General features: G+C 47.6%; 57 protein-coding genes (1 of these 57 running past the window's edge). 31 read left to right on the top strand and 26 right to left on the bottom strand.

All coding sequences use genetic code 11. The features are described 5' to 3' along the window. The first annotated feature begins 112 nt into the window (after positions 1-112). From gcvT to gcvPA, 3 genes are all read left to right on the top strand, one after another. Complete coding sequence (gene gcvT / locus O3C58_05525; GenBank protein MDA0691319.1) at positions 113-1231, top strand: glycine cleavage system aminomethyltransferase GcvT; 1119 nt, start codon at positions 113-115, stop codon at positions 1229-1231. Between the two features lie 62 nt (positions 1232-1293). Continuing rightward, positions 1294-1680 (top strand): glycine cleavage system protein GcvH, encoded by a 387-nt coding sequence (gene gcvH / locus O3C58_05530; GenBank protein MDA0691320.1) that lies wholly within the window; start codon positions 1294-1296, stop codon positions 1678-1680. 97 nt (positions 1681-1777) lie between these two features. Further along, a complete protein-coding gene (gene gcvPA / locus O3C58_05535; protein MDA0691321.1) occupies positions 1778-3127 on the top strand; it encodes an aminomethyl-transferring glycine dehydrogenase subunit GcvPA in 1350 nt (449 codons plus the stop codon). 64 nt (positions 3128-3191) lie between these two features. On the opposite strand, the gene O3C58_05540 is transcribed toward gcvPA, so the two are convergent. Both O3C58_05540 and O3C58_05545 read right to left on the bottom strand, forming a co-directional pair. Beyond that, positions 3192-4607, bottom strand: coding sequence for a dihydrolipoyl dehydrogenase (locus tag O3C58_05540; protein MDA0691322.1), 1416 nt, complete (start codon positions 4605-4607; stop codon positions 3192-3194). Position 4608: 1 nt separating this feature from the next. Next, on the bottom strand, positions 4609-5139 hold the full coding sequence (locus tag O3C58_05545) for a tetratricopeptide repeat protein (protein MDA0691323.1): 531 nt from the start codon (positions 5137-5139) through the stop codon (positions 4609-4611). 244 nt (positions 5140-5383) lie between these two features. On the opposite strand from O3C58_05545, the gene O3C58_05550 reads away from it, so the two are divergent. Together O3C58_05550 and O3C58_05555 are read left to right on the top strand one after the other, a co-directional pair. After that, positions 5384-5656 (top strand): hypothetical protein, encoded by a 273-nt coding sequence (locus tag O3C58_05550; GenBank protein MDA0691324.1) that lies wholly within the window; start codon positions 5384-5386, stop codon positions 5654-5656. Between the two features lie 10 nt (positions 5657-5666). Next, on the top strand, positions 5667-5990 hold the full coding sequence (locus O3C58_05555) for a hypothetical protein (GenBank protein ID MDA0691325.1): 324 nt from the start codon (positions 5667-5669) through the stop codon (positions 5988-5990). Between the two features lie 49 nt (positions 5991-6039). On the opposite strand, the gene O3C58_05560 is transcribed toward O3C58_05555, so the two are convergent. The 3 genes from O3C58_05560 to O3C58_05570 all read right to left on the bottom strand — a co-directional run bounded on the left by O3C58_05560 (position 6040) and on the right by O3C58_05570 (position 12284). Next, positions 6040-8520 (bottom strand): pentapeptide repeat-containing protein, encoded by a 2481-nt coding sequence (locus O3C58_05560; GenBank protein ID MDA0691326.1) that lies wholly within the window; start codon positions 8518-8520, stop codon positions 6040-6042. Positions 8521-8720: 200 nt separating this feature from the next. Beyond that, the gene (locus tag O3C58_05565) at positions 8721-11462 is read right to left on the bottom strand and encodes an MMPL family transporter (GenBank protein ID MDA0691327.1); all 2742 of its coding nucleotides are present in this window, start codon (positions 11460-11462) and stop codon (positions 8721-8723) included. A gap of 252 nt (positions 11463-11714) precedes the next feature. Next, positions 11715-12284 (bottom strand): acyloxyacyl hydrolase, encoded by a 570-nt coding sequence (locus O3C58_05570; protein MDA0691328.1) that lies wholly within the window; start codon positions 12282-12284, stop codon positions 11715-11717. Between the two features lie 228 nt (positions 12285-12512). On the opposite strand from O3C58_05570, the gene tatA reads away from it, so the two are divergent. The 9 genes from tatA to O3C58_05615 all read left to right on the top strand — a co-directional run bounded on the left by tatA (position 12513) and on the right by O3C58_05615 (position 18764). After that, a complete protein-coding gene (gene tatA, locus O3C58_05575) occupies positions 12513-12791 on the top strand; it encodes a twin-arginine translocase TatA/TatE family subunit (protein MDA0691329.1) in 279 nt (92 codons plus the stop codon). Between the two features lie 231 nt (positions 12792-13022). Continuing rightward, positions 13023-13652 carry a sigma-70 family RNA polymerase sigma factor gene (locus O3C58_05580; protein MDA0691330.1) on the top strand — a complete coding sequence of 210 codons (630 nt, stop codon included), beginning with the start codon at positions 13023-13025 and terminating at the stop codon, positions 13650-13652. Then, positions 13649-13891 (top strand): zf-HC2 domain-containing protein, encoded by a 243-nt coding sequence (locus O3C58_05585; protein ID MDA0691331.1) that lies wholly within the window; start codon positions 13649-13651, stop codon positions 13889-13891. The genes O3C58_05580 and O3C58_05585 overlap by 4 nt, the downstream gene beginning before the upstream one ends. A gap of 207 nt (positions 13892-14098) precedes the next feature. Beyond that, positions 14099-14587: a bifunctional nuclease family protein gene (locus tag O3C58_05590; GenBank protein ID MDA0691332.1), complete on the top strand. Its 489-nt coding sequence runs from the start codon at positions 14099-14101 to the stop codon at positions 14585-14587. A 162-nt stretch (positions 14588-14749) separates the two neighbouring features. Continuing rightward, entirely contained in the window at positions 14750-15622 is an 873-nt protein-coding gene (locus O3C58_05595; protein MDA0691333.1) for an NAD(+)/NADH kinase, read from the top strand. 16 nt (positions 15623-15638) lie between these two features. Then, a complete protein-coding gene (locus O3C58_05600; protein ID MDA0691334.1) occupies positions 15639-16586 on the top strand; it encodes an N-acetylmuramoyl-L-alanine amidase in 948 nt (315 codons plus the stop codon). 208 nt (positions 16587-16794) lie between these two features. Further along, positions 16795-17247, top strand: coding sequence for an SH3 domain-containing protein (locus O3C58_05605; GenBank protein ID MDA0691335.1), 453 nt, complete (start codon positions 16795-16797; stop codon positions 17245-17247). A gap of 51 nt (positions 17248-17298) precedes the next feature. After that, entirely contained in the window at positions 17299-18294 is a 996-nt protein-coding gene (locus O3C58_05610) for a M48 family metallopeptidase (protein MDA0691336.1), read from the top strand. Continuing rightward, positions 18291-18764 carry a hypothetical protein gene (locus O3C58_05615; GenBank protein ID MDA0691337.1) on the top strand — a complete coding sequence of 158 codons (474 nt, stop codon included), beginning with the start codon at positions 18291-18293 and terminating at the stop codon, positions 18762-18764. Before O3C58_05610 ends, O3C58_05615 begins: the two co-directional genes overlap by 4 nt. Before the next feature lie 18 nt (positions 18765-18782). On the opposite strand, the gene O3C58_05620 is transcribed toward O3C58_05615, so the two are convergent. From O3C58_05620 to pgeF, 5 genes are all read right to left on the bottom strand, one after another. Continuing rightward, a complete protein-coding gene (locus O3C58_05620; protein ID MDA0691338.1) occupies positions 18783-19550 on the bottom strand; it encodes a hypothetical protein in 768 nt (255 codons plus the stop codon). A 268-nt stretch (positions 19551-19818) separates the two neighbouring features. Beyond that, the gene (gene purH, locus O3C58_05625; GenBank protein MDA0691339.1) at positions 19819-21375 is read right to left on the bottom strand and encodes a bifunctional phosphoribosylaminoimidazolecarboxamide formyltransferase/IMP cyclohydrolase; all 1557 of its coding nucleotides are present in this window, start codon (positions 21373-21375) and stop codon (positions 19819-19821) included. A gap of 108 nt (positions 21376-21483) precedes the next feature. Beyond that, entirely contained in the window at positions 21484-21663 is a 180-nt protein-coding gene (locus tag O3C58_05630) for a hypothetical protein (protein ID MDA0691340.1), read from the bottom strand. Between the two features lie 202 nt (positions 21664-21865). Next, positions 21866-23653, bottom strand: a complete 1788-nt coding sequence (locus O3C58_05635) for a DUF6178 family protein (GenBank protein MDA0691341.1) — start codon at positions 23651-23653, stop codon at positions 21866-21868. A 189-nt stretch (positions 23654-23842) separates the two neighbouring features. Next, entirely contained in the window at positions 23843-24625 is a 783-nt protein-coding gene (gene pgeF / locus O3C58_05640) for a peptidoglycan editing factor PgeF (GenBank protein MDA0691342.1), read from the bottom strand. Between the two features lie 265 nt (positions 24626-24890). Between pgeF and O3C58_05645 the strand changes: the two genes are divergently transcribed. Then, the gene (locus O3C58_05645; protein ID MDA0691343.1) at positions 24891-25226 is read left to right on the top strand and encodes a hypothetical protein; all 336 of its coding nucleotides are present in this window, start codon (positions 24891-24893) and stop codon (positions 25224-25226) included. On the opposite strand, the gene O3C58_05650 is transcribed toward O3C58_05645, so the two are convergent. From O3C58_05650 to O3C58_05660, 3 genes are all read right to left on the bottom strand, one after another. Beyond that, positions 25206-26426: a class I SAM-dependent rRNA methyltransferase gene (locus O3C58_05650; GenBank protein MDA0691344.1), complete on the bottom strand. Its 1221-nt coding sequence runs from the start codon at positions 26424-26426 to the stop codon at positions 25206-25208. The two genes, O3C58_05645 and O3C58_05650, sit on opposite strands and share 21 nt — an antisense overlap. A 62-nt stretch (positions 26427-26488) precedes the next feature. Next, entirely contained in the window at positions 26489-27160 is a 672-nt protein-coding gene (mtgA, locus tag O3C58_05655) for a monofunctional biosynthetic peptidoglycan transglycosylase (GenBank protein ID MDA0691345.1), read from the bottom strand. A 130-nt stretch (positions 27161-27290) separates the two neighbouring features. Next, positions 27291-28502: a M23 family metallopeptidase gene (locus tag O3C58_05660; protein ID MDA0691346.1), complete on the bottom strand. Its 1212-nt coding sequence runs from the start codon at positions 28500-28502 to the stop codon at positions 27291-27293. Between the two features lie 511 nt (positions 28503-29013). On the opposite strand from O3C58_05660, the gene O3C58_05665 reads away from it, so the two are divergent. Next, a complete protein-coding gene (locus O3C58_05665; protein ID MDA0691347.1) occupies positions 29014-30108 on the top strand; it encodes a radical SAM protein in 1095 nt (364 codons plus the stop codon). Between the two features lie 8 nt (positions 30109-30116). Here O3C58_05665 and dnaN read toward each other — a convergent pair whose 3' ends face one another. Further along, positions 30117-31226, bottom strand: coding sequence for a DNA polymerase III subunit beta (gene dnaN / locus O3C58_05670; protein ID MDA0691348.1), 1110 nt, complete (start codon positions 31224-31226; stop codon positions 30117-30119). Between the two features lie 274 nt (positions 31227-31500). Here dnaN and aroF point away from each other — a divergent pair, with 274 nt between their 5' ends. From aroF to O3C58_05705, 7 genes are all read left to right on the top strand, one after another. Next, entirely contained in the window at positions 31501-32517 is a 1017-nt protein-coding gene (gene aroF / locus O3C58_05675) for a 3-deoxy-7-phosphoheptulonate synthase (GenBank protein ID MDA0691349.1), read from the top strand. A 172-nt stretch (positions 32518-32689) separates the two neighbouring features. Further along, the gene (locus tag O3C58_05680) at positions 32690-35401 is read left to right on the top strand and encodes an HD domain-containing protein (protein MDA0691350.1); all 2712 of its coding nucleotides are present in this window, start codon (positions 32690-32692) and stop codon (positions 35399-35401) included. Between the two features lie 60 nt (positions 35402-35461). Continuing rightward, positions 35462-36121 (top strand): tetratricopeptide repeat protein, encoded by a 660-nt coding sequence (locus O3C58_05685; GenBank protein MDA0691351.1) that lies wholly within the window; start codon positions 35462-35464, stop codon positions 36119-36121. Positions 36122-36499: 378 nt separating this feature from the next. Next, positions 36500-37375, top strand: coding sequence for an arginine deiminase-related protein (locus O3C58_05690; protein MDA0691352.1), 876 nt, complete (start codon positions 36500-36502; stop codon positions 37373-37375). Positions 37376-37510: 135 nt separating this feature from the next. Next, positions 37511-37996 (top strand): hypothetical protein, encoded by a 486-nt coding sequence (locus O3C58_05695; GenBank protein MDA0691353.1) that lies wholly within the window; start codon positions 37511-37513, stop codon positions 37994-37996. Positions 37997-38056: 60 nt separating this feature from the next. Then, positions 38057-38641, top strand: coding sequence for an oligoribonuclease (orn, locus tag O3C58_05700; protein MDA0691354.1), 585 nt, complete (start codon positions 38057-38059; stop codon positions 38639-38641). Positions 38642-38647: 6 nt separating this feature from the next. Next, the gene (locus tag O3C58_05705) at positions 38648-38917 is read left to right on the top strand and encodes a hypothetical protein (protein MDA0691355.1); all 270 of its coding nucleotides are present in this window, start codon (positions 38648-38650) and stop codon (positions 38915-38917) included. Positions 38918-39206: 289 nt separating this feature from the next. Here the strand turns inward: O3C58_05705 and O3C58_05710 are convergent, their stop codons facing one another. Both O3C58_05710 and purB read right to left on the bottom strand, forming a co-directional pair. Continuing rightward, positions 39207-39920 (bottom strand): phosphoribosylaminoimidazolesuccinocarboxamide synthase, encoded by a 714-nt coding sequence (locus O3C58_05710; GenBank protein MDA0691356.1) that lies wholly within the window; start codon positions 39918-39920, stop codon positions 39207-39209. Positions 39921-40026: 106 nt separating this feature from the next. Beyond that, positions 40027-41319, bottom strand: a complete 1293-nt coding sequence (gene purB / locus O3C58_05715) for an adenylosuccinate lyase (GenBank protein ID MDA0691357.1) — start codon at positions 41317-41319, stop codon at positions 40027-40029. A 135-nt stretch (positions 41320-41454) separates the two neighbouring features. Between purB and O3C58_05720 the strand changes: the two genes are divergently transcribed. The 4 genes from O3C58_05720 to O3C58_05735 are packed head-to-tail and all read left to right on the top strand — an operon-like array spanning position 41455 to position 44671. Then, complete coding sequence (locus O3C58_05720; protein ID MDA0691358.1) at positions 41455-41931, top strand: low molecular weight phosphotyrosine protein phosphatase; 477 nt, start codon at positions 41455-41457, stop codon at positions 41929-41931. Between the two features lie 4 nt (positions 41932-41935). Beyond that, a complete protein-coding gene (locus O3C58_05725) occupies positions 41936-42817 on the top strand; it encodes a fructosamine kinase family protein (GenBank protein MDA0691359.1) in 882 nt (293 codons plus the stop codon). Between the two features lie 25 nt (positions 42818-42842). After that, positions 42843-43967: a hypothetical protein gene (locus O3C58_05730; protein ID MDA0691360.1), complete on the top strand. Its 1125-nt coding sequence runs from the start codon at positions 42843-42845 to the stop codon at positions 43965-43967. Positions 43968-44005: 38 nt separating this feature from the next. Continuing rightward, positions 44006-44671 (top strand): hypothetical protein, encoded by a 666-nt coding sequence (locus O3C58_05735; protein ID MDA0691361.1) that lies wholly within the window; start codon positions 44006-44008, stop codon positions 44669-44671. 72 nt (positions 44672-44743) lie between these two features. Here O3C58_05735 and O3C58_05740 read toward each other — a convergent pair whose 3' ends face one another. The 7 genes from O3C58_05740 to O3C58_05770 all read right to left on the bottom strand — a co-directional run bounded on the left by O3C58_05740 (position 44744) and on the right by O3C58_05770 (position 50703). Next, positions 44744-45505: a hypothetical protein gene (locus O3C58_05740; protein ID MDA0691362.1), complete on the bottom strand. Its 762-nt coding sequence runs from the start codon at positions 45503-45505 to the stop codon at positions 44744-44746. Between the two features lie 197 nt (positions 45506-45702). Continuing rightward, positions 45703-45981 carry a pyruvate ferredoxin oxidoreductase gene (locus O3C58_05745; protein ID MDA0691363.1) on the bottom strand — a complete coding sequence of 93 codons (279 nt, stop codon included), beginning with the start codon at positions 45979-45981 and terminating at the stop codon, positions 45703-45705. 82 nt (positions 45982-46063) lie between these two features. Then, positions 46064-46774 (bottom strand): 2-oxoacid:acceptor oxidoreductase family protein, encoded by a 711-nt coding sequence (locus O3C58_05750; GenBank protein ID MDA0691364.1) that lies wholly within the window; start codon positions 46772-46774, stop codon positions 46064-46066. A 22-nt stretch (positions 46775-46796) separates the two neighbouring features. Continuing rightward, a complete protein-coding gene (locus O3C58_05755; GenBank protein MDA0691365.1) occupies positions 46797-47705 on the bottom strand; it encodes a thiamine pyrophosphate-dependent enzyme in 909 nt (302 codons plus the stop codon). A gap of 96 nt (positions 47706-47801) precedes the next feature. Next, complete coding sequence (locus O3C58_05760) at positions 47802-49025, bottom strand: ferredoxin oxidoreductase (GenBank protein MDA0691366.1); 1224 nt, start codon at positions 49023-49025, stop codon at positions 47802-47804. Between the two features lie 70 nt (positions 49026-49095). Continuing rightward, on the bottom strand, positions 49096-49728 hold the full coding sequence (locus tag O3C58_05765) for a carbon monoxide dehydrogenase (GenBank protein ID MDA0691367.1): 633 nt from the start codon (positions 49726-49728) through the stop codon (positions 49096-49098). 456 nt (positions 49729-50184) lie between these two features. Beyond that, positions 50185-50703, bottom strand: a complete 519-nt coding sequence (locus O3C58_05770) for a ferritin family protein (GenBank protein ID MDA0691368.1) — start codon at positions 50701-50703, stop codon at positions 50185-50187. 386 nt (positions 50704-51089) lie between these two features. Here O3C58_05770 and rnhA point away from each other — a divergent pair, with 386 nt between their 5' ends. Both rnhA and O3C58_05780 read left to right on the top strand, forming a co-directional pair. Then, positions 51090-51530, top strand: a complete 441-nt coding sequence (gene rnhA / locus O3C58_05775) for a ribonuclease HI (GenBank protein ID MDA0691369.1) — start codon at positions 51090-51092, stop codon at positions 51528-51530. Positions 51531-51722: 192 nt separating this feature from the next. Then, positions 51723-53030 carry an MltA domain-containing protein gene (locus tag O3C58_05780; GenBank protein MDA0691370.1) on the top strand — a complete coding sequence of 436 codons (1308 nt, stop codon included), beginning with the start codon at positions 51723-51725 and terminating at the stop codon, positions 53028-53030. Between the two features lie 5 nt (positions 53031-53035). Here the strand turns inward: O3C58_05780 and O3C58_05785 are convergent, their stop codons facing one another. From O3C58_05785 to O3C58_05795, 3 genes are all read right to left on the bottom strand, one after another. After that, positions 53036-53581 carry a phosphoribosyltransferase gene (locus tag O3C58_05785; GenBank protein MDA0691371.1) on the bottom strand — a complete coding sequence of 182 codons (546 nt, stop codon included), beginning with the start codon at positions 53579-53581 and terminating at the stop codon, positions 53036-53038. 94 nt (positions 53582-53675) lie between these two features. Beyond that, positions 53676-54356 (bottom strand): protein-L-isoaspartate(D-aspartate) O-methyltransferase, encoded by a 681-nt coding sequence (locus O3C58_05790; protein ID MDA0691372.1) that lies wholly within the window; start codon positions 54354-54356, stop codon positions 53676-53678. Positions 54357-54601: 245 nt separating this feature from the next. Next, positions 54602-54910 (bottom strand): hypothetical protein, encoded by a 309-nt coding sequence (locus tag O3C58_05795; GenBank protein MDA0691373.1) that lies wholly within the window; start codon positions 54908-54910, stop codon positions 54602-54604. 214 nt (positions 54911-55124) lie between these two features. On the opposite strand from O3C58_05795, the gene O3C58_05800 reads away from it, so the two are divergent. After that, positions 55125-55985, top strand: a complete 861-nt coding sequence (locus tag O3C58_05800; protein MDA0691374.1) for a M20/M25/M40 family metallo-hydrolase — start codon at positions 55125-55127, stop codon at positions 55983-55985. Between the two features lies 1 nt (position 55986). Next, positions 55987-57671 carry the 5' portion of a hypothetical protein gene (locus tag O3C58_05805; GenBank protein ID MDA0691375.1) on the top strand. 2395 nt of this gene lie beyond the right edge of the window, so the window shows 1685 of its 4080 coding nt (coding positions 1-1685); the start codon lies at positions 55987-55989; its stop codon lies beyond the right edge, outside the window.

Genomic DNA, 57671 nt, shown 5'->3' on the forward strand with positions numbered 1-57671 from the left:
ATACCCTAATATCAAAACCCGGTAAACGGGAACCTTTTTTCTTCCTTGAACTCTCAAAGGAAATTGGTTATACAACCATGAACCTTATTCCAAGATAACAGATTCCCAAATTATGTCTCAAGAACCTTCCAACGCCTTGAAAACCACACCCCTTTTTGAATGTCACAAGAAGTTGGGCGCAAAACTTGTGCCCTTTGCCGGTTGGAACATGCCCATCCAATATGCAGGTGTCATTGAGGAACACCTATGTGTTCGTAACGGGGTCGGTATCTTCGACGTCAGTCATATGGGGGAAATAGACATCCGGGGAAAAGAATCCAAAAAACTGCTACAAAAACTGGTCACCAACGATATCGATACTATGTCGGACAACTCCATCCTCTATACCGTCATGTGCTATGAGGATGGCGGCATTGTGGACGACCTTCTGGTCCACCGTTTTTCCGAAAACCATTATTTTCTATGCGTCAACGCCGCAAACTCTGAAAAAGATTTCCAATGGGTGCAAAAAATTGCCAAGCCCTATGACGTTGAAATCCGCGATACCAGCTCCGAAATCGCGCAACTGGCCATTCAGGGGAAAGACGCCGAACCCTTACTGCAACAATTATGCGACGTTTCCCTGGATGACCTGGAATACTACCACTTTAAAAAAGGAAAAATCCACCATAATGATTGTTTAATTTCACGGACCGGATACACCGGGGAAGATGGATTCGAACTTTATATCGACTCCAACCTGGCGGAATCTGTATTCCAAAAAATCATGGAGGCTGGAAAATCATTTAATATTCAACCCATCGGTCTTGCGGCCCGCGATACCCTGCGTCTGGAAATGGGGTACGCGCTCTATGGAAACGATATCACAGCGGAAACCTCCCCTCTTGAGGCCGGTTTGGGATGGGTGGTCAAACTGCAAAAAGAAGATTTTATCGGCAAGGAAAGTCTTAAAAATCAAAAAGACGCCGGCCTGAAGAGAAAGTTGATGGGCATCAAGCTCCTGGGGAAAGGCGTTCTAAGACCCCACTACCCCGTATTTTCGGAAGATCAGATCGTGGGAGAGATAACCAGTGGAACATTTTCTCCCTCCTTGAATAGTGGGATCGGATTGTGCTATCTATCTATGGAGCACGCAAAAATCGGGTCCCGTCTGAGCGTTGGAATCAGAAACCAGAAAGTGCCTGCGGAAATCGTCAAACCGCCCTTTGTGCCCACCGGGGTTAAAAAGTAATCGCCCCATCGATATAATTTAGAGATTAATAAACTCATACAATCTAATCCTATGGAGGAAACATGGAGGTCCCAAAAGATCTTCGCTACACGATTGAACACGAATGGCTCCGAATTACCGGCAATAAAGGAGTGATCGGCATCACCCAGTTTGCCCAGGATCAACTTGGAGACGTGGTTTTTGTAGAATTGCCGCAAAAAGATTCCAAGGTCACCAAGGAATCAACGTTTGGAGTCGTCGAATCGGTCAAAACGGTTTCCGACCTCTACGCTCCGGCCAGTGGCAAAGTGATCGCCGTAAACACCGACCTGGAAACCCATCCCGAATTGGTCAACAGCGACCCGTACGGTAAAGGCTGGATTGCCGAAATCGAGATTTCCGATACAAAGGAAATTGAAAATCTCCTGACCCCTGAACAATACATTGCACAATGTGAAAAGGGACAGTGAGCTTGCGGCCAGGGCATCTAATTATCCCTGCCGCTTCTTTCGGTTACGACAAACGCCCTCCTAAATAAACTGATAACGCAGATAGGTTCTCGACTCGATGCGGTACATTCCCCATACAGAAAAAGACATCCAGGAAATGCTCGCCAAAATTGGCGTGAAAAATATTGAGGAAATTTTTCAAAGCATTCCCGAAGAATTGCGTCTTGGAGACAACCTCCTCAATTTACCCAAAAGCCTTTCAGAATCGGAATTGACCTCTTTCCTTGGCAACATGCAAAAGTGCAATGCCAATGCCGAAGAGGTGTCCCTTTTCATGGGAGCGGGGGCATACCGCCACTTCAGCCCGGTGTTGATCGATCATTTGATTTCACGGGGAGAGTTTGCAACCAGCTACACCCCCTACCAGCCCGAAGTCAGCCAGGGAACCCTGCAGGCGATTTTTGAATTCCAAACCATGATCGCCATGCTCACCGGCATGGACATCGCCAACGCCTCCATGTACGACGGAGCGTCCGCCCTCGCCGAAGCTGTGATCATGGCAAGCCGTTTGAACAATAAAAACGAAATTCTAATTTCCCGCGCCGTGCATCCCGAATACAGGCAAGTGGTGACAACCTACACCCAAGGCAACCCTATCGAACTGGTTGAAATCCCCTTTGCCACCAGCGGAAAAACAGATGTCGATTCCATAAAGAATCTTTTGACCGATCAAACCTCGGCGGTCGTTTTACAAAGCCCTAACTTTTTCGGAGTCATCGAGGAATACGCTTCCTTGAAAGAACAACTGGCGGAGCGCGGGGTGCTCCTGATCGTGGTCGTGGCAGAGGCGCTCTCCCTGGGCATCCTGAAACCACCGGGGGAACGAGGCGCCGATATCGTGGTCGGCGAAGGGCAATCCTTCGGGCTCTCGTTGTCTTTCGGCGGGCCTTATGTCGGATTTTTCGCCACCCAGGACAAATTTCTGCGCCAGACACCGGGCCGACTGGTCGGAGAAACCATCGACCGGGACGGACGCCGGTCCTACGTCCTCACCCTGTCCACCCGCGAACAGCATATCCGCAGAGAACGGGCGACATCCAACATCTGCACCAATCAAGGGTTGTGCGCTCTGGCGGCAACTATTTATCTCGCCACAATGGGCAAACAGGGATTACGTGAAGTCGCGTTGCTAAACGTGAGGAAAGCCGATTACCTGAAAAACCGACTGCGGAAGATCAAAGGCTTCAGCATCCGCTTCGACGCTGACACCTTCAACGAATTCGTCCTCGAATGCCCGAAGCCCGCGGAAGAAATCCGGGACAACCTGATGCAGGAAGCGCACATCCTCGCAGGCGTCCCGCTTGGAACCCACTACCCGGAACTCGAAAACTGCCTGCTCCTGTGCGCCACCGAGCTCAACACCCAGGAAGAGATGGACCGCCTCGCCGAGAAATTGGAGGGGATGTAGGTTCAATCCGCTCTAACCTTTAAAATCCTTCTAAACTCAAAACAAAATAAAAAAGTTAATCACTCTATCCCCTTGTTTCATTTAATTGTTCAATCAGGTCTTCGGCGGGATAGGTGATGATTTCCGACAAGGTGGGATGGTAGTGAGGAATTTTCACGAGGTCGTGAACGGTGCCGTGAAAATACATGAGGGTGATGAGTTGATGGATCAACTCTCCGGCTTCGGGGCCGACGATATGGGCGCCTAGAACTTCGCCCGTGTGGGGTTGGCATATTAATTTCACATGGCCGTGGGTTTCCCCCAGGCAGATGGATTTTCCATGATCGTCAAACGGATAGGACGCGACCAGATAAGGAATCTCTCTTGCCTTGCATTCTTTTTCGCTGAGGCCCACGCTGGCCACGGCGGGGTCGGTGAATACCACACTGGTTTTTAACCGGCCGTCCATGCACTGGGGCTTTTGATTGGGATAGACTGCATTATGCGCCGCGATCTCGCCCTGTTCGATGGCGATGTGAACGATCTCGTGCAAGCCGTTAACGTCACCGACGGCAAAGATATGCGGTTGGCTGGTGCGCATCTCTGAGTTCACTGCAATGCCTTTCTTCCCGGTTTTAACCCCTGCCGCTTCCAGGTTGAGCGTGTCCATGTTGGGACAGCGGCCCAGCGCTTGTAAAATTATCTCGCCCCGGACGCTTTTTTCCTCGCCTGCATGAACAAAACGGATAACCCGTTCATTCCCGTCTTTCGAAACATTGAGAAGTTTCGTTCCGGTATAGACATCCATGCCCTCTTCCCTGAGCCGGGCTTCCACGGGTCGGGCCATGTCTTCGTCGCCGCTGGAGAGTATGTGATGACTGCGCTGGATCAGGCTGGTTTTGACGCCGATGCGGGATAAGAACTGGGCAAGCTCGACGGCCACCGGCCCGGCCCCAAGGACGATTATGGATTTGGGGGTTTCGCGCAGTTCCAATATATCGTCGCTGGTGACATATCCCGCTTCTTCAAGACCGGGGATGGAAAAATGAGCGATTTTGGAACCGGTCGCGATGATGAAATTTTTAGCGCAGAGGATGCGGGTTCCGACTCGAACCTCGTGCGGGGATATGAAGGTGGCCAAATCCTCGAACAGGGTGAAGCGGGGGTCTTTCAGTTGTTCGGTGCGGTATTGAGCAAATTCTCCGATGATCCGGTTTTTGCGGTCGTTGATCGCGCCGAGATCAGCGCTGGCCTGAACAGGCATGAGCCCGAACTCCTGCGACCGCCCCATGAGCGCCATCACATCGGACGACCGAAGAATCGTTTTGGTCGGCATACAGCCTTTGAGAATGCACAACCCACCCAGCGGCCCCGGATCGACAATCGCGACGTTTGCCCCGGCCTCCTGGGCCGTCCGCGCTGCCGCATAGCCGCCCGACCCGCCTCCGATCACCAGCACATCGAAATTCATCAATGCCGACCCGTCTCTATCGCCAGCCAAATCAAAGGGTCCGGCACTCGTCTTCGGTCAGGTTGAATTCCCGACAGCACTCTTGTAGCAGGTCTATAGCATTTTTGGCCATGAATTCATCGCCGGTTTTTTGAAACATATCGCGGGCGGCCAGCAGATGGTGAATGGTTTCCTTGCCCCTTTTGATCGAATAATACAACATCGCCAGGTTGCTGTGAGCCTTACCAAATTCCGGGTTGATGCGAATAGCTTCGTTATAATGGTCAAATGCGCCGCTCGTTTCCCCAATCAGGTTGCAGACCACAGCCAGGCTGTAATGAACCATCGGAGATTCTGGTTTCAGGCGCAGGGCTTCCCGAAAGCATTTTGCCGCGTCCAGATTCATACGCAACTTGCCGTAGCGGATTCCCAGATTAAACTGGGCCATAAAATGGTCCGGATCGATTTTAACGGCTTGTTTATAAGCCTCCAGAGCAGTGGCGTGGTCGCTAAGCCGACCGGCAGCCAAGCCTTCCTGAAACAATTCTTCGGCGCTTTTGGTGGATGCAGATTCAGATGCCATGAATTTTCCTCATCTTTTCTTTATTTAAAAGGTGTTTAGGGAGTCATAATTGAAAACGGATTGCGATCTATGCTACCTTATTAGGGGTTCAAATTTCAACAATCCAGCACATTTATTGAGAAATTTTTTCCAGACACCTGAATCTCTGACAGCTCAGGGTTTTGGAGTTGCGAAATCCCAGCCCACCCGTTTTGCTTTTACCAACCGTTTAAAATTTTATTTTTTAGGAAGAGCGAATTAAATCATGACGGTAGAAAAAGGTTCTGAAGAGGAAAGATTGCTATTGGGAAATTGGATTAAAATGGGACAGGGACTCATTGTCGCCGGGTCGCCCATGGGCGGTTCCTACCTGGACACCAATATAAAAAGACCGGAAGATATTGAGAAAAAATCTATTGATTACGTAAAGTTCGACCACGAAGCTGCCAAAAAACTTCCCCATTTGAAAGGCCGGTTCCGATGGGATCTGGAGAAATATTACCGGGAGCGTTTTGGTCCCTACTTGCCGAAAGAATGATGCCTTCATAATGTCCCTAGTAAAAATTTCCGATCTTTCCGACGCTCCAGAAGATGCAAGCGGCAAAACCATCCAACTGAAGCATCCTTACACCAAAATCGAATATGACCTGGCTTTCTTCAAGGCAGAAGGAACCTATTACGTGATCACCGACAAATGTTCCAAATGCGGAGGCAGTCTGGGCAAAGGCCAACTGCGCGGCAAATTTGCGATATGCACAACTCAGGAATGCCTCTGGAATATCCAGAAAGGCTATTGTAAATTCGACCACAGCTCTGTCCTGCCCACCTACAAGGTCCAGGCGAAGGAAGACGGTTTGTACATCGAAATCTGAATCAACCTGACAAAATAATTTCGCCTCCAAAAATATCTAAAGACCAAATCTAATTTGAACCGGGATATAAGATTCCCAGGTCCTTTTGCAGATTCCTTTCAAAATGGCCCTCTCTCCAGTGGATGGAAAGTTGGATCTGATCGACAGTCAGATCCTGCACATCGTAAAAGAGGGTGTTGGAGATATCGGCATTGGTGAGGTCGGCTCCGGTGAGCTTGGCTCCTGAAAAATTTGCCATCACCAGGTTGGCTTCACGAAGGTCGGCGTAAGACAAATTCGCATTGGATAAATCGGCATGGGACAGGTCAGCAAACCGAAAATCTGCACCTCGCAGATCGGCCCCCTGCAGTTGAGCATATCTAAGATCCGACTGATACAGGTTGATGCCCACCAGAGAAGCTCGCTCCAGTTGAGCCTTGGTTAGAAACACTTCCGAGGCATTGGCATAATTAAGATTGGCGTCATTGAGCCGGACGCCCCGGACCCAGCGGATTTGTTTCGGGTCTGCTGGATCGTAGTTATCGGGTCTCTCAGAAACCTCCATCCCGGAAATATCCGCCTTGAGCCAGGGGCTGAGACCGCGTTTGATTTTATCGTCTACTTTAAGCTCGAAAAGGACGTTGGACTTTATCTCCCAGGGCAGCCAACGGATTTCCAGTGTGGCTGTTTCCGGTTTTCCATGAATCGCTTTAAAAGTCAGGCTGGACGTGAACAAAAGAAATGGCAGGACGATGACTCCCGAAACAATTCCCGCTTTCAGTAAAGACAATTTTTTACTCCGCAACGTGTGCTTGGCCAATTGGTGCAGGCAGGTTGCGGCCACCAGAGATAGCATAAATAAAATAATGTGAATCCAAGACCCCAGCCCATCGTGACGAACCAAATAACACGCCCAAAAAACGGCTATCGTAACAGGTGTTGCGTACCAGGCCATCGTCACCACTATAATATTTCTCAGGGTGGAAATGCACCTTTCCATGCTCAACAAACTTCTGCAATGGTAAAAGAATCCTTTTCCTTCTGATTCTTTTGGGAAAAAATTCCGTATCCAGGTATTGAGGAGCCAGGGGTAAATTTTTTCATCCAGCGCCATGCCATCGGGGAACACTCCGGGGAGTTTGGAAATCAACCGCCACTGGTGCTGAAGCTGGAGATGAAAATAAAGGAACAGCACCAAAAGAACCACGGGGACAAAAATATAAAACCCCACAATGGGTAAGTGCATCTGGATTCCAAAGACTGGGGAAATCCTGGCATTGGTCAGAAGTTCAACATCGCGAGTGGAGGCAAGGGCCAGTCCCGAAATAACCATGAGGGCGATGAGCCAGGAGAAAAGTTTTCTGGCAAATCGGGAGGCATCGGCAATGGACTGCAACGTTTCAAACCAGCGCAAATCCTCCGGCATTTCCGCGTTGGTCATATCCGCCCCACAAAAGTTCATCCCGCCTGTTCGGGCACCTGTTAATTGCGCCCGAATCATCACCGCACCTTTGAAATTGGCATCAGTGAGATCGGCATATCTCAAATCCGCATCGACCAGTTTGGTGCCGGTAAGATTAGCCCTGGTAAAGTTGACATTTCCAGGAACCGTCAAATCCAATCGGGTGCGGGTGAGGTCGGCAAAAGACAAGTTGCAGTGATCCATGTTGGCCAACTCCAGCCGGGCATTACGCAAAGAGGCCCCTTTCAGGTTGGCTCCCGTCAGCTCGACTCTCCCCAAATTGGCGTCATCCAGGTTGGTTTCTTGCAGGTGGGTTCCCGTCAAATTTGCAAACTCCAAATCGGCGCCGCTCAGATTGGATCTTTTAAAAATGGCATTTATGAAGATCGCTTTTCGCAGATTGGCTTTACTGAGTTTGGTTTTTGAAAACGTTGCGCCGGTGAAATCCGCTTCCTGAAAATCAGCTTCCGAAAGGGTGGTTTCCTCAAAGGTCGCCTTTGCCAGCACGGCCAGATTAAAACTCGAAGTCTGAATATTTGCTTTGGAAAAATTTGCTCCGGTCAAATCCGCCTTATCGACTCGGGATTGAACCAGGGTGGCCGCTGAAAAATTTGATTTGCCCAGTTTGGCTTCCTGAAGATTTGATTCTCGAAAAACGGCTTGAGAGAAATTTGATTCGGAAAGATCAAGAGACTGAAAGTTGACACGTGTCAGAACTGCCTTGGAGAAATTAACGCCTTTGCCCCTGGCTCCCTCCCAAAGCGTTTCTTCCAAATCCGCTTCTGAGAAATTCGCGCCTTTCAACACCGCCCCGTTGAATAGGGCGCCTGCCAGTTTCGCACCTTGAAAATTGGCACCCGTGAGGTCGGCACTCATCAGATTACACCCGGACAAGTCGGATCGGGAAAAATCGACTCCATAGAGATTCTGGGAAGAAAAGTCCGCGAATTTCAAATCCAAACTGGAAAACTGGGGTTTCCGGGAGGCGGAGGGATTCTGTTGCCATTCCTGCATTTGCCGCAGTTTCTCTTCCCATTGCAGGCGGGAAACTTTTACTATGGGTTCGATTTTTTCCTGAGTTTCGCTCATGCGGGTCAATCATCCACTAATCAGAAACCAATCAAAGAGGCCCTCTGAAAATAGATTTTTTTCGGCTTGTGCAATCGCCAGCCCCTGAATCAATCGCGCTGGCTGAGTATCAAATTTATTTTTTCACGGCACTCTAAAAGGATTTTAGCAGAAAATACGTCGGGAGGGGGCGAAGATTTACGGACTCTGAAACCTGGGTTTTAAATTTGCCAACCTTTGACGGTGGCAAGTTTCAAAAACGCAGGAACAATGGTGACGGATGCCAGCAGGCAACTCCCCACCCCCAGTGTCAATACCAGCCCCAAACTGAATATGCCCTGATGATCGGCAACCATCATACTTCCAAAACCCACCATGGTGGTTAGAGAAGTGAGAACGACTGCCATCCCTGTACTTTTTGAAAGGACGGTGATGGTTTTGTCCGTTTCTTCACGATAACGATGGATGATGTGAATTCCGTCGACCACCCCGATGCCGAGGATGAGGGGAAGAATGACCAGGTTGGCCAAATTGAACTGAACATCAAGAAGGTCCATGATGCCGATGGTCCAAAGAGATCCTACAATCACCGGAAGAAAGATAAACACAGCGGTTTTCAGTTTTTTAAACGTCAGCAAAACAAAAATCAGGATCGCCGTCATGGCATAGATACCACCATTAATATATCCTTCTTTCATCAATCGGCTCGACTCAAACATGTGCACCGCATTCCCAACCACATTGGGGTCCACTTGCCTCAATTGACTCAAAAACTGTTCTCTCTGAGTAAGATCCCATATATCCACAGCGGGAAAAATTGAAATCAGGAATCGACCCTTGTTGCTGATGAATCGTTCTCTCATCTCCTTCGGAAGCTTGTCTATTACGACGGGTGAGGGATTGGCGTTTTTGCTAAGATCGGTGATCTTACTTCTATAGTCGACGAATAACTTTTTAGAGAAATTCCCAAGCCTTTCCTGAGCCACTTTTGGCTCGGCGCTTGAAAGTTCATCCATAAACCGACGCACCCAGAGACCTGCTTCTTCAACCGCGCCGGTGGGTTTCTCATCTTCTTTACTGCGTATTTTAAATTGGATTTTCTTTATCGTCCGGGTGAGGGATTTCAGAAAAAACGGGGTATCGGCCTCTTCCACTTTAAGATTAGCGAGAAGAGGGGAAACGCCCTTAATAAACTCTATTTTTTCCGGTTGGTTTTTTGGAATCAGGGAAAGGATGCTTTCCACTTCTCCAACGGTGGACAGGTTCTTGACCGCTTCAAGTTTCCTTTGCGCCTCCTCCTGGGTATCGGCGATCATAGCCGCAGACCAGGCGGAACGCTTCGCATTTTCAAGAATTTTCATCTCATATTGAACCGCTTCCGTATTCTTTGCCTGAAGCTTGAGGAGATTGTAATCAAACTTCAAGCCGGGGAGAGCCAGAGCGGATATTCCCACCAAAACCAGGCAAACAATAATAATCGCATAATAATGAGAGTATAAATTTTCAATCCATTGCTTCTTTTCTACGGAACCGCCTACATGGTTGTAATCTGTTTTGCGCCACTTTTCTTCTACGGCGAGCAACGCCGGGAGCAAAAGAATCATGGCGAGCATGCAAAATAAAATTCCCCAGGCGGCAATCCATCCCAATTCGGAAATTCCAATAAAGTCTGTCAAAGTCATGGCGCCAAAAGCCATGGCGGTGGTAATGGCCCCTGCAAAATTACCTCGGCCCGTCCCTTGCAGGGTTTTTTGAAAAGAAGAAAGAACGTCTCTGCCCGATTGCCGCTCCTCCTTGTAACGTTCTAGAATATGGATACCGAAGTCGATTCCCAATCCGATCAGAATGGTCGTGAATACCACAGAGAGGATATTCAAGTGTCCTACTGTCAGCGTGGTAAACCCCATCGACCAGCAAATGGCAATCACCAGGCAGAAAACGGCCATCAAGGGTTTAACGACGCCCCGAAACACCAGGATAAACAGAAGGGAAACTCCTGCCAGAGCGATAAGGGTCGCTTTCTTAACATCGCTCTGGGTCGTTACCATCTCATCGGAGGCAATGACGTCTTCTCCGGTAATGCCCACCCGGATTTCAGGATGTTGCTCCAGGGTTTCATCGACCAGCTTCCTGGCAAATTCAATGGATTCCCGGTACCCCGTAAAAACCGTCTCATCCTCTCTGGGAGTCACCAGAATAAACATCAAATCATTTTCACCGGAAACCAGATACCCCTCTTTTTCCAGAGAATCTTCCTCGCCGGTAAAAAACGAACCCCAGGGGGACCGATAAGGAGCATCGTCCTTGAGATGCGCCACCATTTGTTTGAGGAGGGAAGTCAATAAACTGAGGTCGGCAGTGTCATCCTTTTCCTCATCTCCGGTTCCGATAAAATCGGACATCAGGGACTCCACCATCCCGGAACTTATTTCCGAGTTGATGCTTCTAAGGAGCTGGTTCAATCCGGGGGATGCATTCACAGCATCCAGGAACTGCTGATGCTCCTTGATTTTTTGCACCAGATCGACAAGGTCTTTTTGGTCCAGGAAAAGAAGGGCTTTGTCTGTGAAGTAAGTGGTATCGATTTTATAGAAAACGTCGGAAAAAACGGCAGGATGGGATTTGAACTTGTGCGCCAACGCTTCGATAAAGTTTTTTTTCTGCTCCGGGTCCTCCCCCTCGACCACCACGATCATCCCATCGAAGTCCTCGAACTCACTTCGAAATATTTCATGACGCTTGACATACGGAAGGTCTTTGGCAACAAGATCTCCTCTGCCCGTTTTAAATGTAAGGAACTCCGCAGTCACCCAAACGGAAAGGACGGCTACAATCAGGGAAACTGCAATGACAGAAATAGAGTGGGAATAAGCGAAGTTTTCTATACGGGAAAAAACCCGGTCCAGAATATTTTTTGCATCGAGGGAATTCTTGCTATTTTTCCCATCCTTCTGCGACATCATGGAAAAATCCTGGTTGAATGAGGAAAAAAGTTGGACACCTCAGGATTTCACCATGCCGAAATTTTACAATCAGACATGTTGATTCCTAATCTTCGCCGTACAGGCTACACCGGTTTCCAGAAAATCGTAAATTAAGTTCAACATGGAAAGAAACGGAAAATTGACGAGCGAGGCCGGGAATTCTGCAAGAATCCGTTTAACTACAGGAAGAAAATCAATCCCCAGGGACCGCCGGGCAAAATTTATCTTGCGTTAAAACTGGAGGCCTAAAGTAATAACATGTGCATTCAAACCTATATTGGGGACTTTAGTATTTGCATTGGAAATATGTAACATGCGGTAATTCAAGGAATAGGACCATTTATCCAAAAAATACTCCAGCCCCAATCCCCCCTGCAAAAGGAATTGAAATTCGCCTCCCAACTCGCGATTTGCAGGTTCATCCCAGTCTGTCCAGGCGACTCCAGCCCCAATCAAAGCAGTGGGAGCCCACCGTCTCTTGGAATCCAGGAATTTATATTGAAACAGAAGGGGGGAGACTCCCAGTAAATTTTCTCCATCATGATTCAAAGTGTGGGCCACCCCGGCTTCCAAATGCCAGTTCCAGGCACCCTGATACCATGAGTTTCCCATCAAGCCAGTGAGATTATATTGGTAATTAGGGAGAAAAAACAGGGCGGTGATATCTGTCCGGTCGCGCCCCCCCGGAATATTTTCCGTAACACCCAACCCAGCTTGAATTCCGAAAGAGTCGGAGCCTTTTTTAAATTGATCCGTAAAATGGGTGTCTTCAGCGGTCACGGGGGTTGCAATCACAGCCATCAGCAAAACTATCCCAAAAAAACTATTCGTCAGTTTCTTCATCGCTCTCTGAATATTGAATATTAGAATTAAAAATAGGCCAAAGAAGAGTATCCGTCCACGAATATTGGACCTGAATTTTACCACAGAAATTATTGATTTCCAGAAGTTTATTAGTTTGCCAACAATTTTTCAGGGTGTTATAATCGCAAAATTATTTAACAAAATTTAACAAAAGGGCTTTTTCTCATGATGGGTATCGGTTTTCCAGAGTTGATGATTATTTTGGTCATTATTATGATTATTTTTGGCGCTGGGAAACTTCCCGAAATCGGCAGCGCCTTTGGAAACAGTATCAGAAATTTTAAAAAATCGATGAAAGAGGCGGATGAGATAAAAGACGATATGGATGTCAATAAAGCTCTTAATGAAAATGCTCCCGCCAAGGCAGAAATTGAAGGGAAAAACGAGAATTCGGAATCCTCGAAAGAAGAAGTCCCTGCAACTGAAGAGCCACAGACAAAATAACACCCTCCTTTTTTTCTTCAGGGAGGGTGATACCATCGTATAGCAATCCCTGAGAAGGGTCCTCAAAGCCTTTTTTACAACAAAGTCCGCAATTCGTTGCATCGCTTTCAATCCTGAAGCATCTATATACTAAGGGAAAGCGAGGTTTCTGGAACTCCAGGAGAACCCTGTTTTAAGGTAAGAATGGGAAACCAGCAAAAAGCTGCCCCTTAATTGGTAAAATACTGGAATATGTCATTCACTCAAAACAAGGAAACTAAAGAAGCTGAAGAAGCTCTTGTCAGAGAATTTCAAGCGGGGAATCTCGACGCGTACGATAAGATAGCGGAGATATACCAGAAGAAAATCTACGCTCTCAGTTTCAATCTGATGCGCAACACGATGGACGCGCAGGATGTGACTCAGGAGGTTTTACTGACCCTCTTTAGAAAAGTGAATACGTTTAAGGGGAATTCCGCGTTCTCCAGCTGGGTGTACCGCATTACCCTGAATGCCACCTACATGAAAATGCGGAGCAAAAAAAAGGAACCCAATGTTTCATTGGAAGATTTGCTCCCTTCATACAATTCGTCAGGCTATCAGCATGAGAAAATTACAGATTGGTCTGAAAATGCTGAATCCCTATTGTTTGCGAATGAAACCAGGGAAGTCATACAAAAAGCCGTAGACCAGTTGCCGGAAAAAGAGAAAGTCGTCTTTATGCTTCGCGATGGGGAAGGCTTATCGACTGAAAAAGTCAGCGAGATCCTGGATCTTACAATTCCTGCCGTAAAATCCAGGTTGCACCGAGCAAGATTATTTTTAAGAAAAAAACTTTCTCCTTATTGTGAAGAATATCACTCCCAGAGAGAAGAAAAATGATTTGCTGTAAAGAATGCCTGGAATTATTATCCGATTATCTGGATGGAGAGCTGGACCCACAAACAAGTTCTTCCCTGAATGAGCACTTTCAAGATTGCCCTCCATGCGTCGCTTTTTTAAACACATTTAAAACCTCAACGAACCTGTGCAGGGAAACAATCCGTCAGGTTGATCTTCCAGAAGTGGTACAGATCAAGTTGAAAGAATTTCTTGCCAAAAATACCCGGAAAAAAGATTAATCCTCTCTCCTTCCGTGTGGTGTTATTCTCTGAAAACATTAGGGGTTCTCGATGGTTTCGGAATACAGCCGTTGACAAAGTTATTGATTAACTATAGTCTGGATCAGGTGTTATTTAGCAATAAACGGCTCTTATCCTTTGCTCAAAGGGAGTCAGTAAATCCCGGCTTTGCCCATTATTTTTTAGCATTTAAAAAGGTTCCCCCTCATGGTTGAAATGAAGGTTGAAGGATTGACTTTGGATCCTCTTACCAATATGCCTATCATCATTTTAAAAGATGCCTCGGGAACCAAAGCGTTGCCGATTTGGGTGGGATATTTTGAAGCCAACGCCATTGCCCTCGAAATTGAGAAAATAACCACCCCCCGGCCCATGACTCATGACCTTTTGAGAAATCTCATTGATACCATGAATGCCAAGATCAATCATATCCTCGTCTCGGAATTAAAGGACAATACCTTTTACGCGATCATCTCTCTTGCATTTGATGGCAACACCGTGTCCATCGACTCCAGGCCCAGTGATGCCATTGCTTTGGCTCTTAGAACCAAATCGCCGATTTACGTTGAAGAGCAGGTGATTGAGGCCGCCAAAAGTCTGGACCTTCCGAATACTGAAATCACCAAAGTAGACGAAAAAAAGCAATGGAAAGACTGGTTGCAAAATATCAAGCCTCAAGACTTCGGCAAGGAATAAAATCTTGAGTTGCCAAACTTTTTGTTCCCCACTTTAAAATATTCTCTATACTTATCCTTGAAGTTTTTAAGGACACGATGTCTTTGAATTTTTTTAAGACAGAACTGGCCCTGTTAAATATTCCACCCACTCATTCCTGAAATATTACCATCGGGCTAACCTGTGAAAAAAATAGGCGTCTTCTGCAAACAGAAAGTTCCCGTAGGCCGGGAAGTCCTGACCGAACTGACCCAATGGCTGAACAAAAAAGGTCGCGAGGTGCTCCTCGATAAGGACACCGCCAGCATCATGGGGCAAGTTTCGTCCTATGAAAGAAATGATATTCCTGCCCACGCGGATCTTATTATTGTGCTCGGCGGCGATGGAACGTTATTGAGTGTCGCCCGAATCGCCCACCCATTTGACGTTCCGATTCTGGCCGTCAACCTCGGTAGCCTGGGATTTCTTACCGAGATCACGTTGCCGGATCTTTATGAGGTGCTTGAAAATGTTTTAAACGGGCAGTATGAACATGAATCGCGCATGCTTCTGAACGCCTCTTTATGGAGAGATGGTGAAAAGGTCAACGACTACCATGTTTTGAATGACGCCGTCATCAACAAAGGGGCTCTGGCCCGCATTGTCAATCTGGAAGTCCGCGTCAATAACCAATACATGACCTCTTACCGGGCCGATGGTCTCATCGTCGCCACGCCTACAGGCTCGACTGCCTACTCCCTGTCAGCCGGCGGCCCCATCATCCATCCCAGCATGAACGCCCTGGTTCTCAGTCCCATCTGCCCATTCACCCTGACCAACCGTTCGATCGTGATTCCCGATCAATCCCTCATCCAAGTCGAACTTGCCACCGAAAACGAAAAAGTGCGGGTGACGTTGGATGGCCAGGATAGTTGTGATATGGTCCAGGGTGATGTATTGGAATTAAAAAAGTCCCAGACCACCGTCAAACTGATCCAGGTTCCCGGCAAGAATTATTATCAAATTCTGCGCAAGAAACTGCATTGGGGCAGTAACGCGGATAACATCAAATCATAATCCTCTCCCTGAATGCATGCCTTTGATGACATCCTCTCCCGGTAACTCCCGAGTCAACAATCAAAGCATCATCGCCTGCGGTCAAAGCGTGGACATCGGCACACCTGTGGTTCTATGGACGGATAAAAAAGGCTATGTCTGCCCCAACAAACGCGGGCGAGAAAATTGCACCCAGCACGACCCGGTTTTGAACGATCAACCCACGCTGGCCGACTCCTTTTATCAAATCAAAGACTCCCCCTCCGCTTATGACGAGCTAAAGGAAACTGTATACCAGTTTATTCTGCATTACGACGTCTGTTACTGCTCCTGGCAATGCCATCAGCTCATGAAGGACAGTACCTTCAAGGGAAGCCAGTTTTATCTTGATCTGGATGGAACCATTTATCAGACCTGTGATCTGTACTGGAAAACAAACACCGGACCCGCCGATGACCGAATCGGAAATGAACGGTCCGTACATGTGGAAATGGCTAACCTCTCATGGGAAGCTCTGAAACAAGAGTCCGAGCTTTATCAGGTGACCCAGGATCAATACCGGAAGATTAAGAAGGAATGGCAATTCATGCTTCCGACAACCTACCGGGAAAAATTACGAACACCAAATTTTAAGGCGGCCCCGGCGCGTGCCCATAAAACACGCGGCTATTTCAGCCGACCTATCAATGGCAGGATGGTTCGCATGTGGGATTTCACCGAAGAGCAATACCAGGCCCTGATCAAACTGTGCCTGGGCGTCCACCAGTTGCTTCCCAAGGTAAAACTTGCCGTCCCTTACGATGACGCAACTCGCAGAGTTCCCTTCGATAGAATTCAAAATTTTTCCAGTTTTTCAGGAATCCTCGGACATTGCCACATACAACAAGGAGGCGCTTCCAACCTGAAGACCAAATATGATCCTGGTTCCGCCTTCAATTGGTCGCGATTGCGCAAAGCGTTTTTGCAAGCCTCCCGGAAAGTATGAAGAGTTTAAAAACCACTTCCTGTTCATCAATTTCGTTCTCCCCGTCCCCATTCACAAAAAGTTGTTGACCTCACTCCCTGTTTGGGGATAGCCTGAATACATCGATTCATATAAATAATAAAATTATGAGCCCTATTAAAAATAATTTAAAAACCATAACTTTTTTTTGCTCCATCTCCTGATTTTTCTTTTGGTTGGGCTGGGGTTCGTGACTGATGTCACCGCACAAACTTTATACGTTAAAAAATCAGGGACGAATCTCCAGGCCTCTGATTCGGCCAAGTCGAAAGTGATCGCAACCCTGAGCCAGGGAACTTCGGTTCAGGTGATCAAAAAAGACAGTAAATTTTATCAGGTATCCGCCGGTGGGCAAACGGGCTGGATTTTCAAGTTCAAATTAACCGACAAGGCCCCCGAAAAATCAGGCGGCGATGCCGGTTTATTGGGCGCATTGGGAGGAAGACAGAAAATAGCGGCCAATGAAGCCTCCTCTGGGTCGAGCATCCGTGGACTGAGCCCCATTGCTGAAAGGCACGCGAAAAATAAGGGCATCGCGGAAGCAGATATTCAGGCCGTAAAACAAATGGAAGCATTCCATGTCGATCCCAAAGCAATGGAAGCTTTTCTTAAAGAAGGGAAGTTGGGAGAATACGGGCAATAAAGTTCAAACTGTCTTCACTTCCTCTACTAAATAATTTCGGTGAAATTTGAAATGAAAAAAACCATTTTATTCCTCACTCTGTCTATTGTAAGTCTGCTGTGGGTGCAACCCTCGCATTCTTTTCGGTTGGATAAGTTTCTTGAGGAAGTGACCAAGCCTCCCCCCGAACCCAAAAAACAACAAAGTCAGGAACCTGCGCAGGCGACCGAACCCCCTCATCAACCGGCCCAGCAAAAAGATGGCGGCGGCTTGATTGGCCTGGGAGAATCCTTCGGCATCTTTGACGAAAAAACGACAAAAATTTTAAAATCGAGTGTCGGCACTCTGCAGGCCTTTCAGCCGATTGGCCTGGAAGAAGAAAAAGCCATTGGCGGGTCACTGGCATTGCAGGTCTTCAATAAGTTTGGCGGCGTGTATAAAAACCCCGCTCTGCAAAACTATGTCAATCTGTTGGGAAAATCGGTGGCCGAGGTTTCCGACCGACCGGAAATTGAATACCATTTTGCCGTGCTGAATACAGACGCTCCCAACGCTTTCGCCACACCCGGAGGTTACGTTTTTGTAAGCGCCGGTCTCTTGCGTCTATTGCAGAATGAAGCTCAATTAGCCGGTGTGCTGGGGCACGAAATCGCCCACATCACCCAAAAACACGCATTGAAAACCCTGCAACGCAGCAAAATGCTTTCGGGATTGAGTGGCCTGACAATGGCGGCCATGGATAAAGACAATAGTTTGTTCGACCAGGTCATCAACGAGGTTTCCGAGGTTCTCTTCACCCGTGGGTTGGATAAGGACCTCGAATTTGAAGCGGACAAATTTGGAATGGAATATGCCTATCGAATGGGCTATCACCCGGAAGGGCTGAAGAATTTTCTCCGAGTTCTCGGAAAATCCCAGGGAAGAGAATCTTCTATATTTCTCAGCACCCATCCCAGCCCGGCCTCCCGTTTCCAACAGCTTCTTGGATTATTACCCCAGTATAAGGGGGTCGCCCTCTATCCGGTACTCTCCAGGCGTTATCAGTCGACCATCAAAGGGCAATTATGAAGAAAACAGGAATCTTCCGGGAAGAACTCCCCGGAGAGAGAAAAAGCATCGTCAATCTGTTGATGACGGGGTACATCGTTACCATTTCATGTTTAGGCTATGCGGCGTTTTATATCTTTATCCAGATGGGACAACTGGAACGTATTGTCAACGCCATCAATATTGAAACTCAAACTCCGGAGCAGGTCCAGTTGCTAAAAAACCGGATGATCCGAAGCACCGGTCAATTGAAGAATGAAATCGTGGGGCTATCCATTTTAGGCAGTTTGATATCCCTCATCGGCGGTATCTATACGATCAACATGGTGATTCGGCCTCTGCGCAAGCTCGTTGAATACACAGAAAAAAACGGCGAAACCACCCTTCCCGAATTCAAGACCAACACCGAGATCAAACAACTGGCAACCGCAATCACGGAACACTTTTCCCACTCCACGCCAACTTCCTCACCCATTGATTCGAAAAATTAGACCTTAGAATATAGGGTATCAGGACCCGGCAAAACCTCCCGTCATCCGGTCCAACTGTGCAGGGAGGGAAAAAACATCCTGGCGGGGGACTCCAATCTCATCCAGCAACTGCACAAAGAAAAAATAATCCATATTATTTTTTAGATTTTCCAATGCGAGCGTCACTTGCCCTTCCTCATGAGAAATGGGAACCCACTCTTCGCATATTTCAGGGAGGGTCAACGAGGCTTCTCCAGGCTTGCTCAAAAGACGGGCTATTGTTGGAAGCTTATGAACTTTCTTTCTTTTTAGATTTTCATCTTTTTCAAGTCCCAGGTACTTGATGCACTTTTCGCGCAACAAAAGCCCTTTTTCCCAGGCTCCCGATTTTTCCCAACCCACTAAAAGCGCACTGCCTCGCACTTTTTCCAACTGCCGGTTCAAATCCTCTACCTGTTCTTGACGTCCCTCTTGCTTTAGCACCTTTTCCTCTTCTCTCGCCTCCCATTCTTTTCCCCAATGACTCTGGAGAAAATCCGGGTCCTGTTGTTTTTTCTTTTTCCAGGAATTGTAGCGAACGGTGAGAACCGCTTCCTGCGTCATGCGGTCCAGTTCCGTGTGGGTTTGCATCGCTGTCTCAAAATCCAAAGATTTTGCCTGAGCGATCATCGTTGCATATTTCTCAGGATCTTTTTCTTTCAATACCGCCAGGACGGGGGCCACTTTTAGCCCCCAAAAGACGCCGCCCCCCACCGAGACGATCACCAACAGGACAATCAACACTTTGACGAAGCCGGGAATTTTCATAGCAAATGATTTTCTAAAACCCTGATCAGTCGTTTATTGGTTTCCTTAAAACCTGATCGACTATCTAAGCGAAAAACTAAACGTAAAACGGAAATTACGAGAATCAGGACGATTCCGCCTGCTGTAGAATCAAAGAGAAAAAACTAAGAAGCCAGCGTAACGCTGGACCTAATATTTACGTGCGATGGGTTTGCCGGGAAACATTGCACAACGTGAACAATCCGCCCCTACGGTCATGTGCCAGGGGGTATAAAACCACCTGTGGGAATTAATGCTTGAAATGTCGAATGCCTGTAAATACCATCGCGATGTTCGCCTCATTCGCCGCCTGAATCACTTCCTCATCGCGAATGGACCCACCGGGTTGAATGATAGCGGTCACTCCGCTTTTCGCCGCCGCATCTACGGAATCCCTGAAAGGAAAAAATGCGTCTGACGCCATGACGCTTGCCGCCAACGGTTTCTGAGCTTTATCGACAGCCAACCTTGCGGAATCCACCCGGCTCATTTGCCCGGCTCCCATGCCAATGGTTTCCTGGTCGCGTGCGTAAATAATGGCATTTGATTTCACATGCTTGGCAACCACCCAGGCAAACTTGAGATCTTTCATTTCTTTATCCGACGGTTGCCTTGCAGTCACGACTTTCAGCTTGGCAGGATCGTAAGTCACCGTATCCAGGTCCTGAATCAGCAAACCGCCGCTGATGCGTTTCACATCCGTTTCCTTGCCCGACCGCGACGAAGCCGCAGTGGGAATTTCCATCAGGCGGATATTTTTTTTGGTTGCCAGCAACTTCAACGCTTTCGCATCGAACCCTGGAGCAATAATAGCTTCCACAAAGTTATTAAGAATTTCCTGAGCCGTTTTTTCTTCTACGGGACGGTTGAAGCTCAAAATCCCCCCAAAGGCCGAAATCGGGTCGGTTTCTCTGGCTTTAATGAAAACTTCCAGCTGGTCGTCCCCCAAAGCCACGCCGCTCGGGTTGGTGTGCTTGATGATGACTGCGGCTGTGGATTCAAATTCAGAAACCAATTCCCAGGCGGCATTCAGGTCGAGGATGTTGTTGAACGACAATTCTTTTCCCTGAAGCTGGCGGGCGGATACAATGGTGGAAGATCCCGCATCGGCATGTCGGTACAAAGCGGCTGACTGGTGAGGGTTTTCCCCATAGCGCAGATCTTGAACTTTCTGATAGGAAGTCTGTAATACCTGAGGGAACTGCACCCCCTCTTCAACCTGGCCCGTTAAATAGCGGGAAATCATGGAATCATAGCGGGCCGTATGGGTGAAGGCATCTCGGCTCAAGCGCATTCTCGTATTGCGGGTGACGGAGCCTGCGTGCGCCTCCATTTCCGTTATCACCGTTTCATAATCCTTGGGATCGACAACCACCGTGACATCATTAAAGTTCTTCGCCGAGGAGCGCACCATCGCCGGACCGCCGATATCGATATTTTCCACGGCTTCCTCAAAAGTGCAATTTTCCCTGGCAATGGTATTTTCAAACGGGTACAGGTTGACGGCTACAAGATCGATGGCCTCGATACCGTGTTCGCTCATGGCTTGCATATGGGCTTCCACATCCCGCCGTCCCAGGATGGCGCCATGAATTTTGGGATGCAGGGTTTTTATTCTACCGTCCATCATTTCCGGGAATCCGGTATAGTCCGCCACAAGCAGGACGGGGACGCCACTTTTCGCAAGCAGGTCGGCGGTTCCTCCCGTGGAAAGAATTTGCACGCCAAAGCCATGGAGTTTTTTGGCAAACTCGACGATCCCGGTCTTGTCGGAAACACTGATCAATGCCCTTTTAATACATCTCATTAGGGACCTTTAAAAATTGGAATTTATTGGATTTGTCATTCGCCAATCCCTTACTTTAAAGGATTGACTCCTGGTTCAAGTTGGGCTTTTCGATGCGCCCATTCAATATTAGATTCGAACCTTCTTTTTCTTGGGAGGAGTCTTACTGATCAAGGAATCGGGGGTGAGCGCCTCAATGATTCTGAGCATCCAAACGGGAAATGACCCTATGGTGTCAAATAATCCGGGCTCCTTATTTTGCCGGGCAAGGGCGGCGGCTTTTTTTCCTGGTTGTTTTTCTTTGTTCATGGATTTCCTCAAGGGTTCAAGCGTGCAAGTCTTTTCCAGCCAACCCTGTGTCAGATTAACAAAATTTGAGTTGCGAAATGATACTATTTTTCAGCTCAAATTAAAATAAAAATTGTGCAATTAACTTTTAGCTCTAAAGCGTAAAATGCAGTCCTGAACTCCAATTAAATCCCTGAACCGAATTATTTTACCGAGGGCAGGCTTACAGTTTCAGGCAAAGCCCGTGGGTGTACTTCCAGTCGATTTTGCTCTTAAGGTCCAGACTCCCAAATTGCTCTTCCAGATTTTGCACACAGCGTTGAATAAATTCTTTCAGAAACTCCCGGTTCTCGTCTGTCCAGGCCAGAGGTGTTTGCAATAACCGGTCGTGAAAGGCTTGCACGATATCCTCATGACAAACCCTGCCCTCATCGTTAAATATTTTTGGCAGGAAAATAACCTCAAGAAAACTTTTGGCCGCCACTTCTGGAAGCGGCGCGCAGGAGATTTCCTTGAACAGAGAAAAACGCGCCAGAGCGGTCGTCATCCAGGTGGTAAAATCCATATTGGATTTATTTTCCGGGAAGTCACATTCAATTAATATCTGACTCATCGCGTTTTCTGTAAGATCCAGACACTTCCTGGAGAAGCGAACCATAAACACCCATCGACTCAAAAGAGCATCCGCTCCGAGAATGTCATCAAGTGTTTCAAAGTTACGCTCTTCTATAGAGTCTTCCTCCTCCGCAAAATGAAGAACCTGGGGAAATCGATGAATAAGAGCTGTCAATTGCTCCTTTTCAAAGGGAGTCAAAAACGGGTCTAGATACGTTCCCTGCTCTTTTAAAAATGATTCCGCCTTCCACTTCAAACTCATCAATCGGTGATATCCTGCTTGAAAAAGAAACCGCATCCAGGATCGTTCGAGAAGATTTTTGCCCTTTTGCGGGTCGCCTTCAGCGGCGAGGTCCAGAGCAATATTGATATACCCTAAAACCTTGCGGAAAACTTTTCCCCGGTTTGCAAAATCCGCCGGGTCCTCCCGGTCCGCGACCATAACTTTATTAGCCAGACACACCAGCTCCCAGTGAATCGCATCCAGTCGGTTCCCATCCATAAGCAAAGCCACACATTGCCCAAAAAAGGTGGAGGAGTCGGCTTCAGCCAGCATATACTGCGGTGGAACCGGGGAATCTCCATCCCTGGAAAAATCCTCCGCATCGGGAACCTGGAGCTTGATGGACTCCACATCCAACGGACTGTATACCCCCAAAGCTTCTTCAATTTCCGGGAAGCCCCTGTCGGAAATACGAGTCATCCTCCAATGATAGGCTTTTTCAACGGTTTCCGTCAACGGGTACCAGATGACCGCTTCCATTAGAGAATTAAAAACCGAAGGGAAATTCGACCATAAGAGCAAAAGGAGCTTTCTAATGGGACCGGTTTCCTGAATTTTAAAAAAAATATCGTAAACGCCGTCCGGGGTGAAATGTTCCAACTCTTCCGTGCCTTCATAAGAATCGGTCATTTCGTCTTGTTTATAGACCTTGAAAAGAGCCTGCATCAGCATCACTTTTTGGTCAAACTCTTCGGTCATTAACCACTCGAGAGTCTGAGATTCATCGCATTTATCCAGAAGGACGATCCAATCCAGGGCCCGCTTGGGCTGAAACTTGTCGCCAACCCACCATTCCATGTCAAATATGAACTGCATTTGCTCACAATTCACCAAAAACAGAACGGGCAATGCCTCTCCCTCGCCGATGGCCTTGACCATCTGATAAATTTCCTCAGGAGGAAGCGCGTGGACCACTTCCTCAGCCTGCTCTGAAAGTGTCAAGAGATTCTGTTTCTGCTCAGCCGGACATTGCGTGACACAACGGGCCTGATCCTCAACGGACATTTGCGACAAGATTTTTTCCACTTCCCGAGGGTTCCGGGAAATCCAGTCCAAAGGAAACGGCAACCGGTTGACAGGAGTTTTTTTGAAATGGTCAATTATTTTGGTCATTTATTTAACAATTCCATCTGCAAAGGGAGACATCGGGGTCCATCCAACCCTCCCCAGCCTCAGGGAAAATCAAAGAAACCCGTCGATGGATCATCCACGGAATAAGATTTCTAAAAACATTTAACTGGATTTCCGGTCAATTATAGTACCAATGGGCAGGCCGTTCAACTTTGGATAAGAAAAAGCCTGTCAAGTTGAGGAAAGCATGGCCACGGTAATCATCCGTCCTGTAGTGCCTTCTCGTCGATAGGAAAAAAAGCGCCCCACTTCACAGGAGGTACATAAGCCGGTTTGGGAGATATTTTTTGGGTCCACCCCGGCATTTCGGGCATCTTCGATATTCGCGGCAAATAAATCGAGCATGCATTTCCCCGAGGGTGATTTTTTCACGAATCGGGCCCAACCCGTATATTGCTTTTTAAATGGCTCAATGCAGGAGGCATCGACCTCGTAACAGCATCCCCCGATACCAGGCCCCATCCCCACGACAAGATCCTCAGGCTCGCATCCATAACTTTTCTGCATGGTTTTAATCGTTTTAAATAAAATATTCTGCGTGGTTCCCATCCTGCCGGCATGCACCACCCCTGCGACATGCAACCTGAAATCATATATCACGACGGGGACGCAATCTGCGGTCAACACGGCAATGGGTGTGTTGACGAGACTGGTAATGATGGCATCGGCAGGAATATCCGCCACTTTTTCAACGGAATTTACTGGGTCTTTCAATTCATAGACTCTATCACCGTGAACCTGCCGGACCTTATAAACCTCGCCACCGTCGATACCGATGGATCGCAAGAACCATTGCCTGTGTAACGACACATTCTGCTCGTCCTTCAGAGTTCCAAAACTCAATTCGCCCTTAATGCCATCTTCTAACTCAAAGGATCTTGGACTGAAGGCATGGATCAGGCCCGCTTGCGCCGTTAGTGAATTTAGCGTGGTTGATTGGATGATCACTTGCATGTGAAATTATATAAAATATAAAAAATGTTTATTACCAATAACGGGCATTTCTTGTTTTACTTTCCATCTAATCGCAAAAAATTTACTCTGCCCCCCCGACTGGCTAGAAATCCTGCGCCTTTTATGCACCTCCTAAAAATTAAAATTGTATTTTAGCATTATCGACTCAAAAATTTTAAAGCTGTCTCCGATACATGCAATATGATTTAATGTCAATATTTTCTTGACTTTATGCCTATATTGAATAAAATATTTATATGCTTGTTTGAGCGCTGAAGCAAATACCTTAGTGGGAAAATCAAGGCAAAAAGGAGATCTTGATGGCAACCAAGAAAAAAGTGGCAGCGAAAAAAGTAGTGAAGAAAAAAGTGGCAGCGAAAAAAGTAGTGAAGAAAAAAGTAGCGAAGAAAAGCGCCTGAGAATAAAACTGGCAAAAGCTCCCAGCTTGTCGCTTAGTTTATTTCTTATTCAATTTTCATTTAATCAATTTCCCGGTTCGGTTTTTTTTGTTTCAGCGCTCAAAAAGCCTTTTTTTTCAAGTGGATACCAGCCTAGACCAAGAATTTCTCTCCCCTCGAAGTCATTTTTCTTTCCCGCCTAAAATTTTCAAATAGACCCCTTTCAGGTATTCTCCCTCTGGAAATAAAACAGGATGATCCACCGCATGCCCTGTTTGCTGGATCACCTCATAAACCTTGCCTGCCGATTTAACTCCTGAAACTACGGCCTTAAAAAAATCTTTTCCGGATACATGCCGTGAGCAGGAGGCCGCAAACAATATTCCTCCCGGCCGTGTCAACACAGCGCCGGACTCCGCAAGCCTGCTGTATGTGATAAGCGCTTTTATTTTTTGTTTCTTGCTGGTCGCAAAAGCCGGAGGATCAAGAATCACCAGGTCAAACGATTTTTTCATGGCTCCTAATTGCTTCAACGCAATAAACGCATCTCTCTGGAGTTGTTGAAAATTATCGGTCTCAAATTGTTTGCTCGGAAAATTAAGTTCAAACGTTTCCCTTGAAGTTTTTATTGCCCAGGGATTGGAATCTATTTCCACTACCGAGCGACAGCCTCCCGCGAACGCATAAATTGAAAACCCGCCTGTATAGCTGAACACATTCAAAACCGATTTGTCTTTTGACATCGTGCGGATGCATTGCCGATTGTCTCTCTGGTCCAAAAAGAAACCGGTCTTCTGCCCCTCAAATACATCCACTTCAAAAAACAATCCGTTTTCTCGGAAACACACCGGCGCATTTAATGGAGGGCCAAACAAAACCTGCCCTTCTCGAAAGTCGCTGATTTCTTCCACAGTCTTTTTCGCGTTGCGGCTCAGGCGCAAGACGCAGCGTTGCACCTTCAAGTGTTCTTCCAACAAGGGGAGCAGGATATCAAAAAAGGGAATCCAGGCGCTGGTGTATAGTTTCAAAACCGCCGTGTCCTCATACCGGTCAAGAACCATTCCGGGCAGCCTGTCATTCTCTCCATTGATCACCCTGTAGCCGCTGGTTCCCATCTTCGGCAACGAGGACCTAAGCGCAATGGCTTTTTTTATCCGCTCGGCAAAAAATGCGACATCTATTTCCTGGGGAGAGCCGTATTGCAGAATTCGCAACCGAATCGCGGAAAAAGGATCGTATAAACCGATGGCGAGAAATTTATTTTTGGAACTGTAAACAATCCCCAGGTCACCTGGTTTTCCATCCTGTGGAGGGCTTTGAATCTGGTAATCAAATATCCAGGGGTACCCTTTTAATATTTTAGTCTGTAATGTTTTGGAAACCTGAAGCTTGATCGCTTTCATCTTTCAAGAACCTGGGTTAATGCCACAAAAAAATTTGGGGGTGCAATATATTGACAGGAAAATCAACTGAGAGATGGTAACCGGACATGAACCATGGAATTTAAAATCCGCACCTGCCTCTTTTCAAGATGTTGTTGAGGGCTACGAATGGACCAGACCCTGGGGTTGGGAAGGACCGCAGCCAACCAGGCCGCCTCCACCGGCGACAGGGTTTTGCAGGAATGGTTAAAATAGTACTGGGAAGCGGAATCACATCCATAGATTCCTTTCCCCCATTCAATGACATTCAAATAAACCTCCAGAATCCGTTTTTTTGACCAAAGGTTTTCTATCAGAACAGTGAAATAGGTTTCCAAACCCTTCCGCAAAAAATTTCGTCCCTGCCACAAAAACACATTGCGAGAGGTTTGCATGGATATGGTGCTGGCGCCTATGGTTCGCTCTGAGGTAAAGTTGACCACAATGGCGGATTCTATCGCTTGCCAGTCAAACCCACGGTGCTGGAAGAATTTTTGATCCTCTGCCGCGATAACGGCTTTAATCAAATGGGGGGAGATGCGTTCGAATGGAACCCAATTCTTAAATACTCGGGTGTACCGGTCATTTTGATCGTTCTCAACCCAACGAACCCATAAAAGAGGTGTGGTTTGCGGGTTGGTCACGCTGTAAATAAGAACGGGGACCAGGGTGAGAGTGAGGAACGCCAAACTCAGATCAAAAAGAATTTTTCCCAAACGAATTCGGAATACTCTTTTTTTATTAGGCCTTTTGAAAAATTTTGGTACAACCGACATTATTTATACAGTGCCCGAATCTTGAGAAGAGAAGAATAACAAATCTCAAAAGATCCTGAGCAGAAAGCCATCAACCCTGCGGCAGAATCGAATTGTACTGACTCACCGTTTTTTGAAAGCTTTCCCATTCCCCGCGGGGGACCTCTTTAAAATAAGATTTGATGTGTTTAAAATTAAATGGATTATATACAATTTTTTTCTGCCCGCGACTTTTAATTTCGTAATGCAGATGCGGCGCAAAGGTCCTGCCGGTATTTCCCGTTTCAGCAATTTTATCGCCCTGTTTGACAAACTGACCCGCCTTGACCAAAACCCGGCTCAGGTGCAGGTAAAGGGTTTTCACCCCTTCCAGGGGATGGTCCAACTCCACGCAATACCCATTGGCCCTGACATTCCAGTTGGTTCGGGTCACTCTCCCCTCGAAACTCGAATAAACGTCGGTTCCCACCTCTGTTTTAAAATCGGTGCCTACATGGCCCACAGGGCCCTTGCGGAAATCTCCTGGAAGAGAAGTGATTTCCTGATAATTTCTGACCGGAGCGTATTGATCAACGATACTCTTGGCAATCTCTATCCCCGCCGAGTCATAATAAGAACCCAATCCATTGTTGCCTCTGCTGAAATAGTTGGCTTCGAACAGTTTTTGGGACAACTGGCTGTTATAGGCCAGCTTTAAAATGCGAAACAGGTTTTTATCTGGAACCATCTCATAAATCACATCGATAGAATCGCCATTGCGCAGGCCCTTGTTGACATCGACAAACCAGGAGAGCAATCGACTCATATAAGCGGACATGGTTTCACACCCGTCCTCTTTGGTCATCGCCTGGCAAACGCTATAGGTCAACGAATTGCGAATTTTTAACCGCAAGACATGGATATTTTGTTCGGCCGAGGTTTGCGAAACCACATACGAAGCCGGAGTGCTGGATACCGTTTCCGGCCCCCCTTGACCGTTTTGATCAGGAGGTGGGGTCAAGTTGTCGGAATCCGCCTGTATCTCAGTGTCTTCTGTCTTTCTCTGTGCAATCTTAGCTGGGAGGTCCTGAACCGATTCAACCTGAACCCGGTCGGTTTCTATATCATTCGATACCCCATCAATCGCTGAGGCCACGGACACCTCATTTTCAGACCGTAGATCCACGTCAGAACCCTGCTGAAAGCCGATGAAGTAAATATTCAACCCCAAAGAAAAAATAAAAATAATATTAAACAGAATTTTCACGGGGAATCGCTTTTTTGAGGACAGACGTTTGTCTTGTAAGTAAGCAGGGATTGCCATGGTCGCTTTCTTGAAGAGTTTATAGGGGAAAAATTTAAAACCGTGATTTAAGGGCACTTCTAAAAATTGACAACGGCACCGAATCGCCAATTCAAAGAAGCGTCTTTTGTTTTAGTGGGACAGGCGACCTACCCTTAAATTTAAGGATAGGTCGCCCGTGCCACTGATTTAAGTAAATTTTGCACACGATTCTATTTTCTGTGAAAACTAATTTTTAGAAATGCCCTTAATCAATTGTTTTGATCGACTCATGCTTCTTTTAGCTTTCATGCCTCCCCTAAAACTTCGTTCTAGAGATCAAACCTAAAAAAGAAACGGTCTTTTCTAAAGAAATTCCAGTTTAATGCCCTAGGGGCGAATAGAAAGTGCTGAGGGGGAACGAAGGACCCAATTTCATAAAAAACCACACTTTCCTTGTTCCCTGGCGGTTTTCATACTAGAATTTGAGTCAATTAATTATGGCAGACAAGCAAGTTCAGCACAACCCTTACTTTTTGATTTTTTGTGACTTATGGAACTTTTCAAACCTGACAACATTTACATTGAAGACGGCGCGGAGAATTTTTTGCTCACTCGCGACATCCTTTCACGCTTCCCTCAAATTCCCGTGCACCGGATTAACGACAGCCGTTCGGTCACTGAGGAAATTAAAAAAACCTCCTCTGATATTTTTGGCAAAGGTAAAAAGCAACTGGTGCTGTCCCGCTTCAAGGGTTCTTTCCTGAAAAAATGCCCCGGAATCAGCCCTGGAATGGTGTGCTGCAATTATTATGTGGTCAACCTCATGAAAAACTGCGTTTACGACTGTTCCTATTGTTTCCTGCAAGGGTTCTTGGAAAATAATCCGCTCATGGTGGCCTATGTCAACGTCGAGGATTTGCTCGGCGAACTGGAGCAAGTGTTTCACGATCATCCCGACAGAAAGTTTCGGGTGGGAACGGGTGAGTTGACCGACAGTCTGGCTTTGGAGGATGTCATTCCCTATTCAGACCAACTGATTCCATTTTTCAACAAACAGGAAAATGCGGTCCTGGAACTCAAAACCAAATCCGCCAATGTGGACTCATTGTTAAAACAGGAGAATCCGAAAAACGTCATCGTTTCCTGGTCCCTGAACCCCCCGGAGGTTATTGAGCGCGAGGAAAAGGGCACTCCCGAACTGCATCAACGCCTGGAAGCCGCGCGCTTGTGTCAGGAGAAGGGATACCGGGTGGGGTTTCATTTTGACCCGATCATTCTCTTTCCCGGCTGGGAACGCGCCTACAAAGACCTGGTCGAAGAGCTTTTTTTCACCATCCCGAAATCCAAAATTGAATGGATCAGCCTTGGAAGCTTCAGGTACCGTTCCCGTTTAAAACAGATCATCAAGGAGCGCCATGAAACCACCCACCTGTTTAACAGCGAGCATGTGTCCAGCAAGGATGGAAAATTTCGCTACCTGCGGTCGTTAAGAAATAACGCTTACGAAACCCTGAGCGGATACATAAAAAAACATTCGACGGATCTGAATATTTATTTATGCATGGAAACCAAGGAAGTCTGGGAAGGGGTGACCGGGAAAATGCCGCGCAGCGATAAAAAGCTGGATCAGTTTTTTGATATGTGAAGCCCTGTTTAAATCCGCATGGGCATCACGATACTCAGGTAGTCTTTATCGTTTTCAATGGAGATGAGACAGGAGTGGTTCTGATCTTTCAGGTTCAGGACAATTTCCGCATCTTCAATCACATTCAAAACATCGAGGACGTATTTTGCATTGAGCCCCACAGCAACGTCTTCTCCCTCATAGGCAATCGTAATTTCTTCCCGGGCGGTGCCAAGGTCCGAGTTGTCTGACACCAGCGTCAAGGTTCCCTTCTGAATGTCAAACCGCACCATTTTTGATTTTTCATTCGCCAATAAAGCAACCCGCTTGAGCGCATGGTTGAGTTCATCCCGGTTGATTGTGACCTTCAAGTTATTGTCAGGAGGAATGACCTGGCGGTAATTTGGAAACTTGCCATCGATTTTTCTGGAAATGATCACCTGCTTGCCCTGGATAAACGCCAGATGATTGCCCTTCTCGGAAAAAGAGAATGTAGACTCTTCATCCTCCATTAATTTTAAAAGTTCGGAAAGCGCTTTCCTGGGCAAAAGATAACTTGTTTTTTCATTCTTCGGCAGGGTCGATTTCAGTAGAGGCCGGGTGATCAACGCCAGCCGATGACCGTCCGTTCCCACCAGATTGGCCTGGCCATTTTCTATTTCCAGCAACAGCCCATTCAGGGCCTGCCGGGTTTCATCGGGCGACGCCGCAAAAAAGGTTTTCCGGATCATCTCTTTCAGTAGCAGACAACTGAACTCCATCAGACTTTCCGAACTGTATTCCGGGAGAGAGGGAAAATCCGCCGTCGGGAGACCGGGAAGGCGAAACTTGGAGTTACCGCACTTCAAGGTCACCCAGTCGTTATCCTCCTTGATCATATGAACTTCCATATCCGGAAGTTCCCGGAGAATGTCGTACAGTTTCCGGGCATTCAGAGTAACCGATCCCTGGGAAACAATATTGGCAGGGTAAAAAGCCTGGGTTCCGATTTCGAGATCCGTCGCTTCAATAAATAATCCGCCATTTTCGGTGCGGATCAGCAGATGCGAGAGGATGGGCATCGCCCCTTTGGTTTCAACAATCCCCTGAACCTTTTGCACGCCGGTTAAAAATACATCCCTGCCAATCCTGACTTCCATTCTCGCCTTCTCCAATTTTCGCATTGAGTTTATTTTTAAATTTTAAGTATCACAATTACCCAATCCTGTCAAAACTAATCGCCTCCACAAAACCACTCGCACAAGGCAATTGAAACGCATTCCGCATCAACCGTTTTTTACGGTCCGCGAAGTTTGTCAGCCCCTCTGATCCTGGTACGGTATCTCCCTGAAGGGAGAAATCTTGACGAAAAAAAACGACTATGATAATTTAAAATATCACGCCAACCCTTACACACCAAAGGCAACATCAACCATGATCATTGTCATGCACCAGGAGGCGACTCCTGAACAGATTGAAGCCGTCGAAAAACAAATCACGGCTCTGGGGTACAAACCGCATGAGATCGTCGGCGTGGAACGCAAGGTCATCGGCGCCATCGGCGATGAACGCGGCAAAGAGCGGTTGCAAATGATCGAGTCGATGGCAGGGGTGGAGTCCGTCTTTCCCATCCTGAAACCCTACAAGCTGGCCAGCCGCGAAACCCAACCTCAGGATTCCGTCATCGATGTTGCGGGCGTCCCCGTTGGCGGCAAACAGATCGCCATCATGGCCGGCCCCTGCTCGGTGGAAAGCAGGGAACAAATTTGCACCACCGCCCGGCTGATCAAGGAAGCCGGGGCCAATATCATGCGGGGCGGAGCCTTCAAGCCGCGAACCTCGCCTTACAGTTTTCAGGGTCTGGAAGAGGAAGGGTTGAAGCTCTTGCTGGAAGCCAAGAAAGCAACCGGACTGCCCATCGTCACCGAAGTCATGAATCCGAGGGAAGTGGATCTGGTCGCCCAGTATGCAGACCTCATGCAGGTAGGAGCGCGGAATGTGCAGAACTTCTCCCTGTTAAAAGAACTCGGAAAAATTAACAAACCGATTTTGCTGAAACGCGGCATGATGACGACCATCAAGGAATTCTTAATGTCCGCAGAGTATATTCTGGCCGAAGGAAATCGCAGCGTCATCCTCTGTGAACGAGGCATCCGCACCTTCGAAACGGCAACCCGCAACACTCTGGACTTGAGCTGTATCCCCGTCCTCAAACAGGAGACCCATCTTCCCGTCATTGTTGACCCCAGTCACGGTACCGGATACTGGCATCTGGTCGATTCCATGTCCCGGGCCGCCATAGCCGCCGGAGCCGATGGATTGATGATTGAAGTCCATCCCGATCCGGTGAATGCTTTTTCCGACGGCCCCCAATCCCTCAAACCGGAAAAGTTCGCCAAACTGATCCAGACATTAAGACCCTTCATCGAATTGATGGGCCGAACTCTTTGATCCTGCTGACGAAAAGCCAGGACCCCGTGCCCGGATCTCAATCCTTCCCCTGTTTCACCGACTTTTCTTGAATCTCACCCGGAATCGGTTTATCCTTTTAGCATTGGCTAAATCCCGGCTTTTCCGGTTCGCTCAATAACCGTAAAGGGTTCAAAACCCTGCAGACCTTCTCATGAATGATTTTTTTCAGTCCAATAGAATTATTTGTGGCCGCTACCAAACCGCGTTGCAGGAAAAATTCCTGCCCGCCGTCACTTCGGATTCCTTTTCCGATTCTGACAAAAAAAACCCGCAAAAATTTTATCTGGAATTCAAAAAAAGAGCTCTGGAAGTCGTGACTGAAGAGTCCAAAAAACTTCTAGACGAAACTCTGAAGTCAAACAATTCTTGTTTGTTGTTATTAAAACGAACGGCTCTCGTTGATACCATCGTGCTGGCCGCTTTCCAAACCGCCGTCTGGTTCCACAACTATCTGACGCAAAAAAATATCGACGCTAAAGAGGTTCCTGTTGCCATTGTCGCCAGGGGAGGATATGGCCGGGAGGAAATGTACTTTCAATCTGACGTTGATTTGCAGATCGTTTCAAAATCTTTGTTAGAAAAAAGCGCTTTGGACCTTGCCCAAGGAGTCATCAAGCAATTTGAATACCTGTTCGTTTTTCAGGACATCTTTCGTACCGCCAGCAATTTTTGCCATTCGGATGCGACAGGAATGGAGGAGGTGCTGGACCCTGAAAAACTTTCCGACTTCTTCTCCATGATGGAACACCGGTTTGTTACGGGCGACGCGATGGTATACGCCGAATTCGCAAGCTCCATTAAAACCGCCAGCCTGATGCACACGGGTGAAATCTTAAAATACTGCTTCAAACACAAGGTCTATTACGATGTTCAGAACACCGTTTTCCAGCAGGAACCCAACGTCAAGGAAGAGCTCAAGCGTCTTTACTGGGCATTGACCCTGGTCCGGATTCGCCAGAATTTGAACTCGTTAAACCAGTTCGAACTTTTGAATGAACTGTTGCGCAAGGACATCTTGAGCGTCATCGCCTATAAAAATATGCAAAACGCTCTCAACTTCCTGTCCAAAGTGCGTTTGCTTTTGCATGGAATCCGGGGAGGCTCGCACCGCGATATTATTAGTTTCGAAGTCCGGGAGAAGATCGCAGAGGCCATGGGCTTCGAACTCAAGGCGTTTTATAAGGCCTATTTCTATCATGCAGGCCTTCCCTTGAAACGCTACAGCCGCAATCTGTTCTGGGAAAGCATGTCGTTTGACACGCAGAAGGTCAGCGACTTGACCGAAAATTTTGCTCTCAATGCGGAAGACCAGATCATTTTCAATAAAGACCCGGATGAATTATCCGCCGAAATCCCGCTGTGGATTTTTGAGGTTTTTGCCTGGGTAGCGGAAAAGAACTATCATCTTTCCTATCCCATCATCCGCTCCATCGAAGATTACCTGAGTCAAACGGCCCCTTCCTTTCTGATTTCGGATGGTAACAAGAAAGCCGAGATACAAACCTACTTCCAAAGAATCATCGCCGGGAATCACTTCGCCAAGGCGTTGCGCTTATTGCATGAATTCGGGCTCTTGAGCGACTATTATATTCCCGACTTTAAAAATATCTGTGGTCAACTTCAGGACATCTACGTTCATAAGTTTCCGACCGACATGCACATCTTGGCGGCTCTCGATGCTCTCAATTTGCTGGAAGTTCGGGTGGAAGCCGATGAATTTCTCATCAATCTCTACCATTCCTTGAAAGACAAGACGGCGTTAAAACTTGCCGTGGTTTTACACGATATCGGTAAAGGCGCAAAGAAAGAGCACGAAATTGAGGAAGTCGTGGGAGCCCGTATGATCCCAGGCATTCTTGAGAATCTGGGATATGCCGCTGACTCCAAACAAGTGAAAGATGTGGCTTTTCTGGTTGAAAAACATTTGACCATGTACGATTTGATGCTTCTCGACCCGGAAGAAGACGATACCTTCGAGATGGTCTGGGATCTGGTGACCCACGACAGAGAACGATTGAAAATGCTGGTCCTGCTCACCTATGCAGACCGGGCCGGCACAAAAATGAAGATGTCCTCTTCCCAGATCGAGCAACTGAAAATGTTTTATCAGTTCACCCTGCATCATAAGAAACACGAGGATGTTCCTGAAGCCGTCAAACTGGATTTTTTGCAAATGGTCCGCCTTCCCAAGGACCTCAGATCACAATTGGAAACTTATAATGGCTTTTTGAAGTCAAAAGGGAAATTCAAAGCTGAATTTACTTTTCAACCTGGCCAGGCTTCGGATCTGGTCGTATGCGCCAAAGACCAGAAAGAGTTTTTATGCCATATATCAACCGTACTGGCGTTCAATCAGCTGAGCATCGTTGAAGCCAATATCCAGACCATGAAAGACAATGCATTCGATGTCTTCAAAGTGGTCACGTCTTCTGGAAACCCCATCGATCATGCTGAGTTTTTTCTCATTCAGAAACGGGTTCTGGAAGATTTACGGCGTATCTTCGTGGATAGAGAACCCATCGCTTCCGTATTTAAGGATCGGGGCGGGGTCATACGGCAGAAAAAACATCCCTTCAAGGACGTAAAACTCAAGGTGAAAATCATTGGCAGGACGGTCACGGTGTCCAGCCATGACCTCATTGGAGTCATTATGATGGAAACCCGAGTGTTCGCCCAGCTCAATATGGAAATTCAAAGAGCGATCGTACACACCTACCAGGGAACGGCGTCAAACACCTTCTACATGCGTCCACAGGATGTTGAACAGATCGTGCAAGAAAAAGATCACTTTATAGGGATGCTCAAAAGGGCGCTTCTACCGTTGATTGAATCAGAATCCGTTTTAAGCGAAGAACCGATCTAAGCACCTTATAAGTACTATTACTAAATCATTGACCCATTAAACTTCCGGGATTTTTTAACGATGCGTCCTTCACTCGTTCTAACAATAAACCTGTTTTTAGCTCTTCTTATAACCGCTTCCCCGATTGGGGCGGCGACCGTTGATGAACTGTATCAAAAAGCCATCCGGTTGGACAAAGAGGGGTTCTTGGATGAAGCCGCACAAACCTGGGTACAGCTTCTTAAATCCAATCCAGAAAAGCCATTACAGACATTTGCCACACTGAAGCTTTCCAGCACTTATTTAAAATTAACGGAACCTTATAAAGCCGTGGAAACGCTCAAAAAACTCACCCTCTCCCAACCGGGTCACTTCGATGCTCAATTCCATCTGGGAAATGCCCTGGCAAAAATAAAAAATTACCCTGAAGCGATTGAGGCCTTTAAAAAAACCATCGAACTGAGGCCGAACGAAGGTTTGGGAAATGTCGGGCTGGCCCTGGCCCATTTTGGCAATAGACAACCAGACGCCGCCATCCAACAATTGCAGGAGGCCAAAAAAATCTTTAAAAATAAAAAAAACATCTCGTGGTATCGCGATGCGAGAATTATGGTTGAGCAGATTAAAGGGTTCGCCAAATACCCGCCCAGTTTTTCCGACCTGTGGCTGGCAAACAACCTGGAGCTGGTCCGCAATACCTATGAAAAAGCCGTCTTCAATCTGGACGACCTTAAAAAATAAGTTGCGTCCCTCCCTCAGCTCCCTTCAACTCAAACTTTCCATTGAAAACCATCAGAAAAATCCGGACCCCTAGATGCCCCCTATAAACCCTGATAGCGGCCTTTGGGTTCGTAACATTAAAAAATTTTAATGCTCCGTTAACACCTTTTTAATTCGATAATTTTATAATGTCGTTAGTACTTTTTCTTCTCCTTTTTATTGGGGCGGGTTCGATGCCACGATCGGCCCGCCCCTCTCCTCCTCAGCTTTTTCAAGAACCGCCGGTTTTTCAGTTTCTTTTATTTTTCAATAATTTAGATCCAACAATAACCCCCACTCCTCCTTCAAACCCTTTATAATATAAAGGATAGAAACGATCCATCCAGGAGGCTTTGGGACATGACTCAGAGTTTTTTAATGTGTTCTCCAGATTATTTCGGGGTCCATTACTCGATCAATCCCTGGATGACTGACAAAATTGGCAAAGTTGACCCCCGTCGGGCCACCCGACAATGGGAAGATTTTTTCTCCACTCTGGCCCGGTTTGCAGAAATCAAACTCATCCAACCCCAAACACATGTCCCCGATCTGGTTTTTACCGCCAACGCCGGACTGCTTCTGAAAAATAAGTTTATTCCCAGCCGTTTTCGACACAGTGAAAGACGCGGAGAGGAACCTTTTTTCCGCGACTGGTTTCAATCTCACGGTTATCAAGTCGTCGAATGGCCCGGCTCGGTTGTTTTCGAGGGCGCCGGAGATGTCCTGCCGCAACCGGGGAAAAACCTATTGTGGGCGGCAAATGGATTCCGAACCGATCTCGAAGCCCATGGCATTCTCGCCAGTGAACTACAGATACAGATCGTCTCTCTGCAACTGGTGAATCCCAGCTTTTATCATTTGGACACCTGCTTCTGCCCATTGCAGGATGGCAAGGTCATGTATTACGAGAAAGCCTTTGACACTCAATCGCTAAAGTTGATTGAAGAGCACACGACCCCGGAAAACAGAATCCCGGTATCTGACGACGACGCCGGGCATTTCGCCTGCAATGCTGTTTTGGTGGGAAACAATATCGTCCTCAACCACGCTGGCGAGGATCTGGAAAATCAACTCACAAACGCCGGCTACACGGTTTTTATCACGCCGGTGACAGAGTTCATGAAAGCTGGAGGCGCAAACAAATGCCTGACTTTAGAACTCGATTCAGGCCCAGAGAAAAAACAGAAGATTGAAGAAATGCATGCAATGCCGCTGGCTGTAGAGTCCAAAGGATAGCGCCTTCTCCAGATTTTTCGATTTAAGTTCAAATCTGGGCGGATTTGGGTTAGAATCAAGACCCTAAACCCCGATAACGTATTTTATCAATAAGAGTTTCGGTTTTTTTCCAGCGCCTTCATCCCAAACCCAAAAATGACTATTCCTAGCCAAAATAAAAGAAAACTCATTGCTTTGGGGCTGGGGGTTTTGCTCGTCATCCATTTATCAGGGTCTCTTGTTTTCGCCAACACGCTGAATCGGTTTGAGCTGAAGGATGGCAGTGTCATTCAGGGAGAAATTCTCTCCTATTCCCAGGGAATTTATAAAATCAACTCGGATATTTTGGGCACCATCGCCCTGCCGGAGAACAAAATCAGCGCGATCCATCCTGCGGGTAATGCCAAGTCCCCCAGTGCTCACAATATCGATCAAGTGCAGAAACAGATGTTGAATGACCCTGAGACGGTGCAGTTAATACAACAGCTTCAAAGCAACCCTTCGGTGCAGGAAATTCTTCAGGACAAAGAACTCATGGATGCCATCGCGCAAGGCAACTTGAACCGGGTGGGAGACGATCCTAAAATCAAGGCACTGATGAAGCAGGAAACCATAGGAAAAATCATTGAAAAAAATCAATAAGGTTGCAGCGGAACATCCTGTGGAAAACCGCCAAACCAATCACCCGCACTGGAAGGAACCATGAGCAAACAATCACCAAACAACCTGGTTTGGATGGACCTGGAAATGACCGGTCTGGACCCTGATAAAGAATTAATTATTGAAATCGCTACCCTGGTAACAGACAGCGATTTGAATATCCTGGAAGAAGGCCCCTGTCTGGCCATTAAGCAGAGCAACGCGATTCTTTCCCGCATGGATGCCTGGAACACCACAACCCATGGCGCGTCCGGGTTGACGACCAAAGTGATGAAATCCGCAATCTCCAATGCGGACGCGGAAAAGCTCACGCTTGATTTCATCAGGCAATACTGTCCTCCGCAAGTTGCGCCCCTGTGCGGCAATTCCATCGGCCAGGACCGACGATTTCTGATCAAATACATGCCGGAGCTTCACGATTATTTCCACTACCGCAGCATCGATGTCACCTCCATCAAAGAGGTGATCAAGCGCTGGTTTCCCAAGGGACCCAAATTTCCAAAGAAAAGTTCGGTGCATTCCGCCGATATTGATGTCAAAGAGTCCCTGGAGGAGTTGATTTTTTACCGCAAGCATTATTTTTCCCTGAACGAAGAAGCCGTCCTCACCAACGCTAAAGATTCCTGAAAACTCATGTCCAAAGGCGCGATTCTAACCATCGGTTTTCTGCTTTTTATCAGCTACCTGTCCTTTTCCCTGATATGGACGGGAAACAAATACGAGTGCCATGCCTGTATTGTCTATAAAGATAAAGAGGTTTGCCAGACCGTCGCCGGCGTGCAAAAGGAAGAAACCATGATGGTTGCCATCACCACAGCCTGTGGCGGCGCCGCTAACGGCATGACGGAAAATATCGAATGTCAGGCCAAAGAACCAAAATCAATGCAGTGCAAGGACCTTTAGGCAGAAATTCAAGGCACCTGACTACACCGGTATCTCCAAGCCAAATACGACTTCCGGAAAAACAAAAATTCCAAATTTTTTTATATCGAATTAAATGTCGCCCTTCGACATACCCGTGCCGGGCATGAAGACTAAGGAGGGAATACCACATACCCGTGCCGGGCATGAAGGCTACTGTTAAACACCACAGGGGTCAGGGAAATTGAATCACAACCGTCACAGAGTAACGGCGCAAGGGTCGCAAAGGACTCAATAAGAAGAAAAATAAAGAGTGCTCTAACCCGTCAGGTCACGCCTTCTCCCCGCACACCAGCTTGTAAACCTCCTGATACTTTTCCTCGACACTGCCGAGGCTGAAGCGGAAACGGTCCTTGTCCATCTTTTCTCCGGTTTCCCAGTCCCACAGGCGGCAACCGTCGGGACTGATTTCATCACCCAGCAACACTTCTCCCTGATTCCTGCCGAACTCCAGTTTGAAGTCCACCAGCCGGATACCCCGCGCTTTAAAAAACTCGACCAGTAACTGGTTAACTTTGGACCCGGCGGATTTTAGAAATTCAACCTCTGCCTCTGTCGCCCATTGGAAGGTCTTGATGTGCGATTCGTTGATCATCGGGTCGTGCAAAGGATCGCTCTTGTAAAAAAATTCCTGGGTGGGTGGATCGAGAGGTTTTCCTTCTTCAATCCCCAGCCGCTTGCACAGACTGCCCGCCGCCACGTTGCGAAAAACCACTTCCACCGGAATGATCTGCAGTTTTTTCACCAGCATCTCGCGATCGCTCAACAACTCGACAAAATGCGTCTTAACCCCGTTGTCTTCCAGATATTTAAAGATTCTGGTGGACACATGATTGTTGATAACGCCTTTATCGACGATGGTGCCTTTTTTAATGCCGTCAAAGGCAGTGGCGTCATCCTTGAAATACTGGATCACCAGGCCGGGATCATCGGTGGCGTATATGATTTTGGCTTTGCCTTCGTATAATTTTTCTTGTCGTTTCATGAAAATTCCTGTTTTAATAATTTAAGGGGAAACCCATCATACGAACCTGTCACCCTGTGGGTGTTGCTGTGACAATATTTTTTTAATTATCCTGCCCAGCACCTATTTATTTAAAAACCCGTTCAAAAATTCGGTCTATGTTTTTGAATTGCGATTTCAATTGAAACGCCTTTTCCAGATCTTTATCGGACAGGTATTTTTTGATGTCCTTGTCCTTCTTCAAAAGAGGAAGAAACTCTTTGCCCTGTTCCCAGACCTGCATGGCATTTCTCTGCACCATGCGGTAGGCGTCTTCCCGAGTCACGCCCTTTTGGACTAACGCCAGCAGAACGCTTTGCGAAAAAACCAGGCCGCGAGTGATCTCCAGATTCTTCATCATATTTTTCGGATAGACCATCAAACGGTCGATCATGCGGGTCGTGCGGTTGAGCATGTAGTGCATGAGAATGGTGCTGTCCGGGCCGATCACCCGTTCGACGGAGGAATGGCTGATGTCGCGCTCATGCCAGAGGGCCATGTTTTCCATCGCCGCCTGAGCATTGGCGCGAATGATCCGCGCCAGGCCGGACATTTGTTCCGACACCACGGGATTTCTTTTATGCGGCATGGCGGACGACCCCTTCTGGCCGCTGGAGAAAAATTCCTCCGCTTCCAGAACTTCGGTTCTCTGCATATGACGGATTTCCACGGCGATCTTGTCGAGCGTGCCTGCCAGAATCGCCAGCGTGCTGAAATACTCCGCGTGTCGGTCGCGCTGGATGATCTGACTGGACACAGGAGCCGGTTTGAGACCCAGCTTCTTGCAGACGTACTCCTCAACATCTGGGTCGATACTGGCGAAGGTCCCCATCGCTCCGGAAATCTGACCATAAGCGATTCTCTGCCGGGCCTGTTTCAAGCGCTCGATATTGCGCCCCATTTCCTCATACCAGATTGCCAGCTTGAACCCGAAGGTGATGGGTTCGCCGTGAATCCCGTGCGAGCGCCCGATCATCGGCGTGTTCTTATGCAAAAGCGCCTGTTTTTTAATCGCTTCCTTTAGCCCTTCAGCTCCCTTAATGATCAGGGTAGCGGCTTGTTTCAACTGCACCGCAAAGGCTGTATCCAGCACGTCGGAAGAAGTCAGCCCCAGATGCATATAACGGGCGGATTCCCCGACGTTTTCGGACACGCAGGTGAGAAAGGCGATGACATCGTGTTTGACTTCTTTTTCGATTTCATCGATGCGGGCGATGTCGAAACGGGCTTTCTTCTTCATTTCATCGACGGCGGATTGAGGGATTTCCCCGCGGTTTGCCAAGGCTTCACAGGCCAGAATTTCAACTTTCAGCCAGATGTCGAATTTGTTTTCTGGCTCCCAGATGGCGGCCATTTCCGGGAGCGAATAGCGTTCAATCAAAACGGTTTCCTTAATTTTTTTTAATCGAGATATAGTTGCTGGGATCTCGACAGTTTTATAAGATGGAGAGATCAATAATGATGATGCGCCAATATTAAACGCAATCGCACGCTAAATCAATCAAGAGATTTTACGATGATCGAAGTCCGTTTTGTTTGTCTGGGTAACATTTGCCGATCCCCTCTCGCCCACGGGGTTTTTGAAAAGTTAATCGCCGAAGAAGGGCTGGAAGACAAGATCCGTGTTTCTTCCGCCGGCACCGGTAACTGGCATGTCGGGTCACCGCCAGACGAAAGAATGCAGCAGACTGCAAACAAATACGGCATTCAGTTGAACTCCCGAGGCCAGCATTTTCAAAGCTCGGATTTTCAGGATGTGGACCTCATTCTGGCGATGGATCACAGCAACCTGATGTCCCTCAGGCAAATAGCCCCCGACCCACAGCAAACGGAAAAATTACGGTTGTTCCGTTCCTTTGACCCGGAGGCCAATGGCGACCTGGACGTCCCCGACCCCTATTACGGCGGCGGCAAGGGATTTGAAATCGTCTATCAGATCGTCCAGCGCACTTGCCCAAAGATTCTGGAATTTCTCAAGAGCCAGGTCAAATGAGCGCATGAAGGAGATCATCCATCAGGTTCTGGAATCGGTTTACGGTCAGCCGGTGACGATTCAACACACCCGGTCAGTCGGCGGCGGTTCCATCAACCAGACGCAGGCTCTGACGCTTTCCAACGGTGAAAACGTTTTTTTGAAAACCAATTCCCACCCGCCGCCAAATTTTTTTCCGGCGGAAGCCAAGGGCCTTGAACTGCTCAGGCAGGCTCAAGGCGGCCCCAGAATTCCAAAACCTCTGGGGATGGAACCGGGCTCCAACCCTCGGTTCTTCCTGCTGGAATTTGTGGAGAATTCCGCCCCATCCAATGAATTTCATCTGCATTTCGCCGAGGCGTTGGCCCATATGCACCGCGTCACCCAAGAGTCTCACGGATTGGACCACGATAACTATATAGGCTCCACCGTGCAAGAAAATACACCTGAGAAAAACGGCTTGGTCTTTTTCCGCGAGCATCGTCTCAGGTTTCAACAGGAACTGGCGCGTAAGGCTGGCAAACTGCCTGCACAGGTAGACCAGCGGCTGGACAGGCTTTGCGGCAAGCTGGAGACGCTTTTGGATGCCACCGGGGAAAAACCCGCCCTCCTGCACGGCGATTTATGGTCGGGCAACTATTTCCAGGCAAGTCAGGATCGACAACCCTGTATTTTTGATCCCGCCGTTTATTACGGCCTCAGGGAAAGCGACCTGGCCATGACGGAGCTGTTCGGAAGACTGCCGGAATCTTTTTACCAGGCGTACCACGAGGCTTTTCCGTTGAATCCCGGTTATGAAGAACGAAGGGACCTTTACAATTTGTATCACATGCTCAATCACTTGAACCTGTTCGGAAGTTCATACCTCTCGTCGGTCGAGTCCATTATCAACCGTTTCACCCGCTGAATCTATGCGGGTTGGAGGCTCGATAATGAAACTCAATAATTTTCCGTTGCTGATCATCCTGTCCATCGGCTGGTTGGCCCCTGTCAATCTTGCCGAGGCACAACCTGGCGAATATCAACGCTTAAAAACCCAGGCGGAAAAATACTATGCACAGGGTTCCTTTTCCCGCGCCCACAAAACCTACGCCGAAACCAACGCGCTGAATCTAACACCGCAGGAAAAACGCTGGGTGGATTTCCGTATCGGCGACACCTTGTGGCGGGCTGAGGCGGGAAGCAAAACTTCCGATCCTTCCATCTACGAAAAGGCCCAACAACAACTGGAGTTTCTCATCCGCGATATCAAGCGCGATGAAGACAAGGACCGGGTGTGGGCGGAAATTCAGGAATCTCTCGGCGACTTCTGGTGGCAACGACGTGACTCCAAAAACTGGAATTCGGGCTGGCAACATTACCAAAAAGCGCTGGACTGGTGGGCGGGAGCCAAAGATATTGATCTGGCACGGACCCGTTATCTTAAAATCGTCTGGACCATCGCCAGCCCCTCCTGGCGGGAGCCGTATTACTATTACGGCTATTACGGCAATCAAGTTCCCCTGGAAACCCTTGAAAACGCGCTGAAAATTTCACAAACCAAAACGGACCTGACGCGGGCGCACTACCTCATCGCCATGACCCTGCGCCAGCAGGGAGGAGACCGGCAGGAACGGGTTGCCGAAGAGTTTGAGGCGGTGCTGAAAGCGGGACAATCGTTTGCATGGTACGACGACGCCCTGTTGCAATACGCCGAGTGGCTGGCAAATTCCGGCGAGGTCGTTATTTTGGAAAACGGAGAACAGCATCGTGAAAATAATTACGTGAAGGCACTGGAACTGTACCGGCGCATCATAAAAGAATTTAACAAGGGTGAAACCCGCCACTACGACACCGCCAAGCAAAGGATACAGTCCATCACTCAGCCAGTGCTGGGCCTCAGCGTCTCCAACATATTCCTGCCCGATTCGGAAATTCAATTTCATCTGAACTGGCGGAATATCGAAAACGTGACTTACTCCATTTACCCTGTGGACCTCACCCACGATAAGGAATTTTATTGGATGAGAAAGAATTGCGGACACGGAAGGCGGATTCTTCAACCTCTTACGCGTTAAATGAGATGGGCAGAGGCGGCTTGAGGAGAGAGAACGTCATGAAGGCACCCAAATCTTCAATGGCCAAGAGGCAGACGGGAATGCTCGCCAGTGATTCCATAGCGCAAGCCGTTGGAGAATCTTCTTCCCTTATGGAAGCCGATCAGGAGGTTTTTGACGGAGGGCAGGAGGAACCCGCCGTCCAGGTGAGAGCGGATTTTAGAGCCACGGCTTTCTGGCAGCCCAATGTCATCACCAATAAAAAGGGTCAAGCCAAAGTTAAAGTTAAATTCCCGGATTCGCTGACTGAATGGCGGGCCACTGCCAGGGTGGTTGCAGAAAATAACCGCTTTGGTATCGGATCGGGCAATTCCCGCACCCGGAAACCGCTCACAGTCCGCCTGCAAGCGCCACGTTTTTTCGTGGTCGGAGACTCCTTGACGATCTCCGCAATCATCAACAACAATACCGATGCGGCCATGAAGGTCAGTCCATCAATAACCCTTGAGGGGGTTACCCTGCTGAAAGGAAAAGTTGAATCCCTTGAGTTGCCGGCGGGAGGCGAAAAAAGAATCGATTGGCAAATTAGCGTTGATCAGCCTGTGATGGCAAAAATCCAGGTGGCCGCTAAAGGATCGAGGCTCTCAGGAAAAGTAGCGTGGGACAAAAAAAGCGCCCCAAGGTTCTGGGGCGCTTCACTAACGAGAAGGGAGACTGCGTACTAACAAATTATACGATGTTCACCTCGTAAAAAAGATTCATTATTTATCGGCACAAGGAAATATAAAATGATTGGATTAAAATCCGCCACCTATTTTCGCGATAAACGTGTTCAGCTCTTTTTGAACGTCACCATCCCAGTTGGCCTTTTCCCGGGTCAGGGTGGTTAACACAGGATGTGCGGTGCTCATTTCCAATCCTTTGGCAATACTCACCAATATACGGGTGCCAAAATATTCCACCAGGCCATGCTCCTCCGCGGCCCGAAAAGCCATCTCCGGCCCCAGAATAATCGCCCAGGTCTGTATGACGCAGACTTGTGACGACTCCCTGAATTGAAGGGACTCCACTCCTTCCAGGTACGTTTCGGCGTCGATCTCCCCGGATTCGAATTTTTCAATCAGGCTGGTGAGGGTTTCTTCTTTGGAGTCCATTTTTCCCCGGATATACTCGACGATTTTAGGCTCCAGTTTTCCTAATTCATTCAGGTTCCATGGACAATAAAAGTCATCACTGGGTTTGTTGCCGATGCGTTTATTCTCCCTTTCAACCTTTTTAATACATACAGGGCACCTCTTGCCCGCATCATGGCTGAATTTATTTCCACAGGAACAGGGGGCCAAAACGGTTTCCAGAGCCAACGCCAGGGCCTCACCTTTGACACCCAGCACTTCCCGCAAGGTCACGCGGACCGATTCTGCCCGGCTGATCGTGTAACATTCGGTGCAGGAAGAGCAAGATAACTTATATGCAAATTGATCCTCTTCCGGCTCGATAACCGGGAAATAGATCTCCGTGCAAAGAACACATTGTGTCTCTTTTGAAATTGGTTTCACCATGACTGGCTCGCTCCCATAATAATTGGTCTGCAGTGTTTGTTCTTTAGATGAAAAAGAAACCGTTTGAGTGCAAAATATTTTTGCGGTGCGAACTATTCATTTCCAATCCTAACCTCCCCCAAATGAATAAACACCTCCCAAAAAAAAACCCATGACCAATAAGGCCATGGGATTTTGAATGATCGACTATTTTCCTGCTAGCCAGAGTAAGCTTGACCCAATCCAGCAGTTTCGCCTGCTTCTGCCTCTATCACGATTTTCCCATTGGTTGGGTCCACCGGATGCATGCTGATGGCCTTGTGTGTACTACAAACCACCATGCATAAATCACAGCCTTTACATCGATCGACAAATACATAGGCCTTATTGTTCTCATTCATCATAATAGTGTCTGACTCAGGACAATACATGATGCAAAGTCGGCAACCTTTTTCAGCAATACATTTCGACTCATCAACCAATGCAACGTTATACACTTATACTTCTCCTCGATAATTTAATGTTTGAAAAAGGCCACTAAACCCATCGTCCCAAAGTTCTAATGATAATTCTGAAGACCTAAAACGCTCTGGCAGTACCAGCGGCCACATTTGCCAAAGCGGGTTTCGCCACTTCCGCCCAAGTCTCAGCCATTTCAAAGGATTTGGTGATCGTATCCATGTTGGCTTTGAGCAACATGGCCTTTTTAGCGTATTTCTTGGTAATCGCCTGATCCAGGGTCGCGGTACCACCGGAAGCCACATAGCGTTTTCCGAACCGTTCCTGCAAGGCCACATCCAAAGCTTCCAGTCCTACGATTTTGGTAACCCCGGCACAAGCCCCCAACATTGCCATGTTGGTTGACAATTCGGTTTTACCAATTTCAAGAGCCAGCTTGGTCGCATCATGATTGAAAACCGTGACATTGAGATCTTCCAAGCGCTTATGGTCTTCCTCACCCAGCAAATCGGCACTGGTATTAATGATGACAAGACCACCTTCTTTGACCCCGTCATAAAATGGCGCTGTATAACTTTTCTGCATGGTGATGACCTGGGGATGAAATATCAGAATAACATCTGGATACACCAACTCACCCCGGTCATAAATACGTTCAACCCCAATACGCACATAACTTTCCGCCGGAGCCATGCGTTTCTCAGCTCCGAAGAAAGGGTTTGAAATGGAGTACAATCCGCCATTGTTTGCGGCCATCGCCAGGAGATGCGCGGCTGTAACCGCTCCTTGCCCGCCCAAACCGGAAATTCGTATATTGATCCTTTTAAACATAATTAATCCTCTCCTAAAGCAATTAAGCGGAAACTGGTTTTTTGGCTTCTTTTGCCGCTTTTTTCTTGGCCTTTTCTTCAGCCTCTATCGCATCTAACAATTCCTTGGCCTGATCAGAAATGTATTCTTTCATGACAAACCGACCGCCAATGGATTCGGCATCTTTCATTTCATCCAAACCTTCCATGCTCTGTTTGCCGATCTCAAGAATGCAGGGAGTGTACAGCTGAATATAGGTCGGTCCAATCTCTCTGGCTACCATAACAGCATTTCTAATGGCTTTCTCCACCCGGCTGGGTTTGCTCACGGTGAGCATGGCGACATAATGACACCCTGCTTCACGAGCGATTTCCGGCAATCGGACTTTATCGAAGGTTTTGCCTGCAGGCGCCATTTTGGCAACAAAGCCTTTTTGCATCAATCCGCTTTCCTGTCCACCTGTATTGGCATAAAGCTCGTTGTCAAAACAGATGGTGGTGAATTTTTCCTGACGGAACCAGGACTGCATGGTCATATCCAATCCGATGTCCACGGTGGCGCCATCACCAGCCAACACGACAACGTCTTTTTCAACGTCAGGGAAACGACGTTTAAGAGTGCGCTTCAAACCTGAGGCAATGGCATTCTGATTCCCAAATAACGAATGGATATTTTGCACGGCCACATGCGGGAACACCAGACTGGTGCAACCGGTAGAACCAACAAAAACTGTATCTTCCGGGTTGGGAAGACTGGCCAGAATATAACGAAAGGCAATGGACTCCGGGCAACCCGCACACAGGGAATGTTGCTCAATCAATTCCTTGGACGAACCGATATCTTTCCAGCCACGCCCTTCTTTGCCGTAAGTCGCCGTCGCTACCAGCTCTTGATATTCAGGCGGCATGATGTCCGCGAGATCTTCACAGATAGATATCTTTTCCTTACTCATCAGGTTTCCCCTTCTATTTTTGATTTCCCCAATGGGAAAATTTGCGATTAAGAAATTCTAACGTTTAATCAGACTAGCTTCCGCGATTACTGCGTCCTATCGTCCTATTCCAAGGTATTTTTTAATCTCCTCGACAATAACTTCCGAAGGCATGGTCATGCCGCCTGCAACTTTAGGACCTGCGATCACTCGTTCGTTATTGGGAAGAATAGACTTGATTTCGCGAGCCATCCAGCCGGCCAGATTAAACTCAGGCACAAAGATGTGTTTGGCACGTTTGGTGGCTTCCTTAATTTCCTCGGTCGGGAACGGGCGAATGGTTTTGATCTTCACCAATCCAACTTTGATGCCCTCTTCTTCCAGCAACCGAATAGCTTCCCGGCCCTGCGACACAGCAGTTCCAGAAGAGACAATAAGGATTTCACGATCAATATTTTCGACATCGATCAAACCATCCAGCAAGGGAATGGTGTGTTTGCGGGACCGCTCAATGGCCGCTCGAACTTCCTGCTGCCAGGAGGCGTGGGTCGAATAACTGATGTAGTTGGATTTCATAACGAACGGATCCCGCATCATTCTGACCGGAGGACATTCCATGTCCATACACGGCACAGGAGATCTATAAGGATCGTAAGGGGTCAAACAAAGGTCTTCGGGTGGCAACATGACCGTGTCCTTCGTGTGGGTCACGAAGAAGCCATCGCACATGGTCGCGATGGGTATATGCACATCGGGCTGTTCCGCAACAATGAAGCCTTTGAGGATAAAATCGTATAGATCCTGAGCGGTTTCCGCATGCCACATCAGCATCCCGGTTTCTAAAAGATAACTCGCTTCCAGGGTATCGGGCTGGATACTCAAGGGAGAGTTGACGCCGCGCATGGTCACACACACCTGAATCGGCAAACGCGACCCCGCCCACATGGGAAAATTTTCCATGGCGCGAAGCGTTCCCGGACCGGCTGTGGTGGTGAACACTCGATGTCCGCCAAAGGCGGCTCCGGCGCACTGCCCCATAACGGCGAATTCACTTTCGCCTCGAAAGTACTCATCCAGGTAGCCCTCTGAATACAACTCACCAATCAATGCCGCCGCCTCACTTTGCGGGGTGATCGGATAAGCTACGGACGTGCCGACACTCGCTACCTTGATGGCCTGTCGAATGACTTCACTACCCGTCATGAAACTCGGGGTTCTTTCGTGATCAAGAAACATGCTATTCACATCAGTGAATGTCTGACCCATTTTATTTTTGGTGCCCAACTTCACATGCTGAGACTTTATTATTCTATTTTTGGGGATATCAACCGGCTTATTCATAAAATCACTCCCTTGGAAATGACATTAAACAGAGCTCGTCCTACGCTCGCGTTATAAAGGTTTTCCCGCACTAGGACACCCGCCCCGAACGGTTCATTTTAATCTGTACAAAAGGTATTGCCTGACTTTTAACACCTTGTTTTTTTAATTTATTTACGGCATCTACAAGATTCATGATTTTTTCCACGGACGCATCACGAAAAGACATGCAGGCATCCTCATGACCGGCCTGGGCGCACATGGCCATAGTGAAACAATTGGTGCCGCCACGAATGATCTTAAGCGCCAGGTTTGCCTGGTGACAGTGCACCCCGACAAACATGCAAACATCTATCTTATTATGCCAAATGGTCAGATTGGGATGGTTGGGATTGATCTCTACTGCCGCGTCAATTTTGGGATATTTCGGGCGGTAATCCGCCATGGGAATCAGCCGTGCCGGGAGCGCGTCAGCCAAGGCCCGAACAGCCTTAGCCTTTTTGGCGGCGTTTTCATTCCACTTCCACAGAACCAGAGGGCCAGGGAAAACGGTTGGCACTTTTGCCTCCAGAAACTTGCGCGCCGCAAATTCATAGCCTTCTTCCTCTGAGGTAATTCTTCCTTCAATATGACATTCACCCGGATCGGGCAATACAATCCCCATTGAAGCCGCAGCGGGAGGAAGAAACGCCTCTGGCCCAGCTTTGACCTGATATTGGCTCATTCTGAATAATCCTTTTCGGGTTACTAAAATTTGAAAGCGTGTTACTATAAAACAACAGCCGCGAGGTTGTCAAACCTTTTCACATAAAACAGGTTAGCCCTGTTTTATGCTTCATTTACACCATTAGTATACGTTTTTAAAAAGCCCAAACCAACCTTAATCCTGCTTTCTTGCCGAACAATTTCTTTGGCTGCTCTGCGAGAGGGTTTGCAAAATAGGTCCGCAAGTCCCTCCGTTTTCCTATCCCACGCTTAAACAGCCTTATTGAATTGAGGCTTGCAGTATTATCAATCTGCAGAAGTCTTGCACGTCTCATCGGCAAAACCGTATCTCCCCCCTAAAACTTAAATACACCGGCAGGGATGCTGCACATCATTCCTACATGGTTTCCTGCAACAAAATGGAGGATTCAATAAAAACTCCAGATCACTATTAAAAAACCCTCCATCTTTGAACTCAGGTAGCAATGGTTTTTCTCAGTTCCTCCAATTCGGTCAGGTGCTTCTTCTCTTCCACTAATAGATGGGAAAAAATAGCGCGGACATCGATCTTTTTTTCTTTTTTCAGCAATTCACTCAGAACATCAATGGATCGCTTCTCGGACTGTATCCCTAAATCCAGAGCCTCCACATCACTCTGAAAATCAGGGATCTCACTCTGACCACTTCCTTTGATGTCTGGGAATACCTTGCCTTTTAATTGCTCCGCTATAAATTTATCGACATGCTTCCTGGAACTGGTTTTATTCAATAACGCCGGTTGAAGAAATCTGGCCTTAGTCTGCAAAGACTGGATATGCTCTTTTTCCTCATCGGCCAGCCGCTGAAACATTTCTCGTACTTTCGGAGCGCGAGCCTTTTTGGCGGCTTTTTCATAAAATATCAATCCTTGTCTCTCAATACACAAACTCACTTCAATCGCATCAATGCAGTGAAAACTGATGGAGGAATTTTCAGCGGAATCTTTTTCTTTCATGCCCATCCCTCATTTAATTACAGAAAAAGTAACGTGCCCCCTTTAAGAACAATCAGCCAAAAATCTGCACAATTTAACCACCAACAGCTATGGCAATAACTCCTGCTCTGATTAAACGTTTCCCACCAAACTCACAAAAGTTCTATCGCCAAAAAGTTTCGATCAAATAGCTACGAAACCGCGAGTTATGATATATTATTGGAATTACAGGCTCGGTTGAATCCATCAACCTCAGAACATTCTCCACTAAAACTCTGATCTCCAATACAAACTATTCATTGGCAGACCCCTTTACCAAGAAAAAAGTGCGGCAATATTTTAAAACCGTATTCTCACGAAAGGCGTCCTCCCTAAGGATACATCTGAAGGATTATAATAATAAAGACATGGAAATAGTTAAAATTTTCACCGATGGCTGTTGCAAAGGAAACCCTGGACCCGGAGGGTATGGGGCTCTCATAATACATAATGGCAAGACAAAAGAACTGAAGGGCGGATCAAAATCCACCACCAACAACATCATGGAGCTCACTGCCGCTGTTGTCGGCCTTGAAGCGCTGAAAAAACCCTGTGAAGTGGAATTGACCACCGACTCCCAATATTTAAAGAAGGGAATGACGGAATGGATCGAAGGCTGGATCAAGAAGGGCTGGATCAATGCATCCCGCCAGCCGGTCAAAAACAAAGAGATCTGGCAGGAACTGCATCGGTTGAGCAAAATTCATAAAGTCACCTGGAAATGGGTCAAAGCCCATAACGGACATCCTGAAAATGAAAGAGCGGATGCGTTAGCCAATGAGGGCATGAGTGCTCCCTCCAACAGATAAATATTAAGGGTATCTCTAAAAATTGACTAAATGCTCCTAATCGTCAACTTAAGGAGATGGCTTTGTTTTAGTGGAACAGGCGACCTGCCCTTAAATTTAAGGATAGGTCGCCCGTGCCACCAATATAAGAAATCCTTGTACAGTGTTCGATTTCCTGTAATAAACTAATTTTTAGAGATACCCTTAAGGCAAATGTCCTCCCTGATAAAAAACAACTTGCAACAACCACTGCAAAAACGAACCGTACGGGCGCTCTGTTTTCTGTTCATTGTCGCCTTATTTTTCTTCCTCGATTCCTGCTCCACATATTCATCTCCAGTCGGCCCCAATGGACAGCTAACATCTTCTGATAACTCGAATGCTGATCGATCTTCAGCCTCTGGGAGCGAACCCGCAAACCAAACCGTCTCTTCAACTCAAAGTCTTCCAAATCAGCCGACCCGTCCGCAATCGCTCTCTCTGGATTTGCCCATTATTTTTGAAGACGACCTTGACCAGGAAAGCCTCAAAAAAGTAATCCAGAATCAACTCGATGCAATGGAAGCCATAAATGAATTCGAGCCGGTACGGCTGGAAAACCTGGCGTTGACCAAAGGTAAACTGAAAAAAGCTCTTAAAACGTTCCTGAACTTGCTGAACCAGAATCTGGCGCCTGATGAATTCAGCCGCCGGGTGAGGCAGGAGTTTACTTTTTATAAGGCCGGGCAGGGAGCCCGGAAAAAATTCCTGTTCACCGGATACTACACGCCTGTCATTGTCGCCAGCCCGGTTAAAACAGAGGAGTATATTTATCCTATTTACCGAGTGCCTGACGCCCCCGTGGAGCTGAATTTCGTTGGCAACCCGCCATCCCCGATCTGGAAAAATTATACCCGCAGGCAAATCGACCACCAGGGAATTTTAAAAAACCGGAACCTTGAAATCGCCTGGTTAAAGGATGACCTGGAACGGTTTTTCCTCCACATCCAGGGGTCCGGGGCACTCCAGTTTCCTGACGGCAAGCTCCAGGGCGTGCGGTTTGCCGGAGCCAACAATTACGATTATCAGGGCATCGGAAAATTAATGGTGAAAGACGGTCTCCTTACCGGCAAGGGGGAACGCACCATGCAGGGCATCAAAAAATACCTGCGCGATCATCCGTCCTTAATTCCAAAATATCTTCATCAGAACAAACGCTATATCTTTTTTGCCTATAGCGATGAAGGACCTACGGGGTCGGGCGGCGGAGAATTGGTCGGCGGCCGGTCCATCGCCACAGACAAGTCCATTTACCCGGCTGGAGGCCTGGCCCTCCTGTTCATAAGAAAGCCCATCCTCAACGAAGCACATGAAATCGTGCGCTGGAAACGCAGCTTTCGTTTCGTTGTCGATCAGGATACGGGAAGCGACATCAACGGCCCCGGACGCGGGGATCTTTTTTTCGGCATCGGCCAGCGCCCAGGAATTATGGCGGGAAATTTCAAGGAATGGGGTGAAGTTTACTATCTGGTAAAAAAATAAAATAATTACATCGGTTCGCTGTACAGGGAAACCAGCCGTTTGTCGATAAAATCGAACCTCTCTTGACGCACATTGAATTGTTCTTTTTCCGGATCGCCGCTGACCGCCGAATAATCCATATTGGCGGGGTTCCTCCTTACCATACAAGCAAAAGTTACTGCTTCCGGTTTTTCCTCGATTTCCAGATAATCCACTGCACGAATAAACGTCGAACCGGTGGTCACGATATCATCGACAATCAGCCAGTGCGTCTCAGGAGGATAGTTGGGCACCGCCAGTTGCGCGAAATCCATTCTCTTTTTTGGCATGATGTGAAAAGGCAGTTTCATCAATTGCGCCAATTGATAACCGATACGAATTCCTTCCGTTTCCGAGCCAATGACAACATCGAATTTACCGTGCTCGTCCTGCCATAATTTCAACTTGTTGTTCAGCATCTCGCAATAGGCCAGGTTCATCGTGTCAGACAGCAAACTATATTCGTAGGTATACTCCGACTTCACGCCCGTGCTGAGAACAAAATGGCCCTTCTGGATAATTCTGGAAAACACTTAAAATCTTCCTTGTGAAACAAAATCTTTTTTCAGTATTAAAACTCTTATTTCCGTAATTTGAAATCGTGCGATTTCAAATTTAAATCTAATTTCAGGATGGCCTTTTGTTATCCGGCCAGCCGTATTTTCCCACAAGAGGCACGAATTTGCAGTAACCAATTTCGTGGGAGGTCGTGCGGTCATTTTCCTTGACCAAAATAGTGAGGCTCTGTTTTTCCTGGCTACCCACCGGAGCTACCAGTCGGCCTTTATCACCCAACTGATCGACCAGCATTTTCGGGATTTCCTCGGGAGAGGCGGTGACGAGAATGGCGTCAAATGGCGCCTGATCGGGCCATCCGTAAGTTCCGTCGAACACCTTGAAAACGATGTTCATATAATTCAAACGTTCCAAAATTTTTTGCGCCTTCAAGCTCAGGGATCGGATGCGCTCAATGGTGAACACCTGCCCTGCCAGTTCCGCAAGCAAGGCCGTCTGGTATCCCGAGCCGGTTCCAATTTCCAATACCCGGTCGGTCTTCTTCAGATTTAATGCCTCGGTCATGGCGGCCACGATATAAGGCTGGGAGATCGTTTGATTGTCGCCAATGGGAAGAGGAAAGTCTCCATAGGCCTTGTGCTGAAGAGATTCATGCCCAAACAGATGCCGGGGTATCCGGTTCATCGCCTCCATGATCCGCAAGTCTTTTATTCCCCGATCGACGAGCTGTTCCTCGATCATTTTTCGCCTTTGACCTGTAAAGGATTGAACCGCCCGGTCAGTCGGACCCATGCATGCACCTCTCCATAAACATCTAATTTATTTGGACTTTTTTCAACAACAGTGATACAAATAGGGCCATCATTTATAAGCTCGAATCAGGCTTGGGGAAATTTCAGGCACATCAAAACCAGGTCGGCTGACCAAAACCAGCCCACCATTTTTATTTTTATCAAATGATCCATTTTCTGAAATCAGAGGGGCAAGGCATCTCAAGGGTTTTACGACCGGTTAACAGAAAGCGGCTCTCGGAATATTCAATGCAGGGAGGTGAATCTTCTGGAATTCGGACCATCATGTGGGGAATGGGGGATGACACAGGACCCCATATTGGACTCTGCCAATGAATTTATTTTTTTGGGATTCTGATAAAAAACAAATTCCCAGCAGTCCTCCCATTCATCGTATTTGAGGAGGTAGATATTATCATCATCCGCCCTCACTTTAAAATAACGGGTCCCCTCTCCATACCAGCGATCGACGATGTCTTTGACTTCGTAGCGCTGATCCATGAGGCTGAAGGCGATCGGCCTCTCGTTAAGCTTATAGCCTGAAAAGCATTCCACCGTAATCATGCGGTTATGGTATGACGATACCCGTAAAAAGTAAACGTTTTTTTAAGGCAACAAAAAGTTGAAGCTCCAAATTTTTATAAATTCCAACTCTATCAATTTAAAGTTGAGGTTTGATGTCTTCCGGGCCAATCAATTGCCCATAGCATTCTAAAATTGGGATCACTTTCTTTGACAGGATAAGGTTTCATTCAATATTAAATGGTCGATGCAGGCACCGAACCAAAAAAATATTGCCACCCATCTTACGGCGCTCACTCGCGAACGCAACCCCTACACCTCGCCGGACCAACTGACTTGGGCCGCAGAATACATTCGCGGTCAGATGCAATCCGCCAACCTGCAGGTCCGGGAAGAAGCGGTTCCTTTTGACGGCATGAGTTTCCCTAATATCCTGGGTCTGAAAGAGGGGACCGATCCTGCTTCCGGGATATTTGTCCTGGGGGCGCATTACGACACCGTGGAGGGAAGCCCAGGGGCCGATGATAACGCCAGCGCAGTTGCGGCTCTTCTGGAGATCGCGCGTTGTCTGAAAACCACGCGACTTAAAACGCCTCTCCTGTTCGCCGCTTTCACTCTCGAAGAGTATGGGTTCGTGGGAAGCCATTACTTTCTCGACCAGACCGGAAACGAAAAAGATCGTATCACCGGAATGATTTCTTTGGAAATGGTGGGGTTTTGCAGTTCCGACCCCGGTTCTCAGACCTACCCTCCCTATGTGGACGCCGCAAAATACCCGAACAGCGGTGATTTTATCGCTGTGGTCGGCAATGAACCCTCCGCCGCATTAACCCACGCCATCGCGGACCGCATGATTCAGGCGGTTCCCAGTCTACCTGTAGAGCGGTTGGTAGTGCCCGGCAGGGGAGACCAGTTCCCGGAGGTGACGCTCAGCGACCACTCCCCTTTCTGGGAAAACAACATTCCGGCGGTCATGATCACGGACACGGCTTTTCTAAGAAATCCGAATTATCATCAACCATCAGATACATTGGATACGCTTGATATGGAATTCATCGGCAAAATTACTGAATCCACCTCAAGCTTCCTTGAACAGCATTTGGGATAACATGAACGATATTATTCACCCCGGCCAAAAGATATCGCTCGACGATGTGGAAAAACTTTCCCCACCTGAGAAACCGACTCATGAAAAACCCGACCCCAAAGACCTGAAAAAGAAATCCTGGGGGCGAAGGTTGTTCCGATTCTTCTTTTACAGTGTCCTTTTATTTACCCTGCTTCTGGTCGGCGTCGGCATCGTTTTATCCTATTATTTCCCATCGGAGCGAGTCACACCCATAGCAGAAAGAGAACTGACAAAAATTTTAAAAATCCCGGTGTCCATCGAGTCTCTGGATTTCAGCCTTTTAAGCGGCTTGCATGTTTCCCGGCTGGCCCTGGGAGAGGAACTACCCATTATTAGCGTGCAGAACATCGTTCTGGATTACGACCTGACCGAGCTTCTGCAAGGCCGGTTCATCATCAATCAGGTGACTGTCGATCAACCCAAATTGAATCTGATATCGGTAGACGGCGTATGGAATTTTCAACCGCTTCTGGAACCGGGAGGCCCCGCCAAGCCACCCGCCCCTGCCGATGACAAACCAACTGAGCTTCCGCCGATTCCTTTTGGCGTGAATTTAAAGGATTTTGGCATCCGCAACATCCAGGTGAATCTGGACATGGACGGAAAAATAAAGAGCCGACTTGAAGGCTTGAGTTTGAACGCCCGCGGCAAACTGGAACGCGATGCAATCGACATTTGGCTCCAAACTTCGATGGTCGCTCCTGCTCGGGGAGAACACAATTTAGAGTTTTATTCCAGCGAAGGGAAAGGCCTCGATGTCAAAACGCTGGCTCTCATAAATATAGAAGTGACTACTCAGGATTTAAATAACATCCGGCTGACGGGCAACCTTGGTTTGAGGAAAAATCAAATTCAAATAGGAGAGACCCTGCCAGTCCCTGACGTATCCGCAGAAATAGACCTGCAGGCAAGGGTCAAAGAACAGGGTGTAAAAATCAGGGAACTGGCATTCCATCTTTCTGAAAAAAACAGGGTAGTGCTTTCCGGTGAGGCCGATCAATTGGCGGCGAACCCGCGTTTCTCCATCCGGCTCAACGAAGCTGCATTTAACATTGAAGATCTCATTGAATTGGCGGGAACCCTGATTCCGCCGGTGAAAGCCGGAGGTGATGTCCGTGTCACCGGTTTGGAAGTGAAAGGAAACCTGCCGGATTTCAAGCCGGGGGATATTGAGATCTCAAACGGAACGATCAACATCAAGGATTTTTTTGCCGAGCACCCACCGCTTGCCGCCTCACTGGAAGGCGTGGATGCAACCATCAATCTCACCAATGCTCAATTAAAAAACGGGGTTCCTGAAAACCTTGATGGGCAAATCCATATTGAAATAGATCGAGGCCAGGCAGAGAACCTGACCCTCACCGGCCTGAGCCAGGACCTGCAAATCAAAGCGCAGGGGGCCAATCTTGCTGAAGCCAATCTTATTTTTTCGACCGCGTTAAAAGCCGTTGAAGTTTCCCTCCCTGAGATGGACCGGGTAAAAACCAGTTTCAATCTGCAAGGGTCCGCAGGAGCCAATTGGCAATCGGGCGATATCCACCTCTTTAAAGTCGATTATTCTCTGGGCTTAGCCGCACAGGGAAAAGTAAATGGCAGCGCAAAGAATTTCGGCAAGGACTCCTTTAAGATAGAGAAAGATATCGACATTAAGTTAACGGCACTGCG

It is taken from the genome of Nitrospinota bacterium (assembly GCA_027619975.1).
Classification (GTDB): domain Bacteria; phylum Nitrospinota; class Nitrospinia; order Nitrospinales; family VA-1; genus JADFGI01.

What these genes read in the sequence shown, in the direction of transcription:
- gcvT (MDA0691319.1), top strand. Translation starts at nt 113, where the DNA reads ATGTCTCAAGAACCTTCCAACGCCTTGAAAACCACACCCCTTTTTGAA.
- gcvH (MDA0691320.1), top strand. Translation starts at nt 1,294, where the DNA reads ATGGAGGTCCCAAAAGATCTTCGCTACACGATTGAACACGAATGGCTC.
- gcvPA (MDA0691321.1), top strand. Translation starts at nt 1,778, where the DNA reads ATGCGGTACATTCCCCATACAGAAAAAGACATCCAGGAAATGCTCGCC.
- O3C58_05545 (MDA0691323.1), bottom strand. Translation starts at nt 5,139, where the DNA reads ATGGCATCTGAATCTGCATCCACCAAAAGCGCCGAAGAATTGTTTCAG.
- O3C58_05550 (MDA0691324.1), top strand. Translation starts at nt 5,384, where the DNA reads ATGACGGTAGAAAAAGGTTCTGAAGAGGAAAGATTGCTATTGGGAAAT.
- O3C58_05555 (MDA0691325.1), top strand. Translation starts at nt 5,667, where the DNA reads ATGTCCCTAGTAAAAATTTCCGATCTTTCCGACGCTCCAGAAGATGCA.
- O3C58_05560 (MDA0691326.1), bottom strand. Translation starts at nt 8,520, where the DNA reads ATGAGCGAAACTCAGGAAAAAATCGAACCCATAGTAAAAGTTTCCCGC.
- O3C58_05565 (MDA0691327.1), bottom strand. Translation starts at nt 11,462, where the DNA reads ATGATGTCGCAGAAGGATGGGAAAAATAGCAAGAATTCCCTCGATGCA.
- O3C58_05570 (MDA0691328.1), bottom strand. Translation starts at nt 12,284, where the DNA reads ATGGCTGTGATTGCAACCCCCGTGACCGCTGAAGACACCCATTTTACG.
- tatA (MDA0691329.1), top strand. Translation starts at nt 12,513, where the DNA reads ATGATGGGTATCGGTTTTCCAGAGTTGATGATTATTTTGGTCATTATT.
- O3C58_05580 (MDA0691330.1), top strand. Translation starts at nt 13,023, where the DNA reads ATGTCATTCACTCAAAACAAGGAAACTAAAGAAGCTGAAGAAGCTCTT.
- O3C58_05585 (MDA0691331.1), top strand. Translation starts at nt 13,649, where the DNA reads ATGATTTGCTGTAAAGAATGCCTGGAATTATTATCCGATTATCTGGAT.
- O3C58_05590 (MDA0691332.1), top strand. Translation starts at nt 14,099, where the DNA reads ATGGTTGAAATGAAGGTTGAAGGATTGACTTTGGATCCTCTTACCAAT.
- O3C58_05600 (MDA0691334.1), top strand. Translation starts at nt 15,639, where the DNA reads ATGCCTTTGATGACATCCTCTCCCGGTAACTCCCGAGTCAACAATCAA.
- O3C58_05610 (MDA0691336.1), top strand. Translation starts at nt 17,299, where the DNA reads ATGAAAAAAACCATTTTATTCCTCACTCTGTCTATTGTAAGTCTGCTG.
- O3C58_05615 (MDA0691337.1), top strand. Translation starts at nt 18,291, where the DNA reads ATGAAGAAAACAGGAATCTTCCGGGAAGAACTCCCCGGAGAGAGAAAA.
- O3C58_05620 (MDA0691338.1), bottom strand. Translation starts at nt 19,550, where the DNA reads ATGAAAATTCCCGGCTTCGTCAAAGTGTTGATTGTCCTGTTGGTGATC.
- purH (MDA0691339.1), bottom strand. Translation starts at nt 21,375, where the DNA reads ATGAGATGTATTAAAAGGGCATTGATCAGTGTTTCCGACAAGACCGGG.
- O3C58_05630 (MDA0691340.1), bottom strand. Translation starts at nt 21,663, where the DNA reads ATGAACAAAGAAAAACAACCAGGAAAAAAAGCCGCCGCCCTTGCCCGG.
- O3C58_05635 (MDA0691341.1), bottom strand. Translation starts at nt 23,653, where the DNA reads ATGACCAAAATAATTGACCATTTCAAAAAAACTCCTGTCAACCGGTTG.
- pgeF (MDA0691342.1), bottom strand. Translation starts at nt 24,625, where the DNA reads ATGCAAGTGATCATCCAATCAACCACGCTAAATTCACTAACGGCGCAA.
- O3C58_05650 (MDA0691344.1), bottom strand. Translation starts at nt 26,426, where the DNA reads ATGAAAGCGATCAAGCTTCAGGTTTCCAAAACATTACAGACTAAAATA.
- O3C58_05660 (MDA0691346.1), bottom strand. Translation starts at nt 28,502, where the DNA reads ATGGCAATCCCTGCTTACTTACAAGACAAACGTCTGTCCTCAAAAAAG.
- O3C58_05665 (MDA0691347.1), top strand. Translation starts at nt 29,014, where the DNA reads ATGGAACTTTTCAAACCTGACAACATTTACATTGAAGACGGCGCGGAG.
- dnaN (MDA0691348.1), bottom strand. Translation starts at nt 31,226, where the DNA reads ATGGAAGTCAGGATTGGCAGGGATGTATTTTTAACCGGCGTGCAAAAG.
- aroF (MDA0691349.1), top strand. Translation starts at nt 31,501, where the DNA reads ATGATCATTGTCATGCACCAGGAGGCGACTCCTGAACAGATTGAAGCC.
- O3C58_05680 (MDA0691350.1), top strand. Translation starts at nt 32,690, where the DNA reads ATGAATGATTTTTTTCAGTCCAATAGAATTATTTGTGGCCGCTACCAA.
- O3C58_05685 (MDA0691351.1), top strand. Translation starts at nt 35,462, where the DNA reads ATGCGTCCTTCACTCGTTCTAACAATAAACCTGTTTTTAGCTCTTCTT.
- O3C58_05690 (MDA0691352.1), top strand. Translation starts at nt 36,500, where the DNA reads ATGACTCAGAGTTTTTTAATGTGTTCTCCAGATTATTTCGGGGTCCAT.
- O3C58_05695 (MDA0691353.1), top strand. Translation starts at nt 37,511, where the DNA reads ATGACTATTCCTAGCCAAAATAAAAGAAAACTCATTGCTTTGGGGCTG.
- orn (MDA0691354.1), top strand. Translation starts at nt 38,057, where the DNA reads ATGAGCAAACAATCACCAAACAACCTGGTTTGGATGGACCTGGAAATG.
- O3C58_05705 (MDA0691355.1), top strand. Translation starts at nt 38,648, where the DNA reads ATGTCCAAAGGCGCGATTCTAACCATCGGTTTTCTGCTTTTTATCAGC.
- O3C58_05710 (MDA0691356.1), bottom strand. Translation starts at nt 39,920, where the DNA reads ATGAAACGACAAGAAAAATTATACGAAGGCAAAGCCAAAATCATATAC.
- O3C58_05720 (MDA0691358.1), top strand. Translation starts at nt 41,455, where the DNA reads ATGATCGAAGTCCGTTTTGTTTGTCTGGGTAACATTTGCCGATCCCCT.
- O3C58_05725 (MDA0691359.1), top strand. Translation starts at nt 41,936, where the DNA reads ATGAAGGAGATCATCCATCAGGTTCTGGAATCGGTTTACGGTCAGCCG.
- O3C58_05730 (MDA0691360.1), top strand. Translation starts at nt 42,843, where the DNA reads ATGAAACTCAATAATTTTCCGTTGCTGATCATCCTGTCCATCGGCTGG.
- O3C58_05735 (MDA0691361.1), top strand. Translation starts at nt 44,006, where the DNA reads ATGAAGGCACCCAAATCTTCAATGGCCAAGAGGCAGACGGGAATGCTC.
- O3C58_05740 (MDA0691362.1), bottom strand. Translation starts at nt 45,505, where the DNA reads ATGGTGAAACCAATTTCAAAAGAGACACAATGTGTTCTTTGCACGGAG.
- O3C58_05750 (MDA0691364.1), bottom strand. Translation starts at nt 46,774, where the DNA reads ATGTTTAAAAGGATCAATATACGAATTTCCGGTTTGGGCGGGCAAGGA.
- O3C58_05755 (MDA0691365.1), bottom strand. Translation starts at nt 47,705, where the DNA reads ATGAGTAAGGAAAAGATATCTATCTGTGAAGATCTCGCGGACATCATG.
- O3C58_05760 (MDA0691366.1), bottom strand. Translation starts at nt 49,025, where the DNA reads ATGAATAAGCCGGTTGATATCCCCAAAAATAGAATAATAAAGTCTCAG.
- O3C58_05765 (MDA0691367.1), bottom strand. Translation starts at nt 49,728, where the DNA reads ATGAGCCAATATCAGGTCAAAGCTGGGCCAGAGGCGTTTCTTCCTCCC.
- O3C58_05770 (MDA0691368.1), bottom strand. Translation starts at nt 50,703, where the DNA reads ATGAAAGAAAAAGATTCCGCTGAAAATTCCTCCATCAGTTTTCACTGC.
- rnhA (MDA0691369.1), top strand. Translation starts at nt 51,090, where the DNA reads ATGGAAATAGTTAAAATTTTCACCGATGGCTGTTGCAAAGGAAACCCT.
- O3C58_05780 (MDA0691370.1), top strand. Translation starts at nt 51,723, where the DNA reads ATGTCCTCCCTGATAAAAAACAACTTGCAACAACCACTGCAAAAACGA.
- O3C58_05790 (MDA0691372.1), bottom strand. Translation starts at nt 54,356, where the DNA reads ATGGGTCCGACTGACCGGGCGGTTCAATCCTTTACAGGTCAAAGGCGA.
- O3C58_05800 (MDA0691374.1), top strand. Translation starts at nt 55,125, where the DNA reads ATGCAGGCACCGAACCAAAAAAATATTGCCACCCATCTTACGGCGCTC.